The 57169-nt window shown below is 73.5% G+C and carries 52 protein-coding genes and 1 pseudogene (2 of these 53 running past the window's edge); 22 read left to right on the top strand and 31 right to left on the bottom strand.

All coding sequences use genetic code 11. The features are described from left to right. Together FHX32_RS13570 and FHX32_RS13575 are read right to left on the bottom strand one after the other, a co-directional pair. Positions 1 to 1830: the 5' portion of a transposase gene (locus FHX32_RS13570; RefSeq protein ID WP_167181535.1), read on the bottom strand. Its footprint begins 531 nt before the window's first position; the window shows 1830 of its 2361 coding nt (coding positions 1–1830); the start codon lies at positions 1828 to 1830; its stop codon lies off the left edge, out of view. Between the two features lie 40 nt (positions 1831 to 1870). Next, positions 1871 to 2794: a DNA primase gene (locus FHX32_RS13575; protein ID WP_167181537.1), complete on the bottom strand. Its 924-nt coding sequence runs from the start codon at positions 2792 to 2794 to the stop codon at positions 1871 to 1873. Positions 2795 to 2943: 149 nt separating this feature from the next. Between FHX32_RS13575 and FHX32_RS13580 the strand changes: the two genes are divergently transcribed. Next, positions 2944 to 3285, top strand: a complete 342-nt coding sequence (locus tag FHX32_RS13580) for a PadR family transcriptional regulator (RefSeq protein ID WP_109906395.1) — start codon at positions 2944 to 2946, stop codon at positions 3283 to 3285. Positions 3286 to 3488: 203 nt separating this feature from the next. Here FHX32_RS13580 and FHX32_RS13585 read toward each other — a convergent pair whose 3' ends face one another. The 10 genes from FHX32_RS13585 to deoC form a co-directional block, all read right to left on the bottom strand. Then, complete coding sequence (locus FHX32_RS13585) at positions 3489 to 4172, bottom strand: permease prefix domain 1-containing protein (protein ID WP_167181539.1); 684 nt, start codon at positions 4170 to 4172, stop codon at positions 3489 to 3491. Between the two features lie 69 nt (positions 4173 to 4241). Beyond that, positions 4242 to 6041, bottom strand: coding sequence for a thiol reductant ABC exporter subunit CydC (gene cydC, locus FHX32_RS13590; RefSeq protein WP_167181542.1), 1800 nt, complete (start codon positions 6039 to 6041; stop codon positions 4242 to 4244). Continuing rightward, a complete protein-coding gene (gene cydD, locus FHX32_RS13595; RefSeq protein WP_167181544.1) occupies positions 6038 to 7711 on the bottom strand; it encodes a thiol reductant ABC exporter subunit CydD in 1674 nt (557 codons plus the stop codon). Before cydD ends, cydC begins: the two co-directional genes overlap by 4 nt. Beyond that, the gene (gene cydB, locus FHX32_RS13600) at positions 7708 to 8715 is read right to left on the bottom strand and encodes a cytochrome d ubiquinol oxidase subunit II (protein WP_167181546.1); all 1008 of its coding nucleotides are present in this window, start codon (positions 8713 to 8715) and stop codon (positions 7708 to 7710) included. Before cydB ends, cydD begins: the two co-directional genes overlap by 4 nt. A gap of 11 nt (positions 8716 to 8726) precedes the next feature. Continuing rightward, a complete protein-coding gene (locus FHX32_RS13605) occupies positions 8727 to 9977 on the bottom strand; it encodes a cytochrome ubiquinol oxidase subunit I (RefSeq protein WP_167181548.1) in 1251 nt (416 codons plus the stop codon). Between the two features lie 138 nt (positions 9978 to 10115). Beyond that, on the bottom strand, positions 10116 to 11018 hold the full coding sequence (locus tag FHX32_RS13610) for a M56 family metallopeptidase (protein WP_167181550.1): 903 nt from the start codon (positions 11016 to 11018) through the stop codon (positions 10116 to 10118). A gap of 10 nt (positions 11019 to 11028) precedes the next feature. Next, complete coding sequence (locus FHX32_RS13615; protein ID WP_167181552.1) at positions 11029 to 11493, bottom strand: BlaI/MecI/CopY family transcriptional regulator; 465 nt, start codon at positions 11491 to 11493, stop codon at positions 11029 to 11031. Positions 11494 to 11644: 151 nt separating this feature from the next. Continuing rightward, entirely contained in the window at positions 11645 to 12469 is an 825-nt protein-coding gene (locus FHX32_RS13620) for an aldehyde dehydrogenase family protein (RefSeq protein ID WP_167181554.1), read from the bottom strand. Beyond that, the gene (locus FHX32_RS13625; protein ID WP_167181556.1) at positions 12462 to 13892 is read right to left on the bottom strand and encodes an aldehyde dehydrogenase family protein; all 1431 of its coding nucleotides are present in this window, start codon (positions 13890 to 13892) and stop codon (positions 12462 to 12464) included. The genes FHX32_RS13620 and FHX32_RS13625 overlap by 8 nt, the downstream gene beginning before the upstream one ends. A gap of 5 nt (positions 13893 to 13897) precedes the next feature. Continuing rightward, positions 13898 to 14857, bottom strand: a complete 960-nt coding sequence (gene deoC / locus FHX32_RS13630) for a deoxyribose-phosphate aldolase (RefSeq protein ID WP_167181558.1) — start codon at positions 14855 to 14857, stop codon at positions 13898 to 13900. Positions 14858 to 14979: 122 nt separating this feature from the next. Here deoC and upp point away from each other — a divergent pair, with 122 nt between their 5' ends. Together upp and FHX32_RS13640 are read left to right on the top strand one after the other, a co-directional pair. Further along, positions 14980 to 15612 carry a uracil phosphoribosyltransferase gene (upp, locus tag FHX32_RS13635; protein ID WP_167181560.1) on the top strand — a complete coding sequence of 211 codons (633 nt, stop codon included), beginning with the start codon at positions 14980 to 14982 and terminating at the stop codon, positions 15610 to 15612. A gap of 66 nt (positions 15613 to 15678) precedes the next feature. After that, positions 15679 to 16356 (top strand): GOLPH3/VPS74 family protein, encoded by a 678-nt coding sequence (locus tag FHX32_RS13640; RefSeq protein WP_167181562.1) that lies wholly within the window; start codon positions 15679 to 15681, stop codon positions 16354 to 16356. A gap of 37 nt (positions 16357 to 16393) precedes the next feature. On the opposite strand, the gene FHX32_RS13645 is transcribed toward FHX32_RS13640, so the two are convergent. Both FHX32_RS13645 and FHX32_RS13650 read right to left on the bottom strand, forming a co-directional pair. Beyond that, positions 16394 to 18061 carry a phospho-sugar mutase gene (locus tag FHX32_RS13645; RefSeq protein ID WP_167181564.1) on the bottom strand — a complete coding sequence of 556 codons (1668 nt, stop codon included), beginning with the start codon at positions 18059 to 18061 and terminating at the stop codon, positions 16394 to 16396. A gap of 48 nt (positions 18062 to 18109) precedes the next feature. Beyond that, the gene (locus FHX32_RS13650; protein ID WP_167181566.1) at positions 18110 to 20173 is read right to left on the bottom strand and encodes a protein kinase domain-containing protein; all 2064 of its coding nucleotides are present in this window, start codon (positions 20171 to 20173) and stop codon (positions 18110 to 18112) included. A 205-nt stretch (positions 20174 to 20378) separates the two neighbouring features. Between FHX32_RS13650 and FHX32_RS13655 the strand changes: the two genes are divergently transcribed. Further along, a complete protein-coding gene (locus FHX32_RS13655; protein ID WP_167181568.1) occupies positions 20379 to 21962 on the top strand; it encodes a methylmalonyl-CoA mutase family protein in 1584 nt (527 codons plus the stop codon). A 589-nt stretch (positions 21963 to 22551) separates the two neighbouring features. Further along, a complete protein-coding gene (locus FHX32_RS13660; protein WP_167181570.1) occupies positions 22552 to 23811 on the top strand; it encodes an amidohydrolase in 1260 nt (419 codons plus the stop codon). Here the strand turns inward: FHX32_RS13660 and FHX32_RS13665 are convergent. Then, positions 23768 to 24709 (bottom strand): DUF4349 domain-containing protein, encoded by a 942-nt coding sequence (locus tag FHX32_RS13665; RefSeq protein ID WP_167181572.1) that lies wholly within the window; start codon positions 24707 to 24709, stop codon positions 23768 to 23770. The two genes, FHX32_RS13660 and FHX32_RS13665, sit on opposite strands and share 44 nt — an antisense overlap. A gap of 117 nt (positions 24710 to 24826) precedes the next feature. Here FHX32_RS13665 and FHX32_RS13670 point away from each other — a divergent pair, with 117 nt between their 5' ends. The 4 genes from FHX32_RS13670 to FHX32_RS13685 are packed head-to-tail and all read left to right on the top strand — an operon-like array spanning position 24827 to position 28176. Beyond that, positions 24827 to 25456, top strand: a complete 630-nt coding sequence (locus FHX32_RS13670) for an MBL fold metallo-hydrolase (RefSeq protein ID WP_167181574.1) — start codon at positions 24827 to 24829, stop codon at positions 25454 to 25456. Positions 25457 to 25460: 4 nt separating this feature from the next. Beyond that, the gene (locus FHX32_RS13675; protein WP_167181576.1) at positions 25461 to 26372 is read left to right on the top strand and encodes a hypothetical protein; all 912 of its coding nucleotides are present in this window, start codon (positions 25461 to 25463) and stop codon (positions 26370 to 26372) included. Between the two features lie 59 nt (positions 26373 to 26431). Beyond that, positions 26432 to 27172, top strand: coding sequence for an SCO6745 family protein (locus FHX32_RS13680; RefSeq protein WP_167181578.1), 741 nt, complete (start codon positions 26432 to 26434; stop codon positions 27170 to 27172). A 41-nt stretch (positions 27173 to 27213) separates the two neighbouring features. Then, on the top strand, positions 27214 to 28176 hold the full coding sequence (locus tag FHX32_RS13685) for a GNAT family N-acetyltransferase (protein WP_167181580.1): 963 nt from the start codon (positions 27214 to 27216) through the stop codon (positions 28174 to 28176). 76 nt (positions 28177 to 28252) lie between these two features. Here the strand turns inward: FHX32_RS13685 and FHX32_RS13690 are convergent, their stop codons facing one another. Beyond that, positions 28253 to 28708: a gamma-glutamylcyclotransferase family protein gene (locus tag FHX32_RS13690; RefSeq protein WP_167181582.1), complete on the bottom strand. Its 456-nt coding sequence runs from the start codon at positions 28706 to 28708 to the stop codon at positions 28253 to 28255. Between the two features lie 106 nt (positions 28709 to 28814). Here FHX32_RS13690 and FHX32_RS13695 point away from each other — a divergent pair, with 106 nt between their 5' ends. Next, on the top strand, positions 28815 to 30218 hold the full coding sequence (locus FHX32_RS13695) for an NAD(P)H-quinone dehydrogenase (RefSeq protein WP_167181584.1): 1404 nt from the start codon (positions 28815 to 28817) through the stop codon (positions 30216 to 30218). Here FHX32_RS13695 and FHX32_RS13700 read toward each other — a convergent pair. Next, positions 30196 to 30951 (bottom strand): DUF998 domain-containing protein, encoded by a 756-nt coding sequence (locus FHX32_RS13700; protein WP_167181586.1) that lies wholly within the window; start codon positions 30949 to 30951, stop codon positions 30196 to 30198. The genes FHX32_RS13695 and FHX32_RS13700 overlap by 23 nt on opposite strands. Before the next feature lie 190 nt (positions 30952 to 31141). Next, the gene (locus tag FHX32_RS13705; RefSeq protein WP_167181588.1) at positions 31142 to 31759 is read right to left on the bottom strand and encodes a DedA family protein; all 618 of its coding nucleotides are present in this window, start codon (positions 31757 to 31759) and stop codon (positions 31142 to 31144) included. 505 nt (positions 31760 to 32264) lie between these two features. Between FHX32_RS13705 and thrS the strand changes: the two are divergent. Continuing rightward, a pseudogene (gene thrS / locus FHX32_RS13710) lies at positions 32265 to 33485 on the top strand (threonine--tRNA ligase); the annotation flags it as partial. 93 nt (positions 33486 to 33578) lie between these two features. After that, complete coding sequence (locus tag FHX32_RS13715) at positions 33579 to 34457, top strand: alpha/beta fold hydrolase (protein WP_486481050.1); 879 nt, start codon at positions 33579 to 33581, stop codon at positions 34455 to 34457. A 3-nt stretch (positions 34458 to 34460) separates the two neighbouring features. On the opposite strand, the gene FHX32_RS13720 is transcribed toward FHX32_RS13715, so the two are convergent. From FHX32_RS13720 to FHX32_RS13735, 4 genes are all read right to left on the bottom strand, one after another. After that, positions 34461 to 36386 (bottom strand): ABC transporter ATP-binding protein, encoded by a 1926-nt coding sequence (locus FHX32_RS13720; protein WP_486481109.1) that lies wholly within the window; start codon positions 36384 to 36386, stop codon positions 34461 to 34463. Positions 36387 to 36547: 161 nt separating this feature from the next. Beyond that, on the bottom strand, positions 36548 to 38281 hold the full coding sequence (locus FHX32_RS13725; protein ID WP_167181592.1) for an ABC transporter ATP-binding protein: 1734 nt from the start codon (positions 38279 to 38281) through the stop codon (positions 36548 to 36550). Further along, entirely contained in the window at positions 38275 to 38757 is a 483-nt protein-coding gene (locus FHX32_RS13730; protein ID WP_167181593.1) for a MarR family transcriptional regulator, read from the bottom strand. The genes FHX32_RS13725 and FHX32_RS13730 overlap by 7 nt, the downstream gene beginning before the upstream one ends. Before the next feature lie 24 nt (positions 38758 to 38781). Further along, positions 38782 to 39228 (bottom strand): DoxX family membrane protein, encoded by a 447-nt coding sequence (locus FHX32_RS13735; protein ID WP_167181595.1) that lies wholly within the window; start codon positions 39226 to 39228, stop codon positions 38782 to 38784. 83 nt (positions 39229 to 39311) lie between these two features. On the opposite strand from FHX32_RS13735, the gene FHX32_RS13740 reads away from it, so the two are divergent. Continuing rightward, positions 39312 to 39869, top strand: coding sequence for a TetR/AcrR family transcriptional regulator (locus FHX32_RS13740; RefSeq protein WP_167181597.1), 558 nt, complete (start codon positions 39312 to 39314; stop codon positions 39867 to 39869). Between the two features lie 21 nt (positions 39870 to 39890). Here FHX32_RS13740 and FHX32_RS13745 read toward each other — a convergent pair whose 3' ends face one another. After that, on the bottom strand, positions 39891 to 41330 hold the full coding sequence (locus tag FHX32_RS13745; protein ID WP_167181599.1) for a GuaB1 family IMP dehydrogenase-related protein: 1440 nt from the start codon (positions 41328 to 41330) through the stop codon (positions 39891 to 39893). 112 nt (positions 41331 to 41442) lie between these two features. Next, positions 41443 to 42039, bottom strand: coding sequence for a LysE/ArgO family amino acid transporter (locus tag FHX32_RS13750; RefSeq protein WP_167181601.1), 597 nt, complete (start codon positions 42037 to 42039; stop codon positions 41443 to 41445). 69 nt (positions 42040 to 42108) lie between these two features. Here FHX32_RS13750 and FHX32_RS13755 point away from each other — a divergent pair, with 69 nt between their 5' ends. Continuing rightward, positions 42109 to 43002 carry a LysR family transcriptional regulator ArgP gene (locus FHX32_RS13755; protein WP_167181603.1) on the top strand — a complete coding sequence of 298 codons (894 nt, stop codon included), beginning with the start codon at positions 42109 to 42111 and terminating at the stop codon, positions 43000 to 43002. Positions 43003 to 43019: 17 nt separating this feature from the next. Here FHX32_RS13755 and FHX32_RS13760 read toward each other — a convergent pair whose 3' ends face one another. Beyond that, positions 43020 to 44771 (bottom strand): ATP-binding protein, encoded by a 1752-nt coding sequence (locus FHX32_RS13760; RefSeq protein WP_167181605.1) that lies wholly within the window; start codon positions 44769 to 44771, stop codon positions 43020 to 43022. Positions 44772 to 45072: 301 nt separating this feature from the next. Here FHX32_RS13760 and FHX32_RS13765 point away from each other — a divergent pair, with 301 nt between their 5' ends. From FHX32_RS13765 to FHX32_RS35095, 6 genes are all read left to right on the top strand, one after another. Then, positions 45073 to 45453 (top strand): sigma factor-like helix-turn-helix DNA-binding protein, encoded by a 381-nt coding sequence (locus FHX32_RS13765; protein ID WP_167181607.1) that lies wholly within the window; start codon positions 45073 to 45075, stop codon positions 45451 to 45453. A gap of 98 nt (positions 45454 to 45551) precedes the next feature. Continuing rightward, complete coding sequence (locus FHX32_RS34500; RefSeq protein WP_208418080.1) at positions 45552 to 46001, top strand: hypothetical protein; 450 nt, start codon at positions 45552 to 45554, stop codon at positions 45999 to 46001. A 304-nt stretch (positions 46002 to 46305) separates the two neighbouring features. Then, on the top strand, positions 46306 to 46920 hold the full coding sequence (locus FHX32_RS13775; protein ID WP_167182729.1) for a PadR family transcriptional regulator: 615 nt from the start codon (positions 46306 to 46308) through the stop codon (positions 46918 to 46920). A 128-nt stretch (positions 46921 to 47048) separates the two neighbouring features. After that, positions 47049 to 48008 carry an ATP-binding cassette domain-containing protein gene (locus FHX32_RS13780; RefSeq protein WP_167181609.1) on the top strand — a complete coding sequence of 320 codons (960 nt, stop codon included), beginning with the start codon at positions 47049 to 47051 and terminating at the stop codon, positions 48006 to 48008. A 17-nt stretch (positions 48009 to 48025) separates the two neighbouring features. Then, complete coding sequence (locus FHX32_RS13785; protein WP_167181611.1) at positions 48026 to 48781, top strand: ABC transporter permease; 756 nt, start codon at positions 48026 to 48028, stop codon at positions 48779 to 48781. Between the two features lie 317 nt (positions 48782 to 49098). Further along, positions 49099 to 49503, top strand: a complete 405-nt coding sequence (locus tag FHX32_RS35095; RefSeq protein ID WP_486481051.1) for a hypothetical protein — start codon at positions 49099 to 49101, stop codon at positions 49501 to 49503. 128 nt (positions 49504 to 49631) lie between these two features. Here the strand turns inward: FHX32_RS35095 and FHX32_RS13795 are convergent, their stop codons facing one another. The 3 genes from FHX32_RS13795 to FHX32_RS13805 form a co-directional block, all read right to left on the bottom strand. After that, positions 49632 to 50285 (bottom strand): O-methyltransferase, encoded by a 654-nt coding sequence (locus FHX32_RS13795; RefSeq protein ID WP_167181613.1) that lies wholly within the window; start codon positions 50283 to 50285, stop codon positions 49632 to 49634. A gap of 9 nt (positions 50286 to 50294) precedes the next feature. Continuing rightward, positions 50295 to 50951 (bottom strand): Maf-like protein, encoded by a 657-nt coding sequence (locus tag FHX32_RS13800; RefSeq protein WP_167181615.1) that lies wholly within the window; start codon positions 50949 to 50951, stop codon positions 50295 to 50297. Between the two features lie 72 nt (positions 50952 to 51023). Next, positions 51024 to 52145: a S8 family serine peptidase gene (locus FHX32_RS13805; protein ID WP_167182732.1), complete on the bottom strand. Its 1122-nt coding sequence runs from the start codon at positions 52143 to 52145 to the stop codon at positions 51024 to 51026. A 921-nt stretch (positions 52146 to 53066) separates the two neighbouring features. On the opposite strand from FHX32_RS13805, the gene FHX32_RS13810 reads away from it, so the two are divergent. Further along, complete coding sequence (locus FHX32_RS13810; protein ID WP_167181617.1) at positions 53067 to 53294, top strand: hypothetical protein; 228 nt, start codon at positions 53067 to 53069, stop codon at positions 53292 to 53294. 292 nt (positions 53295 to 53586) lie between these two features. On the opposite strand, the gene FHX32_RS13815 is transcribed toward FHX32_RS13810, so the two are convergent. Next, positions 53587 to 54042 (bottom strand): hypothetical protein, encoded by a 456-nt coding sequence (locus FHX32_RS13815; RefSeq protein WP_167181619.1) that lies wholly within the window; start codon positions 54040 to 54042, stop codon positions 53587 to 53589. 145 nt (positions 54043 to 54187) lie between these two features. Further along, positions 54188 to 54400 (bottom strand): acyl-CoA carboxylase subunit epsilon, encoded by a 213-nt coding sequence (locus FHX32_RS13820; protein WP_109901030.1) that lies wholly within the window; start codon positions 54398 to 54400, stop codon positions 54188 to 54190. Between the two features lie 91 nt (positions 54401 to 54491). Here FHX32_RS13820 and FHX32_RS13825 point away from each other — a divergent pair, with 91 nt between their 5' ends. Beyond that, positions 54492 to 56390 carry a serine/threonine protein kinase gene (locus tag FHX32_RS13825; RefSeq protein ID WP_167181621.1) on the top strand — a complete coding sequence of 633 codons (1899 nt, stop codon included), beginning with the start codon at positions 54492 to 54494 and terminating at the stop codon, positions 56388 to 56390. A 201-nt stretch (positions 56391 to 56591) separates the two neighbouring features. On the opposite strand, the gene FHX32_RS13830 is transcribed toward FHX32_RS13825, so the two are convergent. Next, positions 56592 to 57169: the 3' portion of a GH25 family lysozyme gene (locus FHX32_RS13830; protein WP_167181623.1), read on the bottom strand. Its footprint extends 175 nt past the window's final position; the window shows 578 of its 753 coding nt (coding positions 176–753); the start codon falls outside the window, past its right edge; the stop codon is at positions 56592 to 56594.

Consider the following 57169-nt stretch of genomic DNA (forward strand, 5'->3'; position numbering starts at 1 on the left):
GGCCTCCTCCCGGTCGACCAGGCGCAGCGGCGGGTTCTCCAGCTGCGGGTCGGTGGGCGGGTTCGGCCCGTCACGCAGCGCCCGGTCGGCCATCGGCGGGGGCTCCACGAGCCGCAGCATCGGCGGCTCCTGAGGCAGGTCGTCGGCGAGCCACGGCGGGGTGACCCGGCGCTCCGCGCCGGGATCGGTCGGCGCGTCCACGCCGCGCCCGCCCCGGTCGCCGTACGAGCCGACCACCGGGTTCGTGGCGGAGCTGTCGGCCGGGTCCTCCGGGTTGTTGACCAGCGGCCAGTTGGCCCGGGAGCCCGGCGGGGCGGACTCCGTGCCCGGCCGCGGCGTGGGCACCGGGATGCTCAGGTCGGTGGCGCTGAACCCGCCGGTGGGCGCCTCGCCGTTGGTCTTCGGGCGGGGCGGGATGACGGTGCGCTGCCGCTCGGCCCGGGCGCTGTTGATCGCCGCGGTGGTCAGCGTGGGCCGGAACGGCTCCCCGGCCTCGGCCGGAGGCACCGTGCCGCGCTGTGCGGGCGCGATCGGGGTGATGCCGGGCGGCGGCGGTGGCGGTGCCGAGATCGGCCGGTTGGTCGGGCCGTCCACCCGACGCGGGGCGGGCTCGGTGTGGCTCGGCGCGCCGGAGACCGGGGTGCCGGCCGCAGCGGCCGGCGTGACCGGCTGCGGCGCGACTGGCGGCGGGGCGACCGGGGCCGGCGCGACCGGCGGCGGGGCGAGCGGGCGGGGCGACGGCGGCGGGGTGGCGCCGGAGACCGGCTCCGGACGGCTGCGCCGCCCACCGGACGGGGTCGGCTGCTCGGCCGGGCGGATCGTGCGCAACCCGGCGGTGCTGGTGTTCAGGCCGGGCCGGTCGCCGACCGGCTCGGCGCGGCGGCCGGCGGCGCGACGGCCGGGCGCCGCCGGAGCGGGCGTGCTGACCCGGGCGCTGAGCGCGCCGACCAGCGCCTCGCAGCCGGCGTCGCAGGCCCGGACCGAGGCGACGGCCTGGCGCACGGTCTCGGCCACGGCGGCGGTGAGGGCGCGGTTCACGGTCGCCCGCCGGGGCGTCTCGGAGATGGCCACCCGCAGCGCGGTCACCGCCTCCTCGATCTCCTCGGCCTCGGCCACGCCGTCCGCGGCGAGGTGGGCCGCGACCGCGTCGGCGGCGACCGAGACCTCCCGACCCCGGGCGACGGTGCCGGCCAGCATGCCGGGCTCCGGGAGGGCGTTGAGGACGGCCAGCGGGACCGGCTCGGCCGGGTCCGGGTAGGCGCGCAGCGCGGCCGGGTAGAGCTCGCGGAGCACCTCGCGCAGCGCCACGGCGGCCGAGTGCCGGCCGCTGGCCAGCGCGGCGTGCGCGGCGAGCACCTGCTTGTAGCCGGCGAGGTCGCGGTGCGCCGGCAGGGTGACCGCGGAGAGGGCGCCGGCCTGCAGGGCGCGGGCCAGGCCGACCGCGCGCCGCTCGGCGGGCGGGGACTGCATCTCCTCCAGCGAGTCGTCGTCGGCGAAGCGCTCGGCGAAGTCGTCGACCGAGTCGTCGTCGGCGATCGCCAGTGGGCGGCCCGCGGCGCTGAGCAGCGAGGTGACCGTGTGGTCGTCGCTGTCCGCGGCGATCGCCGCACCGCTCGGCCCGCCCGACCGCTCCACGAGCAGCGCGACGAGCCGGGCGTAGCCCGCCGCGTCGTCGCCGATCTCGCAGACATGCAGCAGACGGCCTGCGTCGTCGACCACAGCGGACGTCAGCGTCGAACCGGCCGAAGCCGGTCGGTCGGCCGGATCCGCCGAGGCCAAACCGCAGTACACGCGCACGAGCGCCACGGCGTCGTCCTCCTCCCGGGACACAGGTCTTTCTCTGCCAGAGACTGATGCTCCCCGTTAAGGGTCAGTCGCGCCAGTCCACGACCGCAGAGATCTTGCCGACAATGGTGCGCCAACCCAGACTTGCGGTTTGTGCCCCGATTTTCTTCAGCCGCCGACGGCCGAGGAAGCCGCCGATGCCGCCGTCGACCGTGGCCCGCAGCGCCTCGTCCAGGTCGTCGAGGCTGGAGCCGGCGGAGAGCATGTCCAGCACGGCCGGCAGGCGCAGCGCGTACGCCAAATCGCGGGCGATCTCGCCGGCCTCGATCAGCAGGGTGCTGTCCCAGGCGTCGTGCCCGCCGCGCAGGTTCTCGACCACCAGGTCCAGCTCGTAGATGTCCTCGTCGAGCGGGGCGATGTCGGCCGGCTCCACCCGTTCGGACAGTTCATCCCAGCTGTCCAGTTGGGACAGATCGTTCGGCGCGCCCGAGCGGATGAAGCTGACCAGCGACTCCGGGGTCTTGAAGAGCAGCAGCCGGCCCCGGTGGCTGAGGAAGACCGGGACCTCCTCGTCGCCCGCCTCGTCCTCGGCCTCCTCCGCCTCGGCGTCCTCGGCGTCCTCGGCGTCCTTGTCGCCCTTGGTGCGACGGCGGGCCTTCGCCTCCTCCTCGTCGCTCTCGGCGAACTCCTGGGCGACCTCCTCGTCGAGGATCACGACGGTCTCGTCGTCCTCGTCCTCCTCGACGACCTGGCGGCGGGCCAGGAACGGGTCGTCCTGGTCGCGCTCGGCGACGTCGGTGGGGGTCAGCTCCCGGGCCGGCCGGTACGCCCGCAGCGTGTATCCGGTGCCGGCGGGCAGGGCGATCTCCACCGGGTCGATCCGCAGCTCGTCCCAGAGCGCGCGGGCGGCCTCGGCCGACGCGGACGCGGTGTCGGACTCGACGCTGCCCTCGGTCTCGTCGAGCTCCGGCTCGTCGGCGTCGGGCCGTTGGGGCGACTGACGGGCCACGCTGACCTCCGTGTGCTTCGGGTTTGCCCACCCGTCGGCGTCCCGTGCCGACGAGTGACTCTGGGCACATACCCTAGTGGGCGGCTCCGGGAGGCCGGTGCCCGCACCCCGGTGGCGATCCGGCCGGCAGACAAGTAGCGTAGCTACACATGAAGGCCCAGGCGCTGCACGGACACCTCGACGCGCTGCTGCTGGCGGTGCTGGAGCGGGGCGCCCTGCACGGTTACGCGATCATCGAGGCGCTGCGCATCCGCAGCGACGGCCACTTGGACCTGCCCACCGGCACCATCTATCCGGCGCTGCGCCGGCTCGAGCGGGCCGGGCACGTGGCCAGCAGCTGGAGCACCGTCAACGGGCGGGAGCGCCGGACGTACGAACTCACCGACGCCGGCCGGCGGGCGCTGGCCGGGGAACGCTCCGGCTGGCGCGAGTTCAGCTCGACCGTCGGGCGCTTCCTCGACCCCGCGGCGCCGCCGGTCACCCCGACCTGACCCGCGCCGCAGCCCGACCGCGCCGCAGCCGGACCGCGTCGCAGCTCGACCGCGCCGCAGCCGGACCGCGATGCGGCGCGGGTGCGGCGGGGCCGGGCGGCCGCGTGGCCCGAGGGCGCTGGCCGGGCCAGTGGCAGGGCCCGGCGTGAGTGCCGTCGAGGTCGGCGGGGCGGCGCCCGGGCGGCGGGGCGGGAGGGCGGGCGTCAGCGGGCGGTGGTCAGCGTGGCGGACAGCCAGTGGCGGGCCGCCCGACCGATCCAGAGCAGGGCGGCGCTGACCATAACCGCGCCGATGATCATCGGCGGCCAGGTGAGGGCCGCCTCCCAGAGCCCCATGGACCAGGCGAAAAGCCCCGTCCCGGCGGCGGCGGCGAGGACGAGGACGCCGGTCAGGGCCGCGCCGACCGCGCGGTTGAGCACGCCCCCGGCCGGCACGCCCCAGCGGGCGGCGCCCGTCGCGACCAGCAGCCCGGCCGCCGCCAGCACGAACGCGGTGATCCACAGCCAGTCCATCGAGGCGGAGAGCAGCAGGTAGCCGGCCGGCGGCCGGGGACCCTCGCTCCAGCTCGCCCCCTGCCAGGTCAGGTCGCCGGCGACGATCGCGACGGCGGCCACTGTGACCACCCGCAGCGCGAGCCCGCGCAGCGCGCCGACCGCCAGCTCGGCCTGGTACGCCGGGGCCAGCTGCGCCGGGCTGCCGAACTCGGTCACCGCGCGCCACTGTGCCTCCGCCGCCGTCAGCCCGCCCTCCCGGTACGCCTCGACGGCGTCCAGCAGGCCGTGCCGGGCCTCGGTCAGCAGGTCGGACTTGAGCCGTACCGGCCCGCGCAGCCGGTCACCCAGCTCGCGCAGGCGCTCCTCCACCAACACCTCGTCACCGCCGGCCATGGCACCACCCTGCCACGATCGGCCGCCGGGCGTCGTCCGGGACATCCCTGGGCCGACCCGGAGGCCCGGTCAGGGGGTGAGCGCGAAGTACCCCCGTTCGGCCGCCTCCTGGAGCCGCCACTGGTCCCGGTACCAGCCCGGAGCGGCGACCAGGTCGGCGTGCCGGCCGCGCTGCACCACCCGCCCGGCGTCCAGCACCACGATCTCGTCCAGCCCGGCCAGCCCGCTGAGCCGGTGGCTGATCAGCAGCACCGAGTGCCCGGGCGGGGTGGCGGCCAGCGTCGAGGCGAGCACCGCGTCGGCGGCGGCCGGGTCGAGCCCCTCGGTCGGCTCGTCGAGCACCAGCACGCCCGGGGCGGCGAGCAGCGCCCGGGCCAGCGCGAGCCGCTGCCGCTGGCCGCCGGAGAGCTGCCCGCCCTCCTCGCCGACCACCGTGTCCCAGCCGTCCGGCTGCTCGCGTACCCAGTCCAGCAGGCCGGCCGCCGCGGTGGCCGCGGCCAGCTCGTCGTCGCTCGCCCCGGCGCGGCCGAGCAGCAGGTTGTCCCGGACCGAGGCGTGGAAGACGTACGCCTCGGCGAGCAGGCCGCCGACCGCCCGGGGCAGCTCCCGCTCGGCGTACGCCGACAGGTCCCGGCCGTCCAGGGTGACCCGGCCCGCCTCGGGCCGTACCGACCCGGTGAGGACGGCGGCGATGGTGCTCTTGCCCGCCCCGCTCGGCCCGACCACGGCAACCCGCCGCCCGGCGGGCAGGTCGAGGTCGAACCCGACCAGGGCGGGCGCGGCGCCGCTGCGGTAGCGCACCGTCACGTCGGTGAACCGCACGTCGTGCGGCGCCGCCGCGCTCACCGTGCCGGGCGCCGCCTCGCCCTCCGCGCCGGCCGGGCCGGGGGCCGCCGGCCCGGTCGCCGCCGGTGTGGCGTCGGTCGGCGCGGCGTCGAGCAGGGCCGCGACCCGGGTCAGGCCGGCGCCCAGCTGGGTGCGCTGCCGCGCGGCGCCGACCAGTGCCAGCGTCACCTCGACCGCGGCGAGCGCGCCCACCGCGAGCACGCCGACCAGCACCCCGTCGACGTCCCGGGCCAGCGCGACGAACACCACGGCGGCGGCGGTCAGCCCGGCGACCAGCACCCCGGCCGCGTCGACGGCGAACCCGGCGGCGGCGAGCCGCCGTTCCAGCCGGGCCAGCCGTGCGGTGCGCCGGCCGGCGGCCGCCAGGGCGGAGCCGGTGGCGCCGAACGCGGCCAGGTCGGCGGCGCCGTGGGTGAGGTCGACCGCGTCGGCGGCCAGTGCCCCGCGCAGCGGCGCCACCTCGGCGGCGGCCCGCCGGGTCAGTGCGGTGGCCAGCGCGGGCAGCGCCACGCCGGCGACCAGCAACCCCACGGCGAGCGCCCCGGCGGCGGCCGGGGAGATCATTGCCGCCGTGCCCACCGCCAGCACGCTGACCAGCGCCGCCGCCGAGGCGGGGACGAGCACCCGCAGCAGCAGGTCCTGCACCGCCTCCACGTCGGAGACCAGGCGGCTCAGCGCGTCCCCGGTGCGCTGCTCGGGCGCCCGGCGGGCGGCGAGGGCGGCGAACACCCGGGCCCGGACGTCGGTGACCAGCCGGAGCACCGCGTCGTGCCCGGCGAGCCGCTCGGTGTAGCGGAACACGCCCCGGCTGACGGCCAGGGCCCGGACCGCGACGATCGCCACCGTGAGCCGGTCCAGCGGCGGCCGGCCGGCCGCGCTCATCAGCAGCCAGGTGGCGGTGGCCATCAGGGCCAGCCCGGCGAACTCGGTCACCGCGGCGAGCAGCCCGGCGCCGAGCAGCCGGCCCAGGTACGGCCGGGCCAGCCGCAGCACCGCCCGCTCGGGACGGGTCGCCGCGATCACCGGATCACCTCCGCGGTCGGCACCCGGGTCAGCTCGGTGACCCGGCCGTCCTCGACCCGCAGCACCCGGTCGGCGTCGGCGAGCAACGCGGGGCGGTGCGCCACCAGCAGGGCCGTCCGGCCGGCGACCAACCGGCGGGTGGCGGCCAGCACGACCGCCTCGGACGCGCTGTCCAGCCGGGCGGTCGGCTCGTCGAGCAGCACCACCGGGGCGTCCCGCAGGAACGCGCGGGCCAGCGCGACCCGCTGCCGCTGGCCGCTGGAGAGGCCGTGCCCGCGCTCGCCGAGCACGGTGGCCAGCCCGTCCGGCAGCCCGGCGACCACGTCGTCCAGCGCGGCGTCGCGCACCGCGGCGGCGAGCGCGGCGTCCGGGGTGTCCGGGGCGCCGAGCCGGATGTTGTCGGCCAGCGAGGCGGCGAAGAGGTGGGCGCGCTGCGGCACCCAGGCCAGTTGCCGGCGCCACGCCTCCGGATCCGCGCCGGCCAGGTCGACCCCGCCCACGGTGATCCGGCCGGCGGTCGGCGTGACGAAGCCCAGCAGCAGGTTGAGCAGGGTGCTCTTGCCAGCGCCGCTGGGCCCGACGATCGCGATCCGTTCGCCGGGCCGGATGGTCAGCGTGACGTCCCGCAGCGCGGTGGTGCGCTCGTACTCGACGGTCACCGACTCGAACCGGATCTCCGCCCGCCCGTCCGGGGCGGGACCGCGCCGCTCGGCCCGGGCCGGTGGGGTGGCCGAGACGGTGAGCGCCTCGTCCAACGCGGTGAGCCCCTCCATGCTGGCGTGGAACCGGGCGCCGGCCGCCCGCAGCGGCAGGTACGCCTCCGGCGTGAGCAGCAGCACCAGCAGCGCCGTCTGCAGGGTCAGCCCGCCGCCGAGCAGCCGCAGGCCCACCGGCACCGCGACCAGCGCCACCGAGAGGGTGGCCACCAGTTCCAGCACCAGGGCGGAGAGGAAGGCGATGCGCAGCGTCTTCATGGTCGCCACCCGGTGCCCGTCGGCCATCCGGCGGACCACGTCCACCTGGGCCCGGGCCCGCCCGAAGGCGCGCAGCGTGGGCAGCCCGGCGACCATGTCGAGGAAGTGCCCGCCGAGCAGTGACAACCGCCGCCACTGGCGTTCGGTGGCGGCCTGGGCCTGCCAGCCGAGCAGCGCTCCGAAGATCGGGATCAGCGGCAGGGTGACCGCGATGATCAGCGCGGAGCTCCAGTCCGCGAGGAAGATCCGGCCCAGCACCGCCACCGGCACGGTGACGCTGAGCACGAGCTGGGGCAGGTAGCCGGTGAAGTAGGCGTCCAGGGCGTCCAGCCCGCGCCCGGCCAGGGTGGCCAACTGCCCGGCGCGCTGGCCGGCGACCCAGCCGGGGCCGTGCCGGCCGACCGCGCCGAGCAGTTCCACCCGCAGCGCCGCCTTGACCGTCGCGGCGACCCGCGCCGACACCGTGCCCTGCGCCCAGACCAGCAGCGACCGCGCGGCGACCGCGGCGACCAGGCCGGCCAGCGCCGGCCGGTCGAGCCGCCCGTCGAACGCGGTCGCCAGCAGCGCCGCCAGCGCGGTGGCCTGGGCCACGACCAGCCCCGCGGCGACCACGCCGAGCAGGGCGAGCACGGCGAGGTCGCGCCGGGCCGCGGGGACCCGGCGCAGCAGACGCGGGTCGAAGGGACGGCGGTTCACCAGTACACCGGTGCCCTGCCGTCGGTCCGTCCCCGGAAAACCCACCAGCACATCAGTTGAAAGCCTAGTAGGGCCGGCAGGAGCGGCACCGTCAGCCAGCCCAGCAGCCGCAGCGTGGGGCCGCTCGCCGCCGCGTCGGCCACGGTCAGCGACGCGCCGGGGTCGACGGTGGAGACCAGCGCGTACGGCCAGAGGGCCGCGCCGACCAGCACCACCAGCGCGGCCAGGGCAGTGCCGGTGGCGGCGAAGGCCAGTCCCGGCCGCCGGCGGGCGAGCGCCGTCCGGGCCAGCAGCAAGGCCCCGGCCAGCAGCACCGGCGCGAGCAGGCCGGCGACCGGCTGCTGCACGGTGTCGCGTACCCGCTCGGAGAGCAGGCCGAGGACGGTGGCCGCGCCGACCGCGGCGAGCGCCACCGGAACCAGCCGGCGGGCCAGCCGGCCGGTCGGCTCGGCGTCGGCGGCCGGCAGCCGCAGCGTGAGGAAGGTCGCACCGTGCGCCGCGACCAGCGCCAGCACGGCGAGCCCGGCGGCGGCCACGAACGGGGTGAACAGGTGGGTCACCCCGGCGACGTGCCCGTCGGCGTGCAGCGGTACGCCCTGGAGCAGGCCGGCGAGCAGGGCGCCCCAGCCGAGCGCGGCGAGCAGGCTGCCGATCACCACCACCCGGTCCCACCCGGCCCGGGACCGCTCGCCGGCCGGGCGGCTGCGCAACTGCACCCCTGCGGTCACCAGGATCACCCCGACCAGCGCGCCGACCACGGCCGGGTAGAACCCGGAGAGCAGTTCCCCCTCCAGCATCGGGAAGGCGCCGAAGAGGATGCCGACGGCGGCGACCAGCCACACCTCGTTGCCGAGGAAGAACGGGCCGACGGCGTTGAGCGCCGCCCGGCGGCGGGCCGGGTCGGTGCCCCGGGCGAGCAGCAGGCCGACGCCGTAGTCGTAGCCGCCGAGCACCAGGTAGGCGGCGAAGAAGAGGCCGAGCAGGGCGTACCAGGCGAGTTCCACGATGGTCTCCCTCAGGCGAAGGCGGGCGCGGGGCGGGTGTCGGCGGGCGGCTGGGTGGGCGGCCGGCCCAGCGCCGGGTCGGCGGCGCCCCGGGCGGCGTGCCGGGCCAGCAGCACCCAGTTGGCCACCGCCAACGTGCCGAGCAGCAGGCTGAAGCCGATCAGCGAGGCCAGCATCACGCCGGGGGCGACGCCGGAGACGGCCTGGTCGGTGGGGAGCAGGCCGTAGGCCACCCAGGGCTGCCGGCCGACCTCGCGGGCGATCCAGCCGAGGATCACCGCGACGAACGGCAGCGGCACGGCGAGCAGGATCAGCCAGAGCGGGAAGCGCAGCCGGATGGCCCAGTCCCGCCAGAGCAGCGGCAGCAGCAGCCAGAGGGCGCCGAGGGTGAAGCCGATCAGGATCATGAAGCCGAGCCCGACGCTGGCCAGCACCGGCGGGGTGTAGTCGCCTTGGCCGAACCGGGTGGTCCACTCGGCAACCAGGGCGTCCGCCTCCGGCCCGCCGCCGAACTTGGTGGGCTGCACCTGCCCGACCGGCGCGAACTGGGCGAAGCCGAAGCCCTGCACCATGGTGATCGACAGCGCCGCGGTGACCAGGCCGATCCGCAGCGAGGTGCGGAACAGCGCGTGATCCGGGGTGCGCCGGATCAGGTGCCAGGCGCTGACCGCGGCCATCAGCATCCCGCCGACCAGCAGCGCCGCGAAGACCACGTGCCCGAAGGCCATGCCGAGGCTGGGATTGGTGAGCAGGGCGGTGAAGTCGGTGAGGTGGGCGACCCCGTCGCGCAGTTCGTAGCCGACCGGGTTCTGCAGCCAGGAGTTGGCCACCATGATCCAGAACGCCGAGGCGTACGCGGTGAGCGCGACCCCCCAGAGCAGCGCGAGGTGGACGCCCTTGCGCAGCCGGTGCCAGCCGAAGATCCACATGCCGAGGAAGGTCGACTCGAGGAAGAACGCCACCAGCGTCTCGATCGCCAGCGGGGCGCCGAAGACGTTGCCCACGTAGCGCGACAGCCCGCTCCAGTTCAGCCCGAACTGGAACTCCATCACGATGCCGGTGGCGATGCCCAGCACGTAGTTGATCAAGTAGAGCTGACCCCAGAACCGGGTCAGCCGCCAGTAGACCGGCTTGCCGGTCAGCACCGCGGCGGTCTGCAGCCCCACCAGCAGGGTGACCAGGCCGAGCGTGACCACCACGAACAGGAAGTGGATCGAGGTGGTGGTGGCGAACTGCAGTCGGGCGAGGAGGAGGGTGTCCATGGCCGGCTCTCCGTACTGTCGGCTCACTTGTCGTAGCGAGCCTACACGTAGATTCTCTACGCATCACTACTACGCCTTGTCGTAGGAGACGGTACGACAAGGCGTAGTAGTTCGAGGGGCGCATGCGGCGCGCCGGAATCAGCTGAGGAAGAGCGAGATCGGCAGGGCGGCCACCGTGGTGGCCACCGCCAGGGCGACCGCGCCGAGCACCCGGGGCGGCCGGTCGGGCACCAGCAGCCGCTGCACGCGCACGTCCAGGTCACGGTCGCCGAGGCCGAGGGCGCCGGCGGGGGTGATCTTGTCGCCGGCCGCGGCGAACCGGCGCAGCGCCCGGCCCAGCGCCTCGGGGTGCGCCTGGCGGGCCTTGTCGTCGGCGCGCATCTCGACCAGCAGGGCGACCCGCTCGTGGATCCCGCGGACCCAGCCGAACCAGGGCAGCGCCCGGCAGAGCGCGGTGAACGGCAGCAGCACCAGGTCGTGCCGCTCCTGGGCGTGCGCCCGCTCGTGGCTGAGCACCGCCGCCAGCTCGGCGCGGTCCAGCAGGCTGAGCGTCCCGGCGCTGACCACCACCTGCGGCTTCACCCCCGGCAGGCAGTACGCGGCCGCGCTCGGGTGGTCGAGCACCAGCGCGCCGGGCGCCGCCGGGTCGTTCCGGGCCACCAGGGCGAGCAGCTCCCGGTGCCGGCGCTGAGCGCGCACGGTGTGCAGCAGGGTGCGTACGGTCGTGGTCAGCAGCACCCCGCCGATGCCGAAGCCGAGGGCGACCAGGCTCAGCTGGACGGGCCCGAGGCCGGGCGGCAGGGTGCCGTGCACCAGATCGTCGCCCAGGGCCAGCAGCGCGCTCCCGGTCGGCCGGTCGTACGGGGCCAGCCCCACCGCGATCGGCAGGCCCATCTCGGAGAGGCCGAGCGCCAGCCCGACCGCCTGCCAGCAGAGGATCGCCACCCGGGGGCTGCGCCACGTCCAGGTGGAGCGGGCCAGTACCTGCGCGGTCAGCAGGCAGGCCGCCATCGACGCGGCGAAGTGCAGAGCGTACGCCACGGCCGCCGCCCTACCGGTCCGCGGCCTCGTCGGCGACGGGCGGGCGGACCACCCGGTCGGTCGGCGCCTCGACCCGGTCGGTCAGCTCACCGGAAGCGGCCAACCCCACGGCGGCGGCGTCGGCGGCCAGCGCGGCGCGCAGCACCTCGGCCTCGGTGCCGGTCACCGAGCGGGCGAAGCGCACCAGCGCGGCGTCCCGGCTGCCGCCCAGGTCGAGCGCGTCGAGCATGAGCTGGGCGATGTACGCCTCGCGGCTGGCCGCGGCCCGGTAGCGCCAGGCCCGCCCCTCCCGCTCGCGCTGCACCATTCCCTTGCCGGCCAGCCGGTCCAGCACGGTCATCACCGTGGTGTACGCCAGTTCGCGCCCGGCCAGCGCGTCCGCGACCTCCCGCACGGTGACGCCGTCCGACGCGGCGGGGACCGAGTCCCACAGTACGTCCATCACCGCACGTTCGAGATCACCAAGCCGAGTCACCCCGCAATCCTACCCCCGGTAGTAGACCCCTCTCAGCGCGGTACACCCGAGCTCAAGATCCGCGCACTTTCACGGAAAGAGTGGCCTCCGCGCGAGCTGAGGCCACTCTTTCACTGAAAGTGCGCGGATCTTGAGTTGCGGGCGAGCGGGATCAGACGCCCTTGGGGTGCCAGACGGTCTTGGTCTCCAGGAGGGAGGTCATCCGGGTGACGCCGGGGTCGGCGAACCAGTCGTGGTCGGCCGGCGCCGGCCGGAGCACCCGCTTGAGGTTCTCCGCCGCCCTGACCTCCAGGTCGGCCGCCAGGTCGGCGTCGGCCACCCCGGTCAGGTCGATCGCGTTGACGTCCATGTGGCTGGCCAGCGTCGGCACCGTGTCCGACAGCCGGCCGGTCAGGATGTTCACCACCCCACCCGGCAGGTCCGAGGTGGCGAGCACCTCGGCCAGGGTCACCGCCGCCAGCGGTTCGGCCGGCGAGGCGGCCACCACCACGGTGTTGCCGGTGACGATCGCCGGGGCGATCACGCTGACCAGGCCGAGCAGCGCCGGCGACGCCGGGGCCACCACGGCCACCACGCCGGTCGGCTCCGGCGCCGACAGGTTGAAGTACGGGCCGGCGACCGGGTTGGCGCCGCCGTACACCTGGGCGAGCTTGTCCGACCAGCCGGCGTACCAGACCCAGCGGTCGACCGCGGCGTCGACCTCGTCGCCGGGCACGCCGAGCGCGACGAACTGCTCGCGCCGGCCCTCCAGCATCTCGGCCGCCCGGTAGAGGATCTGCCCCCGGTTGTACGCGGTGGCGCCGGCCCAGCCCTTGACCGCGGCGCGGGCGGCGACGACGGCGTCCCGCGCGTCCTTCCGAGACGCCAAAGACACGTTCGCGTCCTGCACGAGATACGACCGTCCCGACTCGCTGCGCGGGAACTTCCCGCCGATGAAGAGCTTGTACGTCTTGCGTACCGCGACCCGCTCAGACATTGAGGTAGCCCTCCAGCCCGTGCCGGCCGCCCTCGCGACCGTAGCCCGACTCCTTGTAGCCGCCGAACGGCGAGGTGGGGTCGAACTTGTTGAACGTGTTGGCCCAGACCACCCCGGCCCGCAGCCGGTCGGCCATCCACAGGATCCGGGAGCCCTTGTCGGTCCAGATCCCGGCCGACAGCCCGTACGGCGTGTTGTTCGCCTTCTCGACGGCCTCGGCCGGGGTGCGGAAGGTCAGCACGGACAGCACCGGGCCGAAGATCTCCTCGCGGGCGATCCGGTGTGCCTGGGTGACCCCGGTGAAGATGGTCGGCGCGAACCAGAAACCGCGCTCGGGCAGCTCGCACGGCGGCGACCAGCGCTCGGCACCCTCGGCGGAGCCGGCCTCGGAGAGTTCCCGGATCCGGGCCAGCTGGGCGGCCGAGTTGATCGCGCCGATGTCGGTGTTCTTGTCCAGCGGGTCGCCGACGCGCAGCTGGGCCATCCGCCGCTTCAGCGACTCCAGCACCCGGTCGGCGACGTTCTCCTGGACCAGCAGCCGGGAGCCGGCGCAGCACACGTGCCCCTGGTTGAAGAAGATGCCGTTGACGATCCCCTCGACCGCCTGGTCGACCGGGGCGTCGTCGAAGACGATGTTGGCGGCCTTGCCGCCCAGCTCCAGGGTGAGCTTCTTGCGGGTGCCGGCCACCGCGCGGGCGATCGCCCGGCCGACCTCGGTCGAGCCGGTGAAGGCGACCTTGTCCACGCCCTGGTGCTCGACCAGCGCGCGGCCGGTGTCGCCGGCGCCGGTGACGATGTTGACCACACCGGCGGGCAGGTCGGCCTGCTGGCAGATCTCGGCGAAGATCAGCGCGGTCAGCGGGGTGGTCTCGGCCGGCTTCAGCACCACCGTGTTTCCGGCGGCCAACGCCGGGGCGATCTTCCAGGCCAGCATCAGCAGCGGGAAGTTCCACGGGATGACCTGCGCGGCTACCCCCAACGGGCGGGGGTTGGGGCCGAACCCGGCGTGCTCCAGCTTGTCGGCCCAGCCGGCGTAGTAGAAGAAGTGCGCGGCGACCAGCGGGATGTCGACGTCCCGGGACTCCTTGATCGGCTTGCCGTTGTCCAGCGACTCCAGCACCGCCAGTTCGCGGGAGCGCTCCTGGATGATCCGGGCGATCCGGAACAGGTACTTGGCCCGGTCCCGGCCCGGCATCGGGCCCCACACCTTCTCGTACGCCGCCCGGGCGGCACGGACCGCGCGGTCGACGTCCCCGGCGCCGCCCTCGGCGACCTCGGCCAGCACCTCCTCCGAGGCCGGGTTGATCGACTTGAAGGAGCCACCGTCGGTGGGGTCGACGAACTGGCCGTCGATGAAGAGCCCGTACGAGGGCTTGATGTCCACCACCGAGCGGGACTCGGGGGCGGGGGCGTATTCGAACATGGCGCTCAGTCCAGGGTGAAGTAGTCGGGACCGGAGTAGACGCCGGTCGTCAGCTTGGTGCGCTGCATCAGCAGGTCGTTCAGCAGGCTGGAGGCGCCGAAGCGGAACCAGTCCGGGTCCAGCCAGTCCGCGCCGACGGTCTCGTTGACCATCACCAGGTACTTGATCGCGTCCTTGGTGGTCCTGATGCCGCCGGCCGGCTTCACGCCGACCTGCCGTCCGGTGGCCGCGCGGAAGTCGCGGACCGCCTCCAGCATCACCAGGGTCACCGGCGGGGTGGCCGCGACCGGCACCTTGCCGGTGGAGGTCTTGATGAAGTCGCCGCCGGCCAGCATGGCCAGCCAGGAGGCGCGCCGGACGTTGTCGTAGGTGGCCAGCTCGCCGGTCTCCAGGATCACCTTGAGGTGGGCGTCCCCGCAGGCCTCCTTGGTGGCGACGATCTCGTCGTACACCTCCTTGTAGCGGCCGGCCAGGAACGCGCCCCGGTTGATCACCATGTCGATCTCGTCGGCGCCCGCCTCGACGGCGGCGCGGGTGTCGGCGAGCTTGACCTCCAGCGGCGCCTGCCCGGAGGGGAAGGCGGTCGCCACACTGGCCAGGTGCACGTTGCTGCCGCGCAGCACCTCGGCCACGTACGGGACCATGGCCGGGTAGACGCAGACCGCGCCGACGTGCGGGCAGGACGGGTCGGCCGGGTCGGGGCGCAGCGCCTTGGCGGCCAGCGCCCGCACCTTGCCCGGAGTGTCCGCGCCCTCGAGGGTGGTCAGGTCGACCATCCGGATCGCCAGGTCGATGGCCTGGGCCTTGGCGGTGGTCTTGATGGAGCGGGTGCCGAGCTGTGCCGCCCGCTGCTCCGCGCCGACCTGGTCCACGCCGGGCAGGCCGTGCAGGAAGGTCCGCAGAGCGGTCTCGGATCGTCCCAGCTCGGAGAGATCCGACCGGGCCGACGTCGCTGTCGCCGTCATGCCTGGAAGTCTACGCATCCGGCCGCCCAGTGATCTTGGTCACGGCGCCGGCCGGTGAGCGGGATCGCCGGTCCGCCCGCACCGGCAGTGCCCGGGCCGCCGGTTCGGTAGGTTGAGCGACCGTGGACGTACTCGTCATTGACCACCCGCTCGCCCAGTCGCGGCTGACCGCCATGCGGGACGCGCGCACCGATTCCGCCAACTTCCGGGCGGCGCTGCACGAACTGACCACCATGCTGGTGTACGAGGCGGCCCGGTCCTTCCCGGTCGAGCGGTACCCGGTGCAGACCCCGGTCACCGGCACCGAGGGCACCCGGCTGGCCAACCCGCCGCTGCTGGTGCCGGTGCTGCGGGCCGGCCTCGGCATGGCCGACGCGGCGCTCGGGCTGCTGCCGGAGTCCTCGATGGGCTTCGTCGGGCTGGCCCGGGACGAGGAGACCTACGAGCCGCGCGCCTACATGGAGTCGCTGCCCCGGGACCTGGCCGGGCTGCCGGTGCTGGTGCTCGACCCGATGCTGGCCACCGGCGGCTCGCTGGAGCACTGCTGCCGGCTGCTCGCCGACCGGGGCTGCACCGACATCACCGTGCTCTGCGTGCTCGCCGCCCCGGTCGGCATCGACCGGCTGGAGCGGTCCGGCCTGCCGCTGCGGCTGGTCACCGCCTCGATCGACGAGGGCCTGAACGACCGGATGTTCATCGTCCCGGGCCTCGGCGATGCCGGGGACCGCCAGTTCGGCGGCATGCCCCGGTTCTGAACCCGCCGGGCGCGCCCCACGCCGAGTTCGTGCGTGGGGTGCGCGCACCGGCTAGCGTCTCGGGCCATGACAGGTGTCGCGCTCGCCGAAGAGCTGCTCCTCCTCGCCTACGACGACGAGACCGGCAAGGCCACCATGCCGCGGATCACCCTCGACCTGGGGATGGCCGCGGCGGTGCTGATCGAGCTGGCGCTGGCCGGCCGGATCGCGTACTCCGAGGGCGCGCTGACGGTGGTCGACCCGGCGCCCACCGGCGAGCCGGTCACCGACGCCGTCCTGGAGCGGATGGCGGCGGACACCCCGCACTCCCCGTCGTCCTGGGTGCAGCGGCTGCGACACGGCCTGCGCGACCGGATCCTCGGCGACCTGTGCCGCCAGGGCGTGGTGCGGGACGTGGACGAGACCGAGCTGGGCTTCATCCACGTGCACCGGTATCCGGTGGTGGACCCGTCGGTGGAGGCGGACACCCGGCGCCGCCTCGCCGAGGCGCTCACCGGCGGGGCCGTACCGGACGAGCGCACCGCCGCGCTGGCCACCCTGGTCGCCGTGCTCCGGATGGAACCGGCGCTCGGGATCAGCCCCGAGGCGACCGCGGACGCCCGCCGCCGGCTGGCGGAGATCGCCAGCGGCGCCGGCTTCTCCGGCGAGGTCAGCCTGGAGGACTCGGTGGTCCGCCCCTCCGTCGGCCTGGTCGTCGTCGCCCTCGGCCAGGCCGTCGACGCCGCTCTCGGCCCCCGCCGCTGACCCGCCCGTCGCCCGGTGCCCCGCGGGCGTACCTCGGCTAGAGCCCGAGCGCGGCGGCGATCTCGGTGCGGAGGGCGGCGACGGCCTCCGTCGCCCTGGCCCGCGCCGCGGCCACGTCGCCGTCCGCGACCGGCTCGACCACCTCGAGGTACGCCTTGAGCTTCGGTTCGGTGCCGGAGGGCCGGATCACCACCCGGGCGGCCGCGGTGCGCAGGATCACCACGTCGGCCCCGGGAAGCAGGTCCTGCGCCGAGGTGACCGGGTGGCCGAGCAGCTCGGTGGGCGTGGCCGCCCGGATCCGGGCCATCGCGGCGGCGATCTCCCGCAGGTCGTCCACCCGCACCGAGAGCTGGTCGGTGTGGTGCACGCCGAACTCGGCGGCCAGCTCGTCCAGCCGGTCGGTGAGCGTCCGGCCCTCCGCCTTCAGCCCGGCGGCCAGCTCGGCCACGGTCAGCGCGGCGGTGATGCCGTCCTTGTCGCGTACGTGGTCGGGAGCCACGCAGTAGCCCAGCGCCTCCTCGTAGCCGAAGACCAGCGGGGCGCTCCCGCCGCCGGCCCGGACGATCCACTTGAACCCGGTCAGCGTCTCGTCGTACGGCACGTCCCGCGCGGTGCACATCGCCCGGAGCAGGGACGAAGACACGATCGTGGTGGCGTAGAGGCCGGTCACCCCGCGCCGCATCAGGTGGTCGGCGAGGAGCACACCCACCTCGTCGCCGCGGAGCATCCGCCACCCGGTCGCCGCGTCCCGGACGGCCACCGCGCAGCGGTCCGCGTCCGGGTCGTTGGCGATGGCGAGGTCCGCGCCGGTCGACTCGGCGAGCGCCACCAGCAGGTCCACCGCACCCGGCTCCTCCGGGTTGGGGAACGAGACGGTCGGGAACGCCGGATCCGGCTCGGCCTGCTCCGGCACCACCCCCGGCACCGGGAAGCCGGCCCGCGCGAAGGCGGCGGTGAGCACGGCCGCCCCGACCCCGTGCAGCGGGGTGTACGCCACGGCGAGATCCCGTGGCCCGTCCGGCGCGATCACCGCGGCGGCCCGCTCCACGTAGGACGCCACCAGGTCGTCGCCGAGCACCTGGCCGGGCGGGCCGAGCGGCACCTCGGCCAGCCGCCCGACGGCCCGGATCGCGGCCTCGATCCCGGCGTCGGCCGGCGGCACGATCTGCGCGCCGGCGCCCAGCTCGCCGCCCAGGTCGGCACCGAGGTAGACCTTGTAGCCGTTGTCCTGCGGCGGGTTGTGGCTGGCGGTCACCATCACCCCGGCCACCGCACCGAGGTGGCGCACCGCGTACGCCAGCACCGGGGTGGGCAGCGGGCGGGGCAGCAGCAACGCGGGCCGGCCGGCGCCGGTGGCCACCTGGGCGGTCCGCTCGGCGAACTGGCGGGAGCCGTGCCGGGCGTCGTACCCGATCACCAGCGGGCCGGAGCCACCCTGGGCGGCGAGCCAGCCGACCAGCCCGGCGGCGGCCCGGGTGACCACCGCGAGGTTCATCCCGTTCGGCCCGGCGCGCAGCGGGCCGCGCAGCCCGGCGGTGCCGAAGGCGAGCGGCCCGGCGAACCGGTCGGCCAGCTCCGGGGCGCTGGTGGGCAGCCGGTCGAGCACCGCCTGGAGTTCCGCCCGGCTGGCCGGGTCCGGGTCGTCGTCGAGCCAGCGCCGGGCTTGCTCGCGAATGTCGTCGATGTCAGTGGTGTCCGCCGGCATGCCTCTTGATAGCACGCCGGCGGATCACCCCGTCCGCTTCCCCTGGCCTCAGCCGGCGTCGGTCAGCTGGAACGTCTTCACCATCTCGTCGAAGATCGGCTTGCTCTCCGCGAACCGGGCGTCGGTCGCGGACAGGTAGAACGAGTAGATCTTCCCGTTGCTGACCACGCCCCGCCACACGCCGTGTCGCATGGTGTCGCCCTCACCGCAGGTGTACTCGAATTCGGCCGCCTGCTTGCCGGCCAGTTCCTGCTCCGTCATCGAGATCTGGGAGTAGGGCTTGGGGCAGCTCTTCGCCTTCTTCAACCCGCCCTCGGCGATCTCGGCCCAGCGCATCGAACTGCTACCGCCGAAGTTCTCGGTGAGAATGCGCACCTTCCGGCCGTCGTCCTCCGGATCGACGTAGTCGATGTACACACCCCCGGTCGCCTTCTCCCAGCCCTTGGGCACCATCACCCGGACGCCCCGGGCGGAGTGCTCCTGCATCTCGACGCCGGGGTCGGCCGGGGCGGTGGTGGTGGGCTGGACCTGCGGGGGCGGGGGCGTGGGGTCGTCCCCGCCGCTGAACAGGGCGACCGCCCCGATCAGCAGCACCACTGCCAGCCCGCCGGCCGCGGCCAACTGCACCTTGCGGGGCCAGCTCTTGACGGTGCCGACCAGTTCCCCGCCGACCCGGCGGACCCGGTCGACCGGGCTGCCGCCGCCGGCGGGCGCGGCGACCGGCGTGGTCCACGGCTGGCCGGTGCCCGGCACCGACCACTGGGCGCCATCGCCGTAGGTGCCGCCCACCCGCTGGGTGGCGTCCGGCGCGGCGGCGTAGGGGACCGCCTGGGTCGCGTCCGGCCGAACGCCCCAGGTGACGCGCTGGGTCGCGGCCGGCTGCTCCGCGCCGCCCACCCGCTGGGTGGCATCGGCGCCGCCGTAGGTGCGGCCGGTGCGGGGCGCGGCCGGCGGCGACATCGCGCCGGTCGGCGTGTGCAGCGGACCGGCCAGCGCGTCGGCGCTGGTCTCGTCCAACGCGGCGGCGCTCGACAGGGCGGCCTGGCCGGGGCGTTCGCCCCGGCGCAGTGCGGCCAACCGGTCGGTCAGCGACTCGCCGGGGGCGAGCATCGCCCGGCCGCCGATCTGCCCGGTGGGCTTCGGCTCCGGCTGGGCCGGCGGCGGGGCCGGCACCGGCCGTTGGACCGGCACCACCGAGTAGGGGTCGGTCACCGAGTTCACCGCTGCCGCGGTGCTGGTCAGCGGGCCGGCGAGCAGTTCGCGCAGCATGGCCCGGGCGGTGTGCACGTCCAGCCGGCGGCCCGGGTCCTTCTCGAGCAGGCCCATCAGCACCCGGGTCAGCGGGCCGCTGCGCTGCGGGGTGGCGGGCGGGTCCTCGACCACCGCGTGCATCGTCTCGATCGGGTCGCCCCTGTCGAACGGGGGCCGCCCCTCCACCGCCGTGTAGAGCGTCACGCCCAGCGAGAAGAGGTCGCTCGGCGGGCCGAACTCCTGGCCCATGGCCCGTTCCGGGGAGATGAAGTGCGGCGAGCCGAGCACCATCCCGGGCGTGGTGAGCTGCACGTCGGTGGGCATCCGGGCCACCCCGAAGTCGGTCAGCACGCACCGGCCGTCGGAGCAGATCAGCACGTTGGCCGGTTTCACGTCGCGGTGCAGCACGCCGATCGCGTGGGCCACCTCGAGCGCGCCGAGCAGCGCGATGCCGATCTTGGCCACCACCCGGGGCGCGACCGGCCCGTCCTCGATCACCATGTCGGCGAGGCTGCGGGCGTCCAGCAGTTCCATCACGATCCACGGCCGGCCGCCCTCGGTGACCACGTCGTAGACCTGCACGACGGCCGGGTGCTGGATGGCCGCGGCGGCGCGGGCCTCGCGCAGGGTGCGCTCGTACATGGCGTCGCGGTCGCTGGGCGCCAGCCCCGGCGGGAGGACGACCTCCTTCACCGCCACGTCCCGGCGCAGGAGTGTGTCTGTGGCACGCCAGACCGTGCCCATGCCGCCGTTGCCCACCGCCGACCGCAGCGAGTAGCGCCCACCGATGGTGGTGCCGGGTGCCGCGCGTCCGGTCGGGGGACTGACTGGTCCGCCGCTCCACGTCGGGATCTGAGTCACAGAAAAGCCACCGGGGGAAATCGAGGGGGCTGGGACACAACCCCCCTATCTTGCGGGTTCCGACGCCCGATGCGAAAGCCGACGCGGCGGACGTTTACCGAACTCGACGGTACGTGCCCGGACGTTCACCTCCCGTCGACCTTCGTCGACGCAGTGTGCGGTATCCCTCACCCGTCCGCGCCGCCGCTCGTCCTACCATCCGGTAATGAGCGAACGGCGGTCAAGCGAGTCCGGTTTCCCGATCAAGGGCGTCTACACGGCGACCGACCTCCCGGAGGACCTGGACTCCCGGCTGGGCGGCCCCGGCGAGTACCCGTACACCCGTGGCGTCTACCCCACGATGTACACCTCCCGGCCCTGGACGATGCGCCAGTACGCCGGCTTCGGCACCGCCACCGAGTCCAACGCGCGCTACCACCAGTTGTTGCGCGCTGGCACGATGGGCCTCTCGGTCGCCTTCGACCTGCCGACCCAGATGGGCTACGACTCCGACGACCCGATCGCGCACGGCGAGGTGGGCAAGGTCGGGGTGGCCATCGACTCCATCGAGGACATGCGGCTGCTCTTCGACGGCATCCCGCTGGACAAGGTCTCCACCTCGATGACCATCAACGCGCCCGGTTCCGTGCTGCTGCTGCTCTACCAGTTGGTGGCCGAGGAGAACGGGGTGCCCGGCTCGGCGTTGAACGGCACCATCCAGAACGACATCCTCAAGGAGTACATCGCCCGCGGGACGTACATCTTCCCGCCGAAGCCCTCGCTGCGCCTGGTCGCCGACACGTTCGGCTACTGCCGGCAGGAGGTGCCGAAGTGGAACACCATCTCCATCTCCGGCTACCACATGGCCGAGGCCGGCGCGACGCCCGCGCAGGAGATCGCGTTCACCCTGGCCAACGGCGTCGAGTACGTCCGGGCGGCGCTGGCCGCCGGGCTGGCGGTGGACGACTTCGCGCCCCGGCTGTCGTTCTTCTTCGTCGCCCGCACCACGCTGCTGGAGGAGGTGGCCAAGTTCCGGGCCGCCCGGCGGATCTGGGCCCGGCTGATGCGGGACGACTTCGGCGCGAAGAACCCGAAGTCGATGATGCTGCGCTTCCACACCCAGACCGCCGGGGTGCAGCTGACCGCCCAGCAGCCCGAGGTGAACCTGGTCCGGGTAGCGGTGCAGGGACTCGCGGCGGTGCTCGGCGGCACCCAGTCGCTGCACACCAACAGCTTCGACGAGGCGATCGCGCTGCCCACCGAGAAGGCCGCCCGGCTGGCCCTGCGTACCCAGCAGGTGCTGGCGCACGAGACCGACCTGACCGCCACCGTCGACCCGTTCGCCGGGTCGTACGTGGTGGAGGCGATGACCGCCGAGCTGGAGGCGGCGGCGACCGAACTCATGGACCGGGTCTTCGACCACGGTTCGGCGGTCGACGCCATCGAGGCCGGCTTCCAGAAGCGGGAGATCGAGCAGTCGGCGTACCGGATCGCCCAGGAGATCGACTCCGGTGAGCGGGTGGTGGTCGGGCTCAACCGGTTCGCCATCGACGCCGAGGAGCCGTACGAGCCACTGCGGGTCGACCCGGCGATCGAGAAGGCGCAGGCCGAGCGGCTGGCCGAGCTGCGCCGTACCCGGGACGCGGGCGCCGTGGAGCGGGCCCTGGCCGACCTGCGCGCCGCCGCCTCCGGCACGGACAACGTGCTGTACCCGATGAAGGAGGCGCTGCGGGCCCGCGCCACCGTCGGCGAGGTCTGCGGGACGCTGCGGGAGGTCTGGGGGCTGTACCGCCCGTCCGACCAGTTCTGAGCGCCGGCGGGTCCGGGCCGGTCGCCGGCGGGCCCGGCGCCGACCTGCGCGGCGCTACAGTTTCAGCAGGTACCCCGCCGCCGATCGGCGGCGCGGGCGTGAAGCGGGCCTGGCGACGCCGCCGGATCCCGCGTGCCCCGGGCGGCGCGGCCTACCGGCCGCGGCGTGTGCCGGGGAGGTTTACGGGTATCCCGGCCGGGTGATCGGGGACGCACACCGTGTGCGGTCGGATGGTGCCCGGACGTGTGAACGTCTGCCGACGCCTCGTTGCCGAGAGTGGTCGGGTAATTGTCGGAGTGTCAGTTCATCGAACCGACTAATGCGACAATTCGGAACAACGGCCCGAGGTCGGCGCTCGACTTCGTGACCCGCGAAACGGTTACGCGTTGTAGGAGGTGTGGGGCAGATGACGGCGTTCAATCGCGATCTACCTGCTGTCCCGCAGATCTACGAGCGCTCTCAGCAGGGCATTCGTAACGCTGTGCGGTCTGATCACTACCGTAACGAGGTTGCGCAGCGTCACCGCCGGAGGTCTAGGCTGTCTGCTGTTCCTGATGATCCATCCATCTCTAGTGATCGAGAATTCGACGTGACGAGTGCGTTGACGCTGCCCACGGGCAGCCAGCTGGCGTCGTCCTGGCCGGAGGCGCCCACCGGGTCCCAACCCCTGCCGTTCGAGCTGGACCACCTTCTCGCCCTCCGGGTACCCGGGCTGATCGCCACCCGCCGTCACATCCACTCGCACCCCGAACTCTCCGGCGAGGAGTTCGAGACCGCCGCGCTGGTCGCCCGGGAGCTCTCCCTGGCCGGGCTGAAGCCGCGGCTGCTGCCCAAGGGCAACGGGGTCATCTGCGACATCGACGGCCGGCCGGACGGCCCGGTGGTCGCGCTGCGCGCCGACATCGACGCGCTGCCGCTGACCGACGTCAAGGACGTGTCGTACCGGTCGACCGTGGACGGGGTCTGTCACGCCTGCGGCCACGACGTGCACACCTCGATCATGCTCGGCGTGGGCATGCTGCTGGCCCAGCTCGCCGACCGCGGCGAGCTGCCCGGCCGGGTCCGGCTGATCTTCCAGCCGGCCGAGGAGATCCTGCCCTGCGGCTCGCTCGAGGTCATCGAGGCCGGCGGGCTGGACGACGTGGTGCAGATCTTCGCGCTGCACTGCGACCCCAACCTGCCGGTCGGGCAGATCGGCCTGCGGGTCGGCCCGATCACTGCGGCCGCCGACAACGTCACCGTCCGGCTGACCGGGCCGGGCGGGCACACCGCCCGGCCGCACCTGACCGTCGACCTGGTCGACGCGCTCGGCCGGCTGATCACCGAGGTGCCCGCGCTGGTGAGCCGCCGGGTGCCGGCCAACAGCGGGCTGCTGCTGGTGTTCGGCCACGCCTCGGCCGGCACCCGGTACAACGTCATCCCGTCCGAGGCGTGCGCGGCCGGCACCCTGCGGGTGATGGACCGCGACACCTGGGAACTCGCGCCCAAGATCGTCGGTCAGGTGATCCGGGACGTCATCGCACCGACCGGCGCCACCGTCGACCTGGAGTACCTGCGTGGCCGCCCGCCGGTGAGCAACGACTCCCGGGCCATCCAGGTGCTGACCGCCGCCACCGCCGCCGCGCTCGGCCCGGACGGCGTCGCCGAGACCCCGCAGAGCATGGGGGGCGAGGACTTCTCCTGGTACCTGGAGTACGTGCCGGGCGCGCTGGCCCGGCTCGGCGTCGGCCGCTCCGGCCCGAACGTGGACCTGCACCGCGCCTCGTTCGACGTCGACGAGCGGGCCATCCCGGTCGGCGTACGCGTCATGGTGCAGACCGCGCTGCGGGCACTGGCGGCGGCGCGCTGACCGGCGGCGCCGGCTGGCGACGCCGCCGCCGGCGCAGCACCACCAGCAGCACCGTCAGCGGTACGCCGAACGCGATCAGCCAGGGCAGCAGCGCGCCCAGCACGGTCAGCAGCAGCGTCATCGAGGCCAGGAAGACCTTCCAGCCGCCCGCCAGCCCGACCAGGAAGCCGGTCTCCGGCTCCTCCTCGGCGGTGGTGGCGTCCGGGCCGACCAGCGACACGGTGATGGTCGACAGGGCGGTGAGGTCGGCCAGCCGGCGCTTCTTCGCCTCCAGCGAGGCGAGGTCCGCCTCGCGGCGGGCCAACTCGTTCTCCAGCGACACCAGGTCGGTGATCGACGTGGCCCGGGCGAGCAGGCGGCGGGCGCTCTCCACCCGGGCCCGCTGGCTGGTGATCCGGGCGTCGAGGTCGATCGTCTCCTCGGTGACGTCCTCGGTCTTGATGTCCCGGCGCTGCTGGCGGCCCAGCTTCGCGATCTCGTCGACGACCTCGTTGAACCTCGCCGCCGGCACCCGCAGCTGAAGCTCCGCCACCGCGTCGGCCGCCGAGCTGCGCCGCTCGTCACCGCCGACGAAACCGCCGGCCCGGGTGGCCGCGGCGGTCGCCTCCCGCGCGGCGGCGTCCACATCGTCCACCTGCACCCGCATCGTTCCGGTGTAGATGATCGCCCGCTGGTCGACCCGCAGGTCCGGTGCGCCGGCACCGGCCTGCTCCGGCGCCCCCGGGCCGGCCTTGTTCTGGTCCGCCGCGGCACCCGCCTCCTGCCCACCCGGCGCCACGGCCGCCGAGTCCCGGGCGCCGCCGGAGTCGCCGCTCCCGCAACCCGCGAGGGCCACCAGCGCGACGAGACCCGCCGCGACCAGCGCCGTCCCGCGGCAACGTGCTCTACGTCCGTCCATCCCCGTCCCTTCCTCCACCGCCCCGCTCCGGGGCGATAGCTCAGACGCGACGCGTCGGCACGTCGGTTCCGGCAGACTGCGCTCAGGACGTCACGATTCGATAATCGAGGAGTCACGATGCAGCTCACCAAGTACGCCCACTCCTGCGTGCGGCTGGAGCACGACGGGGGAGTGCTGGTCATCGACCCGGGCGGGTTCAGCGAGCCGGCGGCGCTGGACGGGGCGGACGCGGTGCTGATCACCCACGAGCACCCCGACCACGTCAACGTGGAGGCGCTGGTCCGCCACCTCGACCGGCGGCCGGTGCCCGTGTACGGGCCGTCCTCACTCGCCCGCACCCTCGGCGACGCGGCCGAGGCGCTCGAACCGGTCGAGGCGGGCCAGTCGTTCACCGCCGCCGGGGTGGCGGTCCGCGCCTACGGCGGGCGGCACGCCGTGATCCACCCCGACATCCCGGTGGTGGACAACCTGGGGTACCTGGTCAACGACGTCGTCTACCACCCCGGCGACTCGCTGGTCGTCCCCGACGACGTGCAGGTCGACACGCTCTTCGCGCCGATCCACGCACCCTGGTCGAAGTTCTCCGAGGTGGTCGACTTCATCCGGGCGGTCGCCCCGCGACGCGCCTTCGCCCTGCACGACGCGCTGCTCAACAGCAACGGCTACGGCGTACTCGACCGGCAGTACACCGCGCTGTCCAACTGCGAGTACCAGCGGTTGGAGCCGGGCACCAAGATCGACGGTTGAGGCGATGGCCGGCCCCTCCCGCGACCTCGTCCAGCAGCTCTACAGCACGCCGCCCGACCGGTTCGTCGCGGCCCGCGACGCGGCCGCCGCCGAGGCCCGCCAGGCCGGCGATCCGAAGACCGCCCGGGAGATCGCCAAGCTGCGCCGGCCCACCGTGGCCGCCTGGCTGGTCAACCTGCTCGCCCACCGCCGTCCCGAACTGGTCGCCGACCTGACCCAGCTGGCCGAGGCGCTCCGGTCCGCCCAGCGCGAGCTGCGCGGCCCCCGGCTGCGGGAACTCTCCGCCCAACGGCGGGCGGTGGTCGGCGCGCTGGTCGGCGAGGTCCGGAAGCTGGCGGCGCGGACCGACGGGGCGCCGCCGGCCGGAAAGCTGCCGCTGGCCGAGGTGGAAGCGACGTTGCACGCTGCGCTCTCCGACACCGAGGTGGCCGAGCAGGTCCGGGCCGGCCGGCTGCTGCGGGCGGCCAGCTACGCCGGCTTCGGCGAGGTGCCCCGGCCGCAGCTGCGGCTGGTCACCGGCGGGGAGGAGGCGGAACCGGAGCCGCACCGGCCGGAACGCGGCCGTCCGGACCGGGCCGCCCTCCGGGCGGAACAGGCCGAACGGGCCGCCCGGGCGGAGCGGGCCCGGCAGCGCCGGGCGCTGGAGAAGGAGCTGGCGAAGGCGCGTACCGAACAGGAGCGGGCGGAGGCGGAGCTGGCCGGCGCGGCGGCGGCCGAACGCGACGGGGCCGCCGCCCTGGACGCCGTCGAGGCGGAGCTGGCCGAGCTGGAACGCCGGCGGGCGGTCGCCGAGCAGGAACTGAGCCGGTCCAAGCTGGCCCGCCGCGCCGCCGAACGGTCGCTCACCGCCGCCCGCCGCCGCACTGGCGAGGTGGAGGCGGCGGTGGAGGCTCTGGACGCCGAAGAGGGGGGCTGACGACGCGTACGGGGCAGGGCACACTGATCCCCGATGAGCGGACGGCGGGGAGCGGGCGGATGACGCCGGAACAGCTCGCCGCGGCCAGCAAGCCGATCGTGCTCGAACTCGGCGACGCGTACACCCGGTGCCCGACCACGCTGCGCCGGGCCCGGCTGCTCGGCATCTCCGGCTGGGCGTTCTACATCACCGGCCGGGCCGGCGCGCTCGGCGACGTCCGGGCCGAGACGGCGGCCGCGGCGCTCGGGTTCATCGAACCCGGCGCGGTGGCCGACGGCTGGGACGCGGCGGCTCGGACCATCCGGCCGTTCGAGGTGGCCCTCGCCAGCCTCGCCGAGTGCTGCCGCTGGGGCGACGAGCGGCTGGCCGCGTTCCCCGCCGTGGAACGCCTCGCCGACCTGCTCGAACGCGCGGTGCTCGCCGCCGACGCCAGCGGCATGCCGCTCTTCGCCGCCTGGCGCGCGGTGACCGTGCCGGGGCAGACCCCGGGGGCCCGGGCCGCGGCCGGGCTGCGCCTGCTGCGGGAGCACTTCACCGGTGCGCACCTGCTCGCCGTACGGGCCAGCGGGATGAGTCCGCTGGAGGCGGTGCTGGCCGGGCCGGAGGGGGAAGCCGGGGCGGTGGCCTGCGGCTGGCCGCCGCCGTACCCGCCGGTGGGGCCGCTGGTGCGACGCCGGCTCTGGGCCGAGGCGGTGACCGACCGGCTGACCACCGCCGCGTTCGGGGCGCTCGGACCGGCCGACGGCACCGAGCTGCTGGAGCTGCTCGCCGCCACCCGGGCCCACCTGATCCCCCGGTAATTCGGCGGCGCTTCCCGGGCCGGCCTGTCAGGATCGCCCCCGTGAATCTCCCCGCCGGCTGGATGGCCCGCCGTCCCACCCTCGACGACACCGACGCGATCCTGGCGGTGGTGCACGCCGCCGACACCTTCGCCGTCGGCTACCCCGACTTCGACGCCGACGACGTGCGGGACGCGCTCACCGCGCCCTTCGTCGACCCGCGGCACGACTCGTGGCTGGTCACCGACCCCGAGGGAGCGGTGGTCGGCTGGGCGATCCTGTCGAATCCGACCGGCGTGGGCCGCGAGTTCGTCGAGGTCTACGTCGACCCGGAGCGCGGCGAGGGGGTGCGCGCGCCGCTGCTCGCCCGGCAGCTCGACCGGATCGCCGAACGGGCCGCCGAGCGGGGGCGGCCGGAGCTGACCGTACGTACAGCGGTGTTCGCGCCGGAGACCCGCTGGGCGGCCGAGCTGGCCGAGGCCGGGTTCAACCGTGCCAAGCGGTATGTGCGGATGCGCCGCGAACTGTCCGACCTGCCCGCCGAGCCGGCGCTGCCGCCGGGCATGGCGGTCCGGCCGCTGCGCGCCGACGACGAGGCCGACCTGCGGCAGTTCCACCAGATCTACGACACCGCGTTCCGGGACACCCCGGATTACGAGCCGGCCGGCTTCGACCGCTGGCGCGAGGCGATCCCCGCGCACCGCGCGCTCTGGGACGAGTGGTTCGTCGCCGAGGTCGACGGGGTGCCCGCCGGCGCGCTGCAGTCCTCCGACCAGGCGCTGGACCAGGACGAGGGCTTCGTCCGGACGCTGTCGGTGCTGCCCGCGTACCGACGGCGCGGGGTGGGCGCGGCCCTGCTGTGGCGCGCTTTCACGACGTACGCCGCGAAGGGGCGCAAGTACGCCGGGCTGGGCGTGGACCTGGCCAACCCGACCGCCCCGGTGACCCTCTACCGGTCGGTCGGGCTGCGCGAGGTGCGCTGGACGGACATGTACGAGCGGGTGGTACCGGCCACCGGTGTGTGATTGACGACCCTGGCCGGGGCCGCCTCGTCGGCCGGTCCCGGCTGGGAGCAGACTGTGGGTCGTGGGATACGCGCGGCTAGGCCGAAGCGGTGCCGGTGGGACGGGACCGCAGCTCCGTGACGTAGTCGTCCGGCGCACCCGCCTTCTCGGCGGCGTTCGCGATCTCCGAGAGGTACCACGAGGTGGGCAGCCCACCCTCGTAGCCGTCGAACACGTAGATCCACGCGGTGACGTCCCCGTCGAGGGTCGAGATCCGCACGTGCAGCTTGCGGTACGTGCCGGAGGTCACCCCCTCGATCTCGTCGAGCTGGGCGGCGTCGTACGGGTGGATGTCGTAGAGCGCCACGAACACCCGGTCGCCGGGGGACTCGACGACGGTGCTGACCGCGCCCTCCCAGCCGATCACGTCCTCACCCGCGAAGGTGAGCCGCCAGCCCTCCAGCCAGCCGGTGCCCACCATCGGCGAATGCGGACAGTAGGCGCGCATCCGGGCGGGGTCGAGGTTTGAGCCGTAGGCGGCGTAATGACGCACGGCGATGACGATAGCCCGGCCGGCGGGTGGGGGAGAATACGACGGTGCGTGTCGGACGCGTTCGGGAGAAGAAAGTCACTGTGAGCATCGACGAAGGGCGAGCGCTGTGAGCCGGATCGTGATCATCGGCGGGGGGCCGGCCGGGTACGAGGCGGCGCTGGTCGCCGCCCAGCTGGACGCTGATGTCACCGTGGTGGAGGCCGAGGGTGCCGGCGGGGCGTGCGTGCTGTCCGACTGCGTCCCGTCGAAGACCTTCATCGCCAGTTCCGAGGTGGTGACCGGCTACCGGGACACCGAGGAGTTCGGCGTGCACTCCGACGGGCTGGAGGCGGTCACCGTCGACGCCCGGGCGGTGCACGAGCGGGTCAAGCGGCTCGCCCTGGCCCAGTCCGCCGACATCCACGCAAAGCTGCTCAAGGCCGGGGTGACCTTCGTCGCCGGCAGCGCCCGGCTCGGTGAGGACACGCTGGGTCACACCCACCGGGTGGTGGTCACGCCGGCCGAGGGCGGTGCCGAGTACTCGATCGACGCGTCCACGGTGCTGATCGCCACCGGCGCCACGCCGCGCCAGCTGCCCACCGCCGTGCCGGACGGCGAGCGCATCCTGACCTGGCGCCAGGTGTACGACCTGCCCGAGCTGCCCGAGCACCTGATAGTGGTCGGCTCCGGCGTCACCGGCGCCGAGTTCGCCAGCGCCTACCTCGCGATGGGCGTCGAGGTGACCCTGGTCTCCAGCCGCGACCGGGTGATGCCGCACGAGGACGCCGACGCGGCGATGGCCATCGAGCGGGTCTTCCGCAACCGGGGCATGAGCATTCTGAACAACTCCCGGGCCGACGCGGTCCGCCGGACCGACGACGGCGTCGAGGTCGAGCTCTCCGACGGCCGCAAGGTGTACGGCTCACATGCGCTGATCGCTGTCGGCTCCATCCCGAACACCGCCAACCTGGGCCTGGCCGAGTACGGCGTCGAGCTGGCCAAGGGCGGCTACGTCACGGTCGACCGGGTCTCCCGCACCAACGTCCCCGGCATCTACGCCGCGGGCGACTGCACCGGGGTGCTGCCGCTGGCCAGTGTCGCGGCGATGCAGGGCCGGATCGCGATGTGGCACGCGCTCGGCGAGGCGGTCCGGCCGTTGCGGCTGCGTACCGTCGCGGCGAACGTCTTCACCGACCCGGAGCTGGCCACCGTCGGCGTCTCCCAGGACGAGGTGGACGCCGGCAAGGTGCCGGCCCGGCAGGTGATGTTGCCGCTCTCCGGCAACGCGCGGGCCAAGATGGCCGACCTGGCCGACGGCTTCGTGAAGCTCTTCTGCCGGCCGGCCAGCGGCCAGGTGATCGGCGGCGTGGTGGTCGCCCCGAAGGCCAGCGAGCTGATCCTGCCGATCACCATGGCGGTGGAGAACAACCTGACCGTCAACGAGCTGGCCCAGACCATCACGATCTACCCGTCGCTGTCCGGCTCGATCAGCGAGGCGGCCCGCCAGCTCATGCTCCACGAACTGGAGTGACCCGCCGCCGGGGCTCGTCGATCGTGGCCCTGGGGTGCCGCGCGTTCCACCCCGGCACACCGGTCGCGCCGGGCACCCGGACGGCGTGTTCCACGCGGCGGCGCAGCAGGGTCAGCGCGACCGTGGCGAGCAGGGTCACCTCGGCGAGGATGAGCAGCCGCTCGATCAGGCCGAGCAGCACCCGGTCGCCGGGGTAGGCCGACCAGACCATCACCGCCGCCAGGGTCAGGCTGGCCAGGGCGAACCCGCGTACCCAGCGGCCGGCGGAGTCCGGCAGCCGGCGGGCGAGCAGCCAGCCGCCGACCGGCAGCGCCAGGAAGGCGACCACCGAGGCGTACCGGTGCACGTAGGCGGCGGTGTCCATGGGCAGCCCGGGCTCGTTGGTCGGCACCACCGCCGCGAGCAGCAGTCCGCCGACCCACGCGGCGAGCAGCACCTCCGCCAGCCGGCCGGCTCCGGTCTGGCGGGCGTCGGGTCGGCGGGCGTCGGGTCGGCGGGCGTCGGGTGGCGTGGCGGCCCGCCGCAGGGCGGGCAGGAGTGTGGCGGTGGCCACCGCCAGCACGACCATGGCCACGTCGATCACGCCGCCCCGGTCGGAGACGGCGTAGTCGCTGACGGTCAGCGACCAGGGATTCAGGTCCTCGTTCACCTCGAGGTGACCGATCACGGCGAGCAGCGCCGCCAGGGCGATCCCGCCGAGGGCCAGCAGGCCACTGTTCCGGGTTCCAGGCATGCCTCAGCCTGCCGCCGGAACCACCCGAAACGGATCGGGGCCGGACACCGAAATCGATCCCGGGGACCACCCCTAGAGGTCGGGCTTGATCGACTCCGGGTCGCCGATGTGGCGGGATCGACCGGACCCGGATGCTGCCATGGCGCCGACATGGCGCGCCGAGCCCCGCCCAGGGCGGCTAGTACTAGAACTAGTCGGCGGTCGCCTCGGCCGGGGTGGGGGGCTGCTGGCGGGCGCTGAGCAGGGTCATCGCCCAGCCGGCGGCGGCGAACCCGAGCGCGGCCACCCCGGCGACCACGGCCAGCCGCCACGCCGACCCGGTCAGCGCGGTCCCACCCAGGTGCCCGACCAGCGCGCCGTACGACGCCCAGGCCAGCGCCGCCATCGCCTCGTAGAGCAGGAACAGCCGGTACGGGTACCGGCTGCGCCCGGCCGAGAAGCAGGCCGCCATCCGCCCGCCCGGCACGAACCGGCAGAGCAGGATCACCAGCGGGCCGGGGCGGCGCAGTCCCCGGGTGACCCGGCCGGCGACCCGCCGGGCGCGGCCCGGTCCGCCCGGTCGGGGCGGCCGGCGGTCGGGCGCGCTCCGGCCGAGCAGGTAGCAGACCAGGTCGCCAACGAAGACGCCGAGCGCGCCGACGGCGATGGTCAGCGGCAGGCTCAGCCCGCCGTACACGGTGAGCGCGCCGCTGGTGATCATGACGACCTGGGTGGGGATCACCGGCACGAAGGCGTCCGCGACCAGCAATCCGAGCAGCGCGAGGTACGCCCAGGTCGGCGATGCGACCTCAGTGAGTAGTTCGGGCACGACTGCCACCTCGCCGGACGGGGCCGATTGGGTGTACCGAGCCTGACGTCTCCGCCGGCGCCACCGGGAACGGGCCTGGCCGGTGGTGACCACCGACACGGCTGCGCCACCCCGGGTCCAACGATCGGACGTCCGGGACGTGACGGCGGCGTCGGCGGTCGGCGGATCGGCGGTGGTCGGCGTACCGTTGTCGGCGCGCGGCCCAGGACCGTCGGGTCCCCCGTTTCCGACGGCGGGCCGCCGCGGGCCGCCGGCAGGTCCCGTGCCGGCGGCCCGCCACCGCTTCCCACCCGTCCGGCCGCGCTCCGCCGGGAAATGCGGGTGCGGGCCGCGCCGCGGCCGGCGTACCGTCGCGGCATGCGCAGTGCGGTGCTGACCACGACGCCGGGGAACCCCGGCGTGCCGTACTGACCAATCCGTCGACGAGGCCCCGGGGCGATCCGCCCCGGGGCCTCATGGCGTTCCGGACCGGCTCGCCCGCGGGGCGTACCCGAACCAGGAGCGCGACATGATCGACCACCGCAGGCTCGGCCGGGAGCTGGACCTGTTCGTCTCCGACCCGCTGGCCGGCGCCGGACTGCCGATCTGGCTGCCGGCCGGCGCCGCCGCCCGGCACGCCGTCGAGGAGTACGTGCGGGAGCTGGAGCGCCGGGCCGGCTACCGGCACGTCTACTCCCCGCCGCTGGGCAAACGGCAGCTCTTCGAGATCTCCGGCCACCTCGACCACTTCGCCGACGACATGTTCCCGCCGCTGCGGCTCAGCGCCGACGACGAGTTCGTGCTCCGGCCGGCGCTCTGCCCGCACCACGCCCTGGTCTACCGGTCCCGGGGGCGCTCCTACCGGGAGCTGCCGCTGCGGATCGCCGAGCTGGGCGGGATGTACCGGGCCGAACGCTCGGGGGTGCTCGGCGGGCTGTCCCGGGTGCGCGCCATCTCGCTCAACGACGCGCACAACTTCTGCGCGCTGGAGCAGGTGGGTGCGGAGGTCGCCGCCATCCTCGGGCTGATCCGCGAGGCGCACGGGGCGCTCGGCGTACGGCCCGCCGGCTACCGGCTGTCGCTGCGCGGGCCGGAGCAGCGCTACGTCGGCGACGACGCGCAGTGGGCGCGGGCCGAGGAGCTGCTGCGGGAGGCCCTGGCCGGGGTGGAGTACGCCGAGGCACCCGGCGACGCGGCCTTCTACGGCCCGAAGATCGACATTCAGATCGTGGACGCCGCCGGCCGGGAGTCGACCCTGTCCACCGTGCAGCTCGACTTCGACAAGCCGGCGAAGTTCGACCTCTGGTACACCGACGCTGACGGGGCGCGGCGCCGTCCGGTGATGGTGCACCGGAGCCTGGTCGGCAGCATGGAGCGGCTCTTCGCGTACCTCATCGAGGTGCACCAGGGTGCGTTCCCGGCCTGGTACGCCCCGGTCCAGCTCGTGGTGCTGCCGGTCGACGACGGGCAGGCCGGGGCGGCCGACCGGTTCGTCGCCGACGCGCTGGCGGCCGGGCTGCGGGCCGAGGTCGACGCCGCCGGCTCGCTGGGCGCCCGGGTACGCGACGCCGCCCGGCGGCGGGTGCCGTACGTCGCGGTGATCGGGCCCCGCGAGGCGGCCGACGGGCGGGTCTCGCTGCGGCTGCGCGACGGCCGCGGGTTGGATCCGATGCCCGCCGGCGACGCGCTCGGGCTGGTCGCCCGCGTGGTGGCCGCCCGCTCGGCCGACCTGCTCGGCGAGGGCTGAGCCCGCGCCGGGCAGGTCCGCGACGCCCCCGGCCCGGTCGGTTCCGATGCGGGCCGGGGCGTCCGACCGTAGCGTGGCGGACAGGAGGAGACCGTGGCCCACGCAGCAGTCGCGCACCGCACCGTCGACGTCGACGGGATCGACGTCTTCTACCGGGAGTCCGGGCCGCCGGACGCCCCGGTGATGCTGCTGCCGCACGGCTACCCGTCGTCGTCGTTCCAGTTCCGCAACCTGCTGCCCGCACTCGGCGATCGGTGGCGGGCGATCGCGCCGGACCTGCCGGGTTTCGGCTACAGCGACACGCCGGACCCGGCCCGGTTCGGGTACACCTTCGACGCCTACGCCGAGCTGCTGCGCCGGTTCGCCGAGGTGCTGTCGCTCACCCGCTACGTGATCTACCTGCAGGACTACGGCAGCCAGTTCGGGCTGCGGCTGGCGATGGCCGCGCCGGAGCGGGTGGCCGGCCTGGTCATCCAGAACGGCGATATCTACCCCGACCAGCACGGCCCCAGGTACGAGCCGCTGAAGCGGTTCTGGCGCGACCCCACCGACGAGGGTCGGGCCCGCCTCGCCCAGGCGGTCAGCGAGGCGGGCTTCCGCGGCGAGTTCCTCGGTGAGCTGCCGGACGGGCTGACCGACCGGGTCAGCCCCGACCTGTGGCGGCTGTCCTGGGCCCAGGTCCGGGCCGAACCGGCGCGGCGGGACAACCTGGTCCGCCTCCTGGCCGACCAGGGCAGCACCGTCGCCTGGTTCCCGCGTCAGCAGGAGTACCTGCGGACCCACCGGCCGCCGACGCTGATCGTGTGGGGACCGCACGACGGCTACATGCCGGCCGGCGCGGCCCGCGCCTACCTGCGGGACCTGCCCGACGCGGAGCTGCACCTGCTCGACGGCGGGCACTGGTTGCTGGAGACGCATCTCGACGAGGTGGTGCGCCTGCTGCGGGACTTCCTTGACCGGGTCCACCGCTGACATTCACCGCGCCACCGGCTCGGCGGCGACCTCGTCGTCGACCACCGATCGGGCGAACTGGGCCTGGTGCAGCCGGTGGTACGCGCCGCCGGCGGCGAGCAGCTCCTCGTGCGTGCCCTGCTCGACGATCCGGCCGTCCTCCATCATCAGGATCAGGTCGGCGTCCCGGATGGTGGAGAGCCGGTGCGCGATCACGAAGCTGGTCCGGTCCGACCGCAGCGCGGCCATCGCCCGCTGGAGCAGCACCTCGGTACGGGTGTCCACCGAGCTGGTCGCCTCGTCCAGGATCAACAGCGACGGCTCGGCCAGGAACGCCCGGGCGATGGTGATCAGCTGCTTCTCGCCGGCGCTGACGTTGCTGCCCTCCTCGTCGATCACCGTGTCGTAGCCGTCGGGCAGGCTGCGGACGAACCGGTCCACGAAGGTGGCCCGGGCGGCGGCCAGGATCTCCTCGTCGGTGGCGTCGGGTCGCCCGTACGCGATGTTGTCCCGGATGGTGCCGCCGAAGAGCCAGGTGTCCTGGAGCACCATCCCGATCCGGCCGCGCAGGTCGTCGCGGCGCATCGTGGTGACGTCCACCCCGTCCAGGGTGATCCGGCCGGCGTCCAGCTCGTAGAAGCGCATGACCAGGTTGACCAGGGTGGTCTTGCCGGCCCCGGTCGGGCCGACGATGGCCACCGTGTGGCCCGGCTCGGCCACCAGCGACAGGTCCTCGATCAACGGCTTGTCCGGCTCGTACCGGAACGACACGTGCTCGAACTCGACCCGGCCGCGCGGTTCGCGCACCCGGGCCGGCTCGGCCGGGTCCGGGCTCTGCTCCTCGGCGTCGAGCACCGCGAACACCCGCTCGGCCGAGGCCACCCCGGACTGGAGCAGGTTGGCCATCGACGCGACCTGGGTCAGCGGCTGGGTGAACTGCCGGGAGTACTGGATGAATGCCTGCACGTCGCCGAGGCTCATCGCCCCGGTGGCCACCCGCAGGCCGCCGACCACGGCGATCGCCACGTAGCTGAGGTTCCCGATGAACATCATCGACGGCATGATGATCCCGGAGATGAACTGGGCGCCGAAGCTGGCCTTGAACAGCTCCTCGTTCTTCGCGGCGAAGGCGGCCTCCACCTCCCGCTGACGGCCGAAGACCTTGACCAGCTCGTGCCCGGTGAACGCCTCCTCGATCTGGCCGTTCAGCTGGCCGGTGTGCGTCCACTGGGCGATGAACTGGCGCTGCGACCGCTTGGCGATCTGCTGGGTGACCAGCACCGAGAGCGGCACCGCGACGAGGGCGATGAGGGCCAGCAGCGGCGAGATCCAGAACATCATCGCCAGTACGCCGACCACGGTGAGCAGCGAGGTGAGCAGCTGGCTCAGCGTCTGCTGGAGGCTGGTCGAGATGTTGTCGATGTCGTTGGTGACCCGGCTCAGCAGCTCACCGCGCGGCTGCCGGTCGAAGTAGGGCAGCGGCAGCCGGTTGAGCTTGTCCTCCACGTCGGCGCGCAGCTTCTGCACGGTCCGCTGCACGACGCCGGTGAGCAGCCAGCCCTGCCACCACATCAGCAGGCTGGCGGCGAGGTAGAGCCCGAGCGCGAACAGCAGCACCTGGCCCAGCGCCGCGAAGTCGATGCCGACCCCGGGCACCACGTCCATCCGGGCGAGCATGTCGGCGAAGCTGTCGTTGCCGGCCGCCCGGGCGGCGGCCACCGCCTGCTCGGCGGTGGTGCCCGCCGGCAGTTGCCGGCCGATCACCCCGGTGAAGATCAGGTCGGTGGCGTGGCCGAGCACCTTCGGTCCGATCACGCTGAGCCCGACGCTGACCACCGCCAGCGCGATGATCGCACCGAGGTGGAGCCGGTGCGGCCGGAGTCGGCCGAGCAGCCGCCGCGCGGACGGCCCGAAGTTCATCGACCGTTCGGCGGGCATCCCGGCGCCCATCCACCCGCCGCCGCGCTGCCCACCACCGGGCAACCGCCTCGGCCCGTCGGCCGCCGGCTTCTGCGCGGGAACGGCCGCCCGCGCCCTGTGCTGCCCGGTCAGGTCGGCGTCGGCCCGAGGTTCGGCCGCGCTCTGCCTGGCGACTCGCTTGCTGCGCTCGCTCACGCCGGCACCTCCGCGGTCTGCTGGGAGGCGACGATCTCCGCGTAGGTCGGGCAGGTCTTCAGTAGCTGTTCGTGTCGGCCCACCCCGACCACGCCCCCGTTCTCCAGCACGATGATCTGATCGGCGTCGACGATCGTGGAGACCCGCTGGGCCACGATCACCACGGCGGCGTCGGCGGTGACCGGCCGCAGCGCCGCCCGTAGCCGTGCGTCGGTGCCGAGGTCGAGCGCCGAGAACGAGTCGTCGAAGAGGTAGATCTCCGGCCGGCGGACCAGCGCGCGGGCGATCGCCAGCCGCTGCCGCTGTCCACCGGAGACGTTGGTGCCGCCCTGCGCGATCGGTGCCGCCAGCCCTTCCGGCATCGCGGCCACGAAGTCCCGGGCCTGGGCGATCTCCAGCGCCGCCCACAGTTCCGCGTCGGTGGCGTCCGGGTTCCCGTAGCGCAGGTTGCTCGCCACCGTGCCGGTGAACAGGTACGGCCGCTGCGGCACCAGACCGATCCGCCGCCACAGCTCGTCCGGCGCCAGCTCGCGCACGTCGATCCCGTCGACCAGGACCGCGCCTGCGGTGGCGTCGACCAGCCGGGGGATCAGCGACAGCAGGGTGGTCTTGCCCGCGCCGGTGCTGCCGACGATCGCCGTGGTGGTCCCGGCGGTGACCCGGAACGAGACGTCCCGCAGTACCGGCTCGGCCGCGCCCGGGTACTGGAACCGCACCCCGCGCAGCTCCAGTTCGCCGCGCGTCGGCACCTCGGTCACCGGCGCCGTCGGGGGCAGCACCGACGAGTCGGTGTCCAGCACCTCGACGATGCGTTCCGCGCCGACCGCCGCGCGCGGGACCATCATCAGCATGAAGGTGGCCATCATGACCGCCATCAGGATCTGCATCAGGTACTGCAGGAAGGCGGTCAGCGCGCCGACCTGGATCGCCCCGGCGTCCACCCGCTGCGCGCCGAACCAGAGCACCGCGACGCTGGAGACGTTGAGCACCAGCATCACCACCGGGAAGACCAGCGCCATCAGCCGGCCGGTCTGCAGCGCGGTCGCGGTCAGGTCGGCGTTCACGGTGGCGAAGCGGCGCGTCTCGTGCGGCTCGCGGACGAACGCCCGGACCACCCGGATGCCGGTGATCTGCTCGCGCAGCACCCGGTTCACCGCGTCGATGCGGGTCTGCATGAGCCGGAAGCCGGGCACCATCCGCCGGGTCACCAGCCCGAGCGTGACGGCCAGCACCGGCACGCTGACCAGCATCAGCCAGGACAGGCCGACGTCCTCGCGCAGCGCCATCACCACGCCGCCGACGCTCATGATCGGTGCGGCCACCAGCATCGTGCAGCTCATCAGGACGAGCATCTGCACCTGCTGGACGTCGTTGGTGTTGCGGGTGATCAGCGACGGCGCCCCGAACCGGGCGACCTCGCGGGCCGAGAACCGGTTGACGTGCGTGAAGATGGCGGCCCGGACGTCCCGGCCGAAGCCCATCGCGGTCCGCGCGCCGAGGTGGACCGCGCCGATCGAGCAGACGATCTGCGCCAGGCTGACCAGCAGCATCCAGCCGCCGGTACGCAGGATGTAGTCGGTGTCGCCGCGGGCCACACCGAGGTCGATGATGTCGGCGTTGAGGCTGGGCAGGTAGAGCGAGGCCATGGTGCCGACGAACTGGAGCAGCACCACCGCGGTCAGCGCCCGGTGGTACGGCCGCAGGTGGTCGCGGAGCAGTCGGATCAGCACGCCGGACCTCCCGGCAGGTCGGCGCGGCCCGGCCCGGGCGGTTCCTCCGCGCTACCGATGACCTCCAGCAGGAACTCGCGGATGACGGCGGCCTTCGCCGGGTCGGCGTCGACCGAGGTGAGCGGGGGATCGGACTGGATCAGGGTGGTCAGGGCCGCCAGCCGCGCCCGGCCCCCGTCGGTGATCGCGAGCCGGACGCTGCGCCGGTCGCTCTCGTCGCGCTGCCGCTCGACCAGCCCGTCGCGTTCGAGGGTGTCGATGATGCCGGTCAGGGTGGCCGGCCGGACGAAGCAGCGTTGGGCGACCTCGCCGTGCGGCAGCGCGCCGTGCTTGTCGAGCGTCATCAGCGTGACCATGCCGGCCTGGGTGAGGTTGAACCGCTCCGCCAGGAGGCGGTTCCACCGCTGGCTGACCACGTGGCCGGCGACCACCAGGAGCCGGCCGATCGGTACGTCGTGAAGAGTGACCAGATGCACGGAGCTATGTTAGCCCCCTGATTGTCAGGCCCCAAACAAAATAGCCACGGCGGCGCCGACGAACACGACCTGGAGAGCGGTGCGCGGCCCGAGCGGGGTCACCGGCTTGCCGGCGAGGGTGAGCCCGCGCCGGGCGGCGGAGACGTTGGCCGGAAACATGGCGAGCATCAGCACGGCCAGCCCCGCCGCCGCCCAACCGGCGGTGGCCGGGACGAGCAGCGCCACCGCGCCGGCCAGTTCCAGCACGCCGGTGAGGGTGACCAGCAGGTCCGGCCGGGGCAGCCCGGGCGGAACCATCGCGATCAACCCCGACCGCCGTGGCTCGGCGAAGTGCGCGAAGCCGGTCAGCACGAACATCAGGGCGAGCCCGACCCGCAGGGCGGGGTGCCAGCCATCGAGAACGTCGACGCCGGCCAGCCCGACCAGCCGGGCGAGGGTGGTGCCGAGCGCCAGCGCGATCAGCGGAGCCATGGCGAACCTCCAACCAAAAACTTGTCGCTGACAAGATTGCCCTCCGGATACCCATCTTGTCAACGGCAAGATAGGCTGGCGGCATGACCGGCAAAGCTGCCTACCACCACGGCGACCTGCGCCGCGTCCTGCTCGCCGCCGCGGTGCAGGCGATCGAGGAGTCCGGCGTCACCGCGCTCAGCCTGCGCGACCTGGCCCGCCGGGCCGGCGTCTCACACGCCGCGCCGGCGCACCACTTCGGCGACAAGGCCGGGTTGCTCACCGCGCTCGCCGTCGAGGGGTTCGACCTGCTCGCCGACCGGCTGCACGGTGCCGGCGGCGACATGCTGGAGGCCGGCGTCGCGTACGTCGACTTCGCGGTCGGGCACCGCGCGCACTTCGAGGTGATGTTCCGCCCGGAGCTCTACCGGGCGCACGACGCCGAGGTGCGCGCGGCGCGGGCGCGGTCCGGCGCCGCGCTCAACGCGGGGGTGGCGAGGCTGCCCGACCGGCCGGGCGCCGACCCGGGGCAGGACGCCCTGGCCGCGTGGTCGATCGTGCACGGCTTCGCCACGCTCTGGCTTTCCGCGGCGCTGCCGGAGAGCGTCGGCGACGATCCCCGCGAGGCGGCCCGGGAGGTGATCCGCCGCCTCTTCTGGTGACCGCCGCCGACCGCCGGCCGCTCACCAACTGGTGGGCAGCGGCATCCCCTCGGTGTAGCCGGCCGTGCTCTGCACCCCGACGACGGCCCGCTCGTGGAACTCGGCGAGGTTCCGCGCCCCGGCATAGGTGAAGGCGCTGCGGACGCCGGCGATGATCTCGTCGATCAGGTCCTCCACACCGGGCCGGTTCGGGTCCAGGTACATCCGGGCGGAGGAGATGCCCTCCTCGAAGACCGCCTTGCGGGCCCGGTCGTAGGGGCTGTCGTCGGCGGTGCGCGCGCTGACCGCCCGCGCCGAGGCCATCCCGAAGCTCTCCTTGTAGCGCCGGCCGTCCGGCTCGGTGTAGAGGTCGCCGGGGGACTCGTAGGTGCCAGCGAACCAGGAGCCGATCATCACGTTCGACGCGCCCGCGGCCAGCGCCAGCGCCACGTCCCGCGGATGCCGTACGCCGCCGTCGGCCCAGACGTGCCGACCCAGGTCGCGGGCCGCCGCCGCGCAGTCCAGCACCGCGGAGAACTGCGGCCGGCCCACCCCGGTCATCATCCGGGTGGTGCACATCGCGCCCGGGCCGACGCCCACCTTGATGATGTCCGCGCCGGCCTCCACCAGGTCGCGTACGCCCTCGGCGGTGACCACGTTGCCGGCCGCCACCGGCACCGCCGGGTCCAGCTTGCGGACCGCCCGCAGCGCGGAGATCATGCGCTCCTGGTGCCCGTGCGCGGTGTCCACGACCAGCGTGTCCACCCCGGCCTCCAGCAGCGCCGCCGCCTTGCCGGTGACGTCCCCGTTGATGCCGATCGCCGCCGCGATCCGCAGCCGGCCCCGGTCGTCGACCGCCGGCCTGTAGAGGGTGGCCCGCAGCGCGCCCTGCCGGGTGAGCACCCCGACCAGCCGCCCGTCGGCGTCCACCACCGGGGCGAGCCGGCGCCGGCCGGCGGAGAGCCGGTCGAAGCCGGTCCGCGGGTCGGCGTCGGACGGTACGGTGTGCAGCTCCGTCGACATCACGTGGCGCAGCTGGGCGAACCGGTCGACGCCCACGGTGTCCGCCTCGGTCACCACGCCCAGTGGCCGGCCCGCCGGGTCGACCACGATCACCGCGCCGTGCGCCCGCTTCGGCAGCAGGTGGATCGCGTCGCCCACGGTGTCGGTCGGGCCGAGCGTGATGGCGGTGTCGTGCACCAGGTGGCGCTGCTTGACCCAGGCGACGACGTTCGCCACCACCTCGATCGGGATGTCCTGCGGGATCACCGCGATGGCGCCGCGCCGGGCCACCGTTTCGGCCATCCGGCGCCCGCTGACCGCTGTCATGTTCGACACCACCAGCGGGATGGTGGTGCCCGTACCGTCGCCGGTGGCCAGATCGACGTCGAGCCGCGAGCCCAGGTCGGAGCGGGCCGGCGCCATGAAGACGTCGTTGTAGGTCAGGTCGTGCGCGGGGACCGCGCCATGAAGGAACCGCACCCGGCCATCATCCGTGACCGCCGGTCGGCCCGCCCCCGGTGGTCACGGAAAACACCCTCACCCGCACCGCCGCCGGGCCGGCGGGTACCGCCGGCGGCGAGCTGGCGGCCGGTCAGCCGAGCAGCAGCGCGACGGCGAGCGCGGCCATCACGGCGGCGATCACGCCGTCCAGCAGCCGCCAGGCGAGGGTACGGGCGAGCAGCGGGGCGAGCCGGTGCGCCCCGACGCCCAGCGCGGTGAACCAGACGATGCTGGCCAGCGCGGCGCCGATGCCGAACAGCCAGCGGTGCGGGTGTTGCTGGGCGATCCCGCCGAGGAGCAGCACGGTGTCCAGGTAGACGTGCGGGTTCAGGTAGGTGAAGGCGGCGCAGGCGAGCAGGGTCGCCCCCAGCGTGGCCGGCGGGCGTTCGGTGGGCAGCAGCGCGCCCGGGCGCAGGGCCCGGCGGGCGGCCAGGGCCGCGTAGCAGAGCAGGAACGCGGCGCCGCCCCAACGGATCGCGGTGAGCAGGACGGGCCGGCCGGTGACCAGGGAGCCGACTCCGGCGATGCCCGCCGCGATCAGCAGCGCGTCCGAGGCGGCGCAGGTGAGGACCACCGGAACCACGTGCTCGCGGCGCAGCCCCTGGCGCAGGACGAAGGCGTTCTGGGCACCGATGGCGACGATCAGCGCGATGGACATGGAGAACCCGGCGACGGCGGAGGTGAGCACGGCACGACGCTAGAGCCGCCGCGGAACATCAGTCCAGCTAAACATTCTGAGGTGGCTTAAGCTGAGCTTATGACCGGCCTGGATTCGGCCCAGTTGCGTACGCTCGCCGCAGTGGTCGCCGAGGGCAGCTTCGAGGCGGCGGCCCGGCTGCTGCACATCACCCCGTCCGCGGTCAGCCAGCGGGTCAAGGCGCTGGAGGAGACCGTCGGCCAGGTGCTGGTCCGGCGCACCCGGCCGTGCGCGGCGACCGAGGCGGGCCGGCCGCTGCTGCGGCTCGCCGGGCAGCTCGCGCTGCTGGAGCGGGAGGCGCTGGCCGACGCGCGGGGCCCGCTGACCGGCGGCGGCCGCACCCGGGTCGCCGTCGTGGTCAACGCGGACTCGCTCGCCACCTGGTTCCCGGCCGCGCTGGCCCGGCTGCCGCAGCGGGCGGGGCTCTTCTTCGACCTGCGCCAGGACGACCAGGACCACACCACCGAGCTGCTCCGGGACGGCTCGGTGACGGCGGCGGTCACCGCCCAGCGGGAGGCGGTGCAGGGGTGCCGGGTGATCCGGCTCGGTGCCATGCGCTACCAGGCGCTGGCCACCCCGGAGTTCGCCGAGGCCCACTTCGCCGACGGGCTCACCACGGCGGCGGTGACCGCCGCGCCGCTGGTGGTCTTCGACCGCAAGGACCGGGTGCAGCACCGGTTCCTGCGCGCGCTGACCGGCCGACCGCTGGAACCGCCGGTGCACTACGTGCCGTCGGTGCCCGCCTTCAGCGAGGCGATCCGGCTGGGCCTCGGCTGGAGCCTGGTGCCCGAGCAGATCGCCGCCGCCGACCTGGCCGCCGGGCGCTGCGTGGATCTCGCGCCCGGCCGGCACCTGGACATCCCGCTCTACTGGCAGCACTGGCGGCTGGAGTCGGACGTGCTGAACGCCCTCACCGCCGCCGTCCGCGCGGTGGCCGCCGAAACCCTGCGCTGACTGTGAGGCCGGCCGGGTCAGGCGATGGTGCAGATGGTCGCGCCGGCGGTGATCACGGCGCCGACCTCGGCGTTCAGGCCGCTGACCGTACCGGCCTTGTGGGCGTGCAGCGGCTGCTCCATCTTCATCGCCTCCAGTACCACGACCAGGTCGCCCTCGGCCACGGTGTCGCCGTCGGCCACCGCGATCTTCACGATGGTGCCCTGCATCGGGGAGGTGAGCGAGTCGCCGCTGACCGCGGTGCCGGCCTTGGTCCCGCCGCCCCGGCGGGCCGGCTTGCGAGCGGCAGGGGCGGCCGTGGCCGTACCCCCGCCGAGGCCGGCGGGGAGGGTGACCTCCAGCCGCTTGCCGCCGACCTCGACCACGACGGTCTCCCGCTCGGCCGGCGCCTCGGCGGTGCCGGCGGCGGCGGTGAACGGCGCGACGGTGTTGTCGAACTCGGTCTCGATCCACCGGGTGTGCACGGTGAACGGCTCGGCGGTGAACGCCTCGTCCCGCACCACCAGCCGGTGGAAGGGCAGCGCGGTGGCCATCCCCTCGACCACCATCTCGTCCAGCGCCCGGCGGGCCCGCTCCAGCGCCTCGGTGCGGGTCTCGCCCGTGATGATCACCTTGGCCAGCAGCGAGTCGAAGTTGCCGCCGATCACGTCGCCGGCCGAGATGCCGGTGTCCACCCGCACGCCGGGGCCGGTGGGCAGCCGCAGCGTGGTGACCGTGCCCGGGGCGGGCAGGAAGTTGCGGCCCGGGTCCTCGCCGTTGATCCGGAACTCGATGGAGTGCCCGCGCGGCGTCGGGTCCTCGGTGAACCGCAGCTTTTCGCCGTCGGCGATCCGGAACTGCTCGCGGACCAGGTCGATGCCGGCGGTCTCCTCGGTGACCGGGTGCTCCACCTGGAGGCGCGTGTTCACCTCCAGGAAGGAGATGGTGCCGTCCGCGCCGACCAGGTACTCCACCGTGCCGGCGCCGTGGTAGCCGGCCTCCCGGCAGATCGCCTTCGCGCTGTCGTGGATCTGGGCGCGCTGCGCGTCGGTGAGGAACGGCGCCGGGGCCTCCTCGACCAGCTTCTGGTGCCGGCGCTGCAGCGAGCAGTCGCGGGTGCCCACCACGACCACGTTGCCGTGCTGGTCGGCCAGCACCTGCGCCTCGACGTGTCGGGGCTTGTCCAGGTAGCGCTCGACGAAGCACTCGCCCCGGCCGAACGCGGCGACCGCCTCGCGGGTCGCCGACTCGAACAGGTGCGGGATCTCCTCCATGGTGCGGGCCACCTTCAGCCCGCGCCCGCCGCCGCCGAAGGCGGCCTTGATGGCGACCGGCAGGCCGTGGTCGACGGCGAACGCCATCACCTCGTCCGGGCTGCCGACCGGGTCGGGGGTGCCGGGCACCAGCGGCGCGCCGGCGCGCTGGGCGATGTGCCGGGCGGTGACCTTGTCGCCGAGGTCGCGGATCGCCTGCGGGGTGGGGCCGATCCAGGTGAGCCCGGCGTCGATGACGGCCTGGGCGAAGTCGGCGTTCTCGGAGAGGAAGCCGTAACCGGGGTGCACCGCGTCGGCGCCGGCCTGCGCGGCGACCGCCAGCAGCTTGTCGATCCGCAGGTAGCTCTCGGCCGCGGTGTCCCCGCCGAGGGCGTACGCCTCGTCGGCCAGCGTGGCGTGCAGGGCGTCCCGGTCGGAGTCCGCGTAGACCGCGACGCTACCCAGGCCGGCGTCACGGCAGGCGCGGATGACGCGTACGGCGATCTCGCCGCGGTTGGCGATGAGTACCTTGCGCACCTTGAGGGCTCCTCCCGGATGGTCGATGCCGGGAGTTTATCGGCCGACCTCGCCACCCTAACGATCGCTCAATGTGGGATGCCGCACGTCTGAGCGACGTGAAGATCATTTAGGGCTGCGGGCAAGTAGGCACGTCAACTGTTTTCGCCCGCACCCGGGAGGGTCGCTCATGATCGATACCACCGCATGACTCTTTGCACAGACGACCTGCCAGGTAGGGAGCTGCGACTGTCCGCCGATCACCGCGATGCCGAGACGCTGTGGCGCTCGCGGACCGATCCGGAGGCGTTCGCCGAGCTCTATGACCGCTACTTCCACCCACCTGATCAAGCGGCACCGCCGTGTCGAGGTACGTGGCTATCGCGCCCTGGCGCGGATGTCCGCCGAGCCGCCGTCGGACAACTCCGACGAGCGCCTCCTCGCCCGGGCAGCGGCGTCAGCCGTACGCGGTCGGCTCGCTGGCGCGCTCGGCCGGCTCAAGGCCCGTGATCGTGACACCTTGCTGCTCGTGGCCTGGGCCGAGCTCTCCCAGGCCGGGGCCGCGGCTGCGCTCGGCGTACCGGTTGGCCCGGTCGCCTCCCGGCTGCACCGGGCCCGCCGCCAGCTCCGCAAGGCGCTGGGCGACACCGATCCCACCCAGGAAGTCTTTACCGGCAAGGAGTTTTCCAATGAACGAGCTTGACCTGCTGGCCGGCGTACGGTCGGTGCCGCCGCCGGCGCCCGAGGTGAAGGCGCGCGGCCGTGCCCGGTTGGATGCGGTGATCACCGACGCGACGGCAGGTGGCGTTCGACCGCACCTGGTCCGTCGGTCGCACCCAGATCGCGCTGGACGCCCGCGGTACGGCGCGGGTGACGGCGAGCACGGACCGTGCGGAAGCGCAGCTGACCGGGGGGACCGTACAGGTCATCCAACACACCCCAGGGGAGCTGATCTGGTACGCCGCGGACTTCGACCACCCGGGGGGCATCTACGTCCAGCCGACGAACCAGGTCCCCGGCCTTGATCTCAACGTGTACGCGGCACCCTGGTCATCGCTGTCCACCCGGCAACGAACCGCGTGGACCTTCACCTCGGCCCACCTCGACCAGGCAGCGGCCCTGCCCCTCCTCGCGGTCCGGTATGACCTGGGGCTGGACAATTTCAATCGGGCACCGGCCGGCGCCCCGTTCACCTTCGAGGTTTCAGTGGAGCAGAGTGGGCCGGAACAGCTCAGCAGCTCGAGTCGCTGACCCTGTCCGCATCGTTCGACGACGGCGCGACGTGGCAACCGATCAGCCTGACGCGTACCGGTGATCGCTGGACGGCTGCCCTCACCCACCCCGCCACCGGCGATTACGTCTCGCTTCGGGCCACGGCGACGGACGTCGTCGGTAACTCGGTCGACCAGACGATGATCCGCGCGTACGGGCTGGCCGGATAGGACCGGTTCCGGGTAGTCGGGTGGCCGGTGCTCGACACCGGCCGCCCGGCTGATCACGTCACCCGGCTTTAGTCAAACTTGTTTATTACGCTTGACCGGTGTCTGCCACCCGAATGATGATCCTCGGCCTGGTCCGTTGGATGCAGCCGGTGCACGGCTACGACGTCCGCCGTGAGCTGCTCAGCTGGAGCGCGGACAAGTGGGCGAACGTGCAACCGGGATCGATCTACCACGCCCTGCGCAAGCTGACCGAGGAAGGGCTGCTGCGCGAGGTGGCCACCGAGCAGGTCGGCGGCCGGCCGGCCCGCACCACCTACGAGGTGACCGCCAAGGGCGAGGACGAGTTCGAGACGCTGCTGCGCGGCCAGTGGTGGCACGTGCACCAGCAGCCAGACCCGTTCCTGGCGGCGTTCTCCTTCCTGCCCGCACTGCCCCGCCAGGAGGCGGCGGCGGCCCTGCGCAACCGGGCGAACCTGATGCGGGCCACCGCCGACTCGACCCGCGCGTCGCTGGAGTCCGACTGGATCCGGGCCAGCAAGCCGGCGCACGTGGCCTGGATGTTCGAGCTGTGGGTGGCCCGGGCGGAGACCGAGGCCGCCTGGTGCGAGCGGATCGCCGAACGCATCGACTCGGGTGTGTCGTACCTGCCTGATGGGGTGGCGGAGGCGGAGGGTTGGAACGGTTGGCAGGAGAGCGGAACCACGGGCGATGGGTCCGCAGCCGATTAGTCAACGTTGACCATAAGAGCTATATCGCGTTAGTCTTTCGGGGTACACGGGGTAGCGCGCGCCGTCCGGCGTCCGTCCCCAAGGGACAGCCGGCCGGCCACCGCCGGCCCGGACGACCAGGAGCAGAGATGATCGAGACCAGAGGGTTGCGGAAGTCGTTCCGCTCCCGCGCGGGTCGGGAGACGAAGACCGTCGAGGCGGTGCGCGGGGTCGACCTGCAGGTCGCGGAGGGCGAGATCTTCGGCTTCCTCGGCCCGAACGGCGCCGGCAAGACGACCACCCTGCGGATGCTGGCCACGCTGATCGAGCCGGACGGCGGCGAGGCCACCATCGCCGGCGCCGACCTGCGCAAGGACCCGGCCGAGGTGCGCCGCCGGATCGGCTACGTGGCCCAGGGCGGCAGCACCTGGGACGAGTCCACCGCCCGCGAGGAGCTGGTGCTGCACGCCCGGATGTACGGCATCGGCAAGGCCGAGGCGCACCGCCGGGCCACCCGCGCCCTGGACGCCTTCCAGCTCAGCGAGTACGCCGACCGCAAGTGCAAGACCTACTCCGGCGGCCAGCGGCGGAGGGTCGAGATCGCCCTCGGCATCATCCACGAGCCGAAGATCGTCTTTCTGGACGAGCCGACCACCGGCCTCGATCCGCAGAGCCGGGCGCACATGTGGGACGAGATCCGGCGGCTGCGCACCGAGGGGATGACCGTCTTCATCACCACCCACTACCTCGACGAGGCCGACGCGCTCTGCGACCGGATCGCGATCATGGATCACGGCGAGGTGGTCGCCGAGGGCACCCCGGCCGACCTGAAGCGCGAGATCTCCGGCGACGTCGTGCTGCTCGGGCTGGACGTCGCGGCCACCCCGCAGGCCGCGCAGCTGCTCGACAGCGAGCCGTACGTCAACAAGCTGGAGACCGCCGACGAGGGCGGGCTGCGGCTCTACGTCGACGAGGGGGCCACCGCCATCCCGCAGATCCTGCGCCGGGTGGACAGCGCCGGCCTGGCGCTCAGCTCCATCGAGCTGCACCGGCCCAGCCTCGACGACGTCTTCCTCACCAAGACCGGCCGCTCGCTGCGCGAGTCCTGAGAATCCGGAGAAGTCTGATGAAACTCGCCCGTGACACCTGGCTGATCTTCCAGCGCCAGCTCCAGCTGCTGCTGCGCAACCCGGTCTGGGTCTTCGTCGGCGTCTTCCAGCCGGTGATGTACCTGCTGCTCTTCGCCCCGCTGCTCAAGCCGGCGTTGAACGCGCCCAGCCAGGCGGAGGCCTACAAGATCTTCGTACCCGGCCTGCTGGTGCTGCTGGCCATCTTCGGCGGCCTGTTCCAGGGCTTCGGCCTGATCGCCGAGCTGCGCGCCGGGGTCATCGAACGCTCCCGGGTCACCCCGGTCAGCCGGCTGGCCCTGCTGCTCGGGCGCTCGCTGCGCGACGTGGTGTCGCTGATCGTGCAGGCGGTCATCATCACCCTGCTCGCGCTCCTGTTCGACCTGCGGGTCTTCATCGGCGACCTGCTGCTGGCGTACCTCATGCTCGCCCTGATCGCGCTGATGACCTCGGCCGTCTCCTACGGCGTGGCGCTCAAGGTCAAGAGTGAGGACGCGCTGGCCCCGCTGATGAACACCGTCGCCCAGCCGGTGCTGCTGCTCTCCGGCATCCTGCTGCCGCTCACCTTCGCGCCCGGCTGGTTGCAGGGCATCGCCGACTGGAACCCGTTCTCCTGGGCGGTCGACGGCACCCGCGCCCTCTTCGCCGGCGACCTCGGCGACGACAAGGTCTGGCAGGGGCTGACCATCATCGCGGTGCTGGCCGCGGCCGGCGTGGTCTGGGCCGCCCGGCAGTTCGCCCGCAGCGTCCGCTGACCCGCGAGCCGCGGTAGCGCTGATCGCCACCTTCGACATGATGGTGATCAGCGGGGTCAACGTCGTGCTCACCGCCCGGCACGGCCCCGCCGCGCCGGCCGCGCTCACCGAGGCCAACGCCGCCTGCGCCGGCATGGGCATCCTCGCCCCGCTGGTGATCGGCGCCAGCGTCGACGCCGGCTGGGGCTGGGGCTGGCGACCGGCGATGGCCGTCGAGGTCGGCCTCATCGCGCTGGTCGCGCTCGCCGCGCTGACCTTCCGCGTACGCCTGCCGGCCCCCGCCCCCGCCGTCCGGGCTGGCGCTGCCGTTCGGGTCGGTGCCGCCGTCCGTGGCGGTGCCGCTGCTGCTCGCGGCGCTGGGCGTGTCGCTGACCGGGTTCGCGGTGTTCTGGGTGGCCCCGGTCGGCTGGCTCGCGGTCGTCGGCCTGGTCGTGCTCGGTCTCGGCAACGCCCTGCACTACCCGCTGGCCATCTCGATCGCGCTGGCCGTGGCGGGGCCGGCAGCCGACCGGGCGGCGGGCTGGGCGTCGTACTCGATGGGGGTCGGCTTCGGCATCGCACCGGTGGTGCTCGGCTGGGTGGCCGACGGGGTCGGCCCGCACCTGGCCTTCCTGCTGGTGCCCGGTTTCATCGCGGCCGCCGTGCTGCTCGCCGTCCGGCTCGGCCGCGCGCTCCGCGCCCAGCGGCCCGACCGGCCGACCCTCGCCCCGACCGCTGCCTGAAGCGACCGTCGCGGCGGTCGCGGCGTTGATCCACACCATGTCCCGGACATCGCGGTGTCCGCGTCGCCCGGACACCCCGATATCGCGTATCCGGAGTGGATCAAGCCGGCCGGTCCGGGCCGCGGCGGTCAGTGCACTCGGGCGAGGGTGAGGCCGTCGGCGATCGGGAGCATCACCGCGTCGACCCGGACGTCGGCGAGGACCTCGTCGTTGAACGCGGCGATGGCCCGGTCGTCGGCGTCCTGCGGGGCGATCACCCGACCGCCGCGCAGCACGTTGTCGACCGCGATCATCCCGCCGGGACGCATCCGGGGGACCAGCTCCGACCAGTAGATCGGGTAGCCGGTCTTGTCGGCGTCGATGAAGGCGAAGTCCAGGTGACGCTCGTGGGGCAGCTCACGCAGCATGTCGCCGGCCGGGCCGATGCGCAGCTCGATCCGGTCGTCCACGCCGGCACGGGCCCAGTACCGTCGCGCGATGCCCGTGAACTCCTCCGAGATGTCGAAGCAGGTCAGTCGACCATCCTCGGGCAGTCCTCGGGCGATGGCCAGCGACGACAGCCCAGTGAAGGTGCCCACCTCCACGGCCTGCCGCACGCCGAGCAGCCTGGTGAGGAACGTCAGGAACGCGGCCTGCTCCGGCGCGACCTGCATGTGCGCGTCGCGGGGCAGGGCCGCAAGGGTCTCCTCGGCCAGGTCCCGCATGATCTCGTCGGGCGGCGAGCCGTGTGCCACCAGGTACGTGTGCAGTTCCGTCGTGAGTGGAATCGGCTTCGTGGTCATGATCGGACGCTAGCCGAGCGGTTCGACCGACTGATTGCCGGGTGCGACCTTTGTCCACAAGTTTGTGAGCCGCAGGTCCAATTCGGACAGGAGACGGCGCAGCGTCGGCAGCGACAGTCCGATGACGGTGCTCGGGTCGCCCTCGATCCGCTCCACGAACGGCCCGCCCAGCCCGTCGATGGTGAACGCGCCGGCCACGGCGAGCGGCTCACCCGTGGCCACGTACGAGGCGATCTCGTCGTCGCTGATGTCGGCGAAGTGCACGACAGTGGAGGCGACCGCCTCGGCCCTGCGGCCCGCCACGATGTCGATGAGGCAGTGCCCGCTGTGCAGCACGCCGCTGCGCCCCCGCATCCGCTCCCAGCGCCGGGTGGCGTCGGCCGCGTCGGCGGGCTTGCCGAGAATCTCGCCGCCGAAGGCGAGCACCGAGTCGCAGCCGAGCACCAGGGTCCGCTCGTCGTCGGTCGGCCGCAGCCGGGTGAGCACCGCCTGGGCCTTCAGGCGGGCCAGTTCCAGGCACAGCTCCTCGGCCCGGTCGGTGACGACGAGAGACTCGTCCACCCCGCTGACCAGCACGTCCGGCTCGATGCCGGCAGCCTGGAGGCTCTTGCGACGGGCAGGGCTCGCCGAGGCGAGCACGAGGCGAAGTGGCGCGGCATCTGACACCTCGCCGACGTTACCGGCCCCGTCGGCCTGATGTGGGTCGGCGGGCAGGGGAACGGGTCAGCGGGGTTGTGGTCAGCGGCTGATCCGGGGCGGTGGGTCAGCGCCGCGCCGGCGGTGGCGCGCGATCAGCGCCCACGCCACACTCGCCGCCACCAGCACGCCGAGGGTCACCCATCCGCGCACGGCGGCACCATGGTCGCCGCCGTCGCCCGGCTGGGCGGCGGCCGTCGTGCTCGGGGCTGCGGCGGCCGGCGCGCTCGCCGTCGCCGGCCCGAAACCCAGCGGCGGTACGTCCGCCGTCAGCGCCGCCACCAGGTCGATCACCCCGTAGCCGTACTGGTCGTCGCGCCCCGGCGGCCCCTTGTCGACGGCGGTAGCCGTAAGCCGATGCGCTACCTCGGACGCCGGCAGGTACGGGTACTTCGACCGAATCAGCGCCGCCGCCCCAGCCACGATGGCCGTGGCGCTCGACGTCCCGGTCCCCTTTGAGTATCTGGCCCCGTAGCTGGTGCTGTAGATGTCGACGGCTGGGGCGGCGACATCGATCCCTGGTCCTCTGATCGATATAGTCGCGTGATTACCGCTCTGATCTATTCCACTGACCGCGATGACGTCTTCGCGGGACGCCGGATATCCAATCCTGGTTGCTGCTGGCAGGTTCCCGACCCCTGCTACCACCACGATATTCGCTGCGATGGCAGCGTTCACTGCTTGGATAAGTCGCTGGCTCGTAGCTCCTGCGCTGGAAATGCTGATGACGCTGGCGCCGCGCTTGATCGCATACTCGATACCTGCGGCCAGATCATTTGCCTGGCCGAGATTATCGGAAGTTGAAACCCTGATGGGCAAGATTTTGGCTTTTGGCGCGATGCCTAGGGCTCCGAGATTTTTGATTTGACCGTGTGCGGCGATTAGGCCAGCCATTGAGGTGCCATGACTGTTTTCATCTTTGCGACCGTCGCCTGGGCCGCCAGGGATGATGTCGGTACCCGTCAACAAGTTCGTGCGCAAGTCAGGATGTGGGTCTACGCCGGTATCAGGCACGGCGACCGTAATATTCTCGCCCTGACTAATTTGGTGAGCCTCGGCGACCTTGAGGTAACTAAGGTGCCATTGGTCCTTACGGATGCGGTCGGCACCATCAGGTCGAGGTGCGAGGGTCACCGGACTGCCGTGTGCCGAAGTTGCCGCCATGGCAGCAGCTATCAAAGAGGCCAGGAGAGCGAACACGACTTGGGTAGAAGGGTGCCTCACCGGTCGAGGCCGATTGCAGGTCCAGGATCGATCGGGCCTTCATCGTCGGGTGGACGGACAACCGGAGCCACTCCTTGCTCCGTCTCCCACGGGCGGTCCGGGTCCCATCGATTCGAATCATCCTCGCGCTGGTCGTGGCGCCCGTTTCGGGAAGGCGCTCTGCTCCCGCCGGTTAGTCCAGGGGCGCCACCCATAGGCCACAAACCATTTGCCACTGCCACGCTTCGGCCTCCGCCGGGACGGAGACCGGCGCCACCGGCTGGCGTGGTACCCGCACCACCGCCGCCTATGACGCCTCCGATGGGGTTGACTCGGCGCGGTTGGGAGATGCCCGCACCGGGCTGGCCTAGACCGATCCCAGGTGCCCCGCCGATTAGTCCGCCAGGCGGCATTGGCCGCGGAGGAACCGGTGGCTTCGGGTGGGGCATGCCTTGGGGGTTTCCGCCGAGCGGTCTGTTCTGACCCGGCTGATTCGGTTGCGGCCAAGACGCTATCGGGCGAGGCGTTGTCCCGGGAGCCACGGCCGGTGGGACTCCGATCCCGGAGTGTGGGCCGGTTGGTGCCGACGGCGTCACCCCGGGCAGACCCGAGCCGACAGGTGCTCCTGCTAGCCCCATGCCCGCCCCTCCAAGCACTGGGCCTACGCCAGACGCGGTGGGCGGAAGCGCTTGCCGACCACTGCCAGACGGTCGGCCCAGGGACGATGCGGCCTGATTGCCCATGATCGGCACCGGCACGATAGGTGGAATGGCGGGTGCAGCAGCCGCGCCGCCATAGATGTCGGGATCGTTCGGTTGGATCCCAGGTCGAGGGGCTGCTGGCGGAGGCTGGCGGAGCATTACTTGGGCGTGTTGGAGTTCGGTGCTGAGGCCGTACATGATGCCGCGCGCCTGGACGTTGAGCCGTTCCAGGTCGGCGTCCGTCACCGGCTGGTCCGGCACCCGGCTACCCATGGCGGCCTTCGGGTCGGCGGCGGTCGCCTCGTACGCCTGCTTCTGCTGGAGCTTGACCGCGTACTCCTCGTACACCTTCTCCAGCTGCGCCCGGCTGGAGCCGATGGCCTGGGTGGCGGCGGACAGCGCCGTGTAGTTGGCGGTGGCGGCGTCGTGCGTGCGGCGCACCTTGTCGATCAGCTCGTCCAGCTCGCGCAGGTAGGCGCGGGCGGCCTCGTTGGTCTCCGGTGGCCACGCCTCGGCCAGGCCGCGCCGGTACTCCTGGAGCCGGGCCAGGTGGGTCTGGGCCAGATCGCAGACCTTGCGCCAGCCGGCGACCTGTTTCCAGTGGTTGGTGGTGTCGTGGTCCTGGAGGCAGGCCCACATGCTCGCCACGTCCATCAGGCGCCAGTCGGTGAGGCCGGACGTGCGGCCGCTGCCCCGTTCGATCACGGCAGCACCACCGGCCCGCTCTCCGGCCCGGTGGGGTCACCCAGCACCGGCGGGGGAGCGGTCGGCGCGATCGGGCCGGGCGTGGCGAGCGCCCGTTCGACGTCGGCCACCCGGGCGGAGGAGAAGGCGTCGGAACCGGTGTACTGCTCGGCGACGGTCGCGGCGGCGGCGGCGAGGTGCCCGGTGGCGCCGCCGACGCCCCAGACCATGTCGGCGGTGGCCTGTTGGGTCTCGTGGTGGGCGCGCAGGAAGTCGACCAGCTCGATGAAGGCGTCCGCCGGGTTGGGCACCTTCGCCGTCATGTCCTCGGCGATGTACGACAGGTGCGGTGCGTAGTTGCGCTCCACCTCGGCCTGGAGCCGGTCGGCGAACTCGCGCATCTTGCGGATGTCGGCCTCGATGCCGCCGTAGCCGCGGAGCCAGGACGCTGGGCGGTCCTCCTCAGGGATCATCGGCCCTCCCTACCTGTTACGGCGCCGTTTCCCTGAGTGAGGTTAATGGCTGCGCGACGACGGCGGCAGCCCCAAGGCCGTGGACATCCGTCACCCGGCCTCCGGATCACCGCCAGCGAGCTGCGGTGATCCGTACCGGGAAAAGTCAGCGGGGCAGGCCGGAGGCGCGCCACGCGCCGGGGCCGGCGGCGACGGCCGCGCCGGCCGGTCGCGCGCTGCGCGCCCAGGCCGAGACGGCGGCCGGCGCGGGCGCGGCGGCCGGCCGGGACCGTACGGCGATCGCGCCCACCAGGGCGGCCAGTTCCTCGGCGGTCGGTACGCCGCGGACGACCCGGAACAGCGGCTCTTCGGCAGACATGCCGTCAGCGTACGCGTCCAGAAGTTGACCTACGCCGCACCGTGGCGTGCCGCCGGTGTGACAGTCGGGGGCTCCGGGTACCGTCTCTGCGATGTCGAACCCGCTTCCCCAACTCGTCGCTGACCGATACCGGCTGATATCGCCGCTCGGTCAGGGTGGCATGGGTCGGGTGTGGAAGGCGCGCGACGAGGTGCTGCACCGGGACGTGGCGATCAAGGAACTGGTCCCGCCGCCCAGCCTCACCGACGACGAGCGCCGCGAGATGCGCGAACGGTCGCTGCGGGAGGCACGGGCCATCGCCCGGCTCAACCACATCAACGTCGTCCGCATCTTCGACGTGCTGCGCACCGACGGCGACCCGTGGATCGTCATGGAGTACGTGCCGTCGAAGTCCTTGCAGGACACTCTCGCCGAGGACGGTCCGGTGCCGCCCGCCCGCGCGGTGGAGATCGGGCTCGGCGTCCTTGGCGCGCTGAAGGCGGCGCACAAGGCCGGCGTGATGCACCGTGACATCAAGCCGGGCAACGTGTTGCTCGGCAACGACGGCCGGGTGGTGCTGACCGATTTCGGTCTCGCCACCATCCCGGGTGACCCGAACGTCACCCGCACCGGCATGGTGCTCGGTTCGCCCGCGTACATCGCCCCGGAGCGGGCCCGCGACGGCACCGCCGGGCCGGAGGCCGACCTCTGGTCGCTGGGCGCCACCCTCTACGCGGCGGTGGAGGGCAAGTCGCCGTACGCCCGGCCGTCGGCGATCGCCACGCTGGCCGCGCTCGCCACCGAACCGCTGCCGCCGCCGAAGAACGCCGGGCCGCTCAAGCCGGTGCTCAACGGCCTGCTGCGGAAGGACCCGAACGACCGGATCACCGCGGAGGTCGCCGAGCGGCTGCTGCGCCGGGCCGGCGGCAAGCGGTCGCGGGCCATCCCGCTGCTCGACGGCGTACGCCGGCCCGGGCCGAACGGTCCGCGCGAACCGCGCCCGCCGCTGGTGCCCGCGCCGCGACCGGCGGAGGAGCACCGACCGGTCAGCCCGCCGTCGCCCCGGGCGCCGCAGGCACCCGCCTCGACGGCCGCCGCGGGGGACGCCACCGCGAAGGTGCCGGCCGGCTCGGACGCCGCGCCCACGGCGAAGGTGGAGCCGCCGCCGCCGTCCAGCGTGGACGTTGGCCCCACCACGAAGGTCGACCCGCCGGCGCCGGCCGCCGGCGGCACGAAGGCCGAGCCGCGCAAGCCGGTCAACCCCACCTCCGTCATGCCCGCCCCGGTGAGCCCGCCGTCCGGGCGCGCGCCGGCGCTGCCGTCCGACGGTACGAAGCCGGACAACACCCGGCGCAACGTGCTGATCGGGGTGGTGGCCGCGCTGCTCCTGCTCGGCCTCGTCGTGGTGGTCCCGCTGCTCGACAGCGGCGACGACGAGAACCCGCAGGCCGACCCGAGCGGTGCCGCGGCGACCTCGGCCCCGGCGTCGACCTCGGCGGCGGCCCCGCCCCCGCCGACCAGCGCCGCCCCCAGCCCGACCCCGTCGGCCTCGGCCTCCGGGCTGGTCCTGCCGCCCGGTTGGAAACTGCACAAGGACCCGGCCGGCTTCACCCTGCCGCTGCCAGCGGGCTGGGTGCGCCGGCAGGTGGACGGCACCACTGTCGTCTTCGACCAGTCCAACGGGGTGGGTGAGCTGCTGGTGCAGTGGACCAGCTCGCCGAAGTCGGACGCGTACGACGACTGGAAGCGGATCGAGCCGGACCGTAGGAAGTTCGTCAACAACTACGAGTACATCAGCATCGAGCGCTGCGACTTCTGGAAGACCTGCGCGGACTGGGAGTGGCGGGAGACCCGCGACAACACCCGGATCCGGGTCCGCAACCGCGGCTTCGTCACCGCCAGCAACCGCGGCTACGCCCTCCGCTGGGAGGTGGCCGACAAGGACTGGCAGGCCAACCTGCCCAACTTCGAGCTGATCGCGAAGGGCTTCGTGCCCGACCGCAAGGACTGATCCAGGCGGCCTCCATCGGTGCGGGATGTGACTCGCACGGCCTACCGTTCTCCGGGGTATCTCAACCGGCACGACGGATGGAGGTACGGCTGCGCCTGACCCCGGGCCGGGCGGCGTGGCGGCAGCCGGACCAGTTGTCCACCGTACGGTGACAGCCGATCCCGCTGCCGCCAACTGCCTCCCCAGGGGGATCAGGGGCGATCAGGTGTTGTTGGCCAGTGCGATCAGCCGGCTCCGGTCGCCGTTCCAGTAGTTGCGGTCGACGTTGCCGCTGATGCCGGAGACGCTGCCGGTGCTGGTGTACTGCCAGAAGCTCCAGAACGGCGCACCGGGCGGGAGGGTGCCGGGCGAGCTCGCCCACCGGGCGATCCACAGCGGGTGGTTGCCCCACGGACCGCTCCAACTGCCGGTGCAGGTGTTCCAGAAGCTGGTGGTGGTGTAGATGACCGCGTACCGGCCGGTGCGGGAGCGGTAGGTGTTCAGGAAGTCCTGCACCCAGTTGCGCATGCCGGTCGTGCTCAGGCCGTAGCAGTAGCCGCCGGAGTACGGGTTGGCCTCGAGGTCGAGCGCGGCGGGCAGGGTGCGGCTGTCGGCCGACCAGGCGCCGCCGTTGGAGGCCAGATAGTTCGCCTGCACGGCGCCGGAGGAGATGTTGGGCCGGGCGAAGTGATACGCGCCGCGGATGACGCCGGCGTTGTAGGCGGCCACGTAGTTGGTGTTGAACCGCGGGTCCTTGTAGCTGGTGCCCTCGGTGGCCTTGATGAACGCGAACTGGATGC

This window comes from Micromonospora sp. CNZ280 (genome assembly GCF_011759515.1).

Excerpts from the sequence above, each read along its gene's own strand:
- FHX32_RS13640 (WP_167181562.1), top strand. The coding sequence starts at position 15,679 with ATGACAGGTGTCGCGCTCGCCGAAGAGCTGCTCCTCCTCGCCTACGAC.
- FHX32_RS13655 (WP_167181568.1), top strand. The coding sequence starts at position 20,379 with ATGAGCGAACGGCGGTCAAGCGAGTCCGGTTTCCCGATCAAGGGCGTC.
- FHX32_RS13825 (WP_167181621.1), top strand. The coding sequence starts at position 54,492 with ATGTCGAACCCGCTTCCCCAACTCGTCGCTGACCGATACCGGCTGATA.
- FHX32_RS13795 (WP_167181613.1), bottom strand. The coding sequence starts at position 50,285 with ATGACCACGAAGCCGATTCCACTCACGACGGAACTGCACACGTACCTG.
- FHX32_RS13585 (WP_167181539.1), bottom strand. The coding sequence starts at position 4,172 with ATGGCCGGCGGTGACGAGGTGTTGGTGGAGGAGCGCCTGCGCGAGCTG.
- FHX32_RS13740 (WP_167181597.1), top strand. The coding sequence starts at position 39,312 with ATGACCGGCAAAGCTGCCTACCACCACGGCGACCTGCGCCGCGTCCTG.
- FHX32_RS13665 (WP_167181572.1), bottom strand. The coding sequence starts at position 24,709 with ATGGACGGACGTAGAGCACGTTGCCGCGGGACGGCGCTGGTCGCGGCG.
- FHX32_RS13645 (WP_167181564.1), bottom strand. The coding sequence starts at position 18,061 with ATGCCGGCGGACACCACTGACATCGACGACATTCGCGAGCAAGCCCGG.
- FHX32_RS13580 (WP_109906395.1), top strand. The coding sequence starts at position 2,944 with ATGAAGGCCCAGGCGCTGCACGGACACCTCGACGCGCTGCTGCTGGCG.
- FHX32_RS13815 (WP_167181619.1), bottom strand. The coding sequence starts at position 54,042 with ATGATCCCTGAGGAGGACCGCCCAGCGTCCTGGCTCCGCGGCTACGGC.
- FHX32_RS13780 (WP_167181609.1), top strand. The coding sequence starts at position 47,049 with ATGATCGAGACCAGAGGGTTGCGGAAGTCGTTCCGCTCCCGCGCGGGT.
- FHX32_RS13775 (WP_167182729.1), top strand. The coding sequence starts at position 46,306 with ATGATGATCCTCGGCCTGGTCCGTTGGATGCAGCCGGTGCACGGCTAC.
- FHX32_RS13820 (WP_109901030.1), bottom strand. The coding sequence starts at position 54,400 with ATGTCTGCCGAAGAGCCGCTGTTCCGGGTCGTCCGCGGCGTACCGACC.
- FHX32_RS13670 (WP_167181574.1), top strand. The coding sequence starts at position 24,827 with ATGCAGCTCACCAAGTACGCCCACTCCTGCGTGCGGCTGGAGCACGAC.
- FHX32_RS13620 (WP_167181554.1), bottom strand. The coding sequence starts at position 12,469 with ATGTCTGAGCGGGTCGCGGTACGCAAGACGTACAAGCTCTTCATCGGC.
- FHX32_RS13680 (WP_167181578.1), top strand. The coding sequence starts at position 26,432 with ATGACGCCGGAACAGCTCGCCGCGGCCAGCAAGCCGATCGTGCTCGAA.
- FHX32_RS13675 (WP_167181576.1), top strand. The coding sequence starts at position 25,461 with ATGGCCGGCCCCTCCCGCGACCTCGTCCAGCAGCTCTACAGCACGCCG.
- FHX32_RS13735 (WP_167181595.1), bottom strand. The coding sequence starts at position 39,228 with ATGGCTCCGCTGATCGCGCTGGCGCTCGGCACCACCCTCGCCCGGCTG.
- deoC (WP_167181558.1), bottom strand. The coding sequence starts at position 14,857 with ATGACGGCGACAGCGACGTCGGCCCGGTCGGATCTCTCCGAGCTGGGA.
- FHX32_RS13625 (WP_167181556.1), bottom strand. The coding sequence starts at position 13,892 with ATGTTCGAATACGCCCCCGCCCCCGAGTCCCGCTCGGTGGTGGACATC.
- FHX32_RS13755 (WP_167181603.1), top strand. The coding sequence starts at position 42,109 with ATGACCGGCCTGGATTCGGCCCAGTTGCGTACGCTCGCCGCAGTGGTC.
- FHX32_RS13785 (WP_167181611.1), top strand. The coding sequence starts at position 48,026 with ATGAAACTCGCCCGTGACACCTGGCTGATCTTCCAGCGCCAGCTCCAG.
- FHX32_RS13700 (WP_167181586.1), bottom strand. The coding sequence starts at position 30,951 with ATGCCTGGAACCCGGAACAGTGGCCTGCTGGCCCTCGGCGGGATCGCC.
- FHX32_RS13765 (WP_167181607.1), top strand. The coding sequence starts at position 45,073 with ATGACCGCTACTTCCACCCACCTGATCAAGCGGCACCGCCGTGTCGAG.
- FHX32_RS13720 (WP_486481109.1), bottom strand. The coding sequence starts at position 36,386 with ATGGGCGCCGGGATGCCCGCCGAACGGTCGATGAACTTCGGGCCGTCC.
- FHX32_RS13805 (WP_167182732.1), bottom strand. The coding sequence starts at position 52,145 with ATGGCGGCAACTTCGGCACACGGCAGTCCGGTGACCCTCGCACCTCGA.
- FHX32_RS13605 (WP_167181548.1), bottom strand. The coding sequence starts at position 9,977 with ATGGACACCCTCCTCCTCGCCCGACTGCAGTTCGCCACCACCACCTCG.